The following is a 46,834-nucleotide window of genomic DNA, read 5'->3' as shown; positions in this document are numbered from 1 at the left end:
CAAGCTCATTACATACTTTTTAGTCTTACGACTAAAATTACTTTTTTATCTAAAGTAATTAACTGGTCAAGCGAAATGTTATTTCGCTATTTTACCTATTTCTCTGTTTAATTTTCAAAGACCAATTGATATGTCATCATGTGACGACTTCTACTATTTTATCAGTCTACTTCCATTTTGTCAACTTGTTTTTAAATGTTTTTTAATGACTTTCGCAAAAATTGTTAATCTTACTTTTAATATGTCGTTACTTGTCATCAGCAACATGTAATATCTTATCATATAATATTTCTCATATAGTTCAGTTTAGAGTAATTAAAATAAAACAGGTTGCGTATTCTTGAATTTTTAAACTTTATCTACCTGTAGCTTATATTGATACACCAGGATAGTTATTTTTCCTACTTAATATCTTCTTATAAGTATCTACTAAATATAATAACTTCAGTACTTATCCTATATACTAAGTATTTACCTTAATAGCTTAAAAATATACTATTTCTAAGCCTCTTTTATAGAAAACAAAAATATAAGGCAGCTTGAGATAAATAACTAGTCAGCATACTAGTATATTTATCTAAAACTGCCTCGCTCTATTGTAAATTCATAGTTAATATAAATCGTCTTTACTATAAGTCATATTACAATAATTTATTGAAAATTATTAAAAATATTACTCCTGGTACTCCTAAAAATCCTGCTATAAGCGCAGTTACAGCATTTATTGCTATACTTATTCCCACATATTCTCCTACAAAATTAACAAGTAGTAAAAGTAAGACACCCAAAGCTCCGTTCAATATTAACTTACCTAATACCTTTAATGGCCAAGAAAAGAGCTTTACCACAATTACCATGCCTACTATGGCAATTAAAAAATATAATATAACTTCCATACCCAACTCCCCCTATGTTAATCCTAAATTTCAACTTTTATTTATTATGTTTTATTAATAATATATTTCACAGCTTTCCAATATATTATTAATTTTCTTAAAAACTTTTTTATACATTAATAGAATCTAACTCTTCTATCATATAGCTGGCATCAATAGTGACACCTTTTCTTCTAGCTTCTAGTAAAAAAAATATATATTTAGCTTTACATTGATCTTCGCTATAAATTGCATAATCTACAAGTTTTGGATCATCTACCACTGCAAAGTATTTTTTTGCAATTTCCCACTGGCTCTTAGCTTCTTCCAATTGCATAATAATATCTTTCTCCTCCTGAGTATATTTTAGATTTGAAAATATTATTTCGATTATTTTTTTTCTATTCATAATAAAAAACCTCCTATTTTATATCTCTTTTAAATTCTTGACATAAAATAGGAGTATTATTCTATATTTCTTTTCTTCCTTCCATAGCTTTAGAAAGTGTTACTTCATCTGTATATTCTAAATCTCCACCAACTGGAATACCATGTGCAATCCTTGTAACTTTTGTGCCTAGTGGTTTTAATATTTTAGATATATACATAGCCGTAGCTTCTCCCTCTATGTTTGGATTAGTTGCCACTATTACTTCGTGAACTTCCCCATTAATCCTTCTTATAAGTTCTCTTAATTTTATATCTTCAGGACCTCGCCCAGACATTGGTGATATTGTTCCATGAAGAACATGATAAACCCCATTAAATTCTCTTACCCTTTCCATGGTAATAATATCTTTTGGGTTTTCAACTACGCATATCATGCTCTTATCCCTATTGGGATTAGAACAAATTGCACAGGGGTCTGTATCTGTAAAACATCCACATATACGGCAATATTTCAATGTTCCGCGAGCTTTAACCAGTGCGCCCGCAAACTCCTCTACTTCTTCCCTCGGAAGATTTAGCACAAATAATGCAAGCCTCTGAGCTGTTTTTCGCCCTATACCTGGGAGCTTTGCAAATTCTTCTATAAGTTTTTCTATTGCTACTGGATAAAAATCCAATCTATTCACCTCATAACAATGTAGCTTTTACTCTACTGTTTATTAAATCATCACCTGCGGTGCTGAAATATTGTTAAAACATTCCTGGCATGTTAAGTCCGCCTGTTAATTTACCCATTTCACTACTTGTTTCATCTTCTGCCTTTTTTAGCGCTTCATTACAAGCGCTCATAATTAAATCTTGAAGCATTTCAACATCATCTGGATCTACTACTTCTGGTTTTATCTTTACTTCAACAAGTTGCCTCTTTCCATTAGCTATTGCAGTTACTGCTCCACCACCAACAGATGCTTCAAATCTTTTATCTCCTAAATCCTTTTGCATTTCTTCCATTTGTTGTTGAAATTTTTGAGCTTGTTTCATTAGACTATTCATATTTCCACCCATACCTGGAAATCCACCTTTTGCCATAATAGTTACCTCCTATTTATTAGTTATTCATCTTAATATTATTATATTTATATCTTCTAGATTCATAACAAAAACTTAAATCTAATTTAAATATTTATAATCTAAAAGAATATATATATCGCTACTGAACTATAACTTTTCTATATTATTATATACTAATACCTATAATAATTTCCATTAAAATAGTAAATATTTTTTATAAGGGCTATTCATCTATTACCATAGTTCTATTCATCTAGTATTTCCACAAGATCTTCCCCAAATGTTTCTATTAGTATATCCTCCGGCGATCTAACCTCTTTTTCGTCGGATTCTACAGTATATTTTATTTTTACTGGTTCTTTTAGTGATTCAGAAAATATTTCTTCTATTATATTTCTATTTTCCTCTTTATCTAATCTAATTTTATTAAAAGCATATTGTTTTTCGTAACTTAGCTCTATTACACCCCCATGACAAGATGCAATTTCTCCTGTAAGTAAAGAAGCATAGATAACCATATGTCTTCGCGCTTTAAACATATCTAAAATATCCTTAAAAGACTTTTTAACGGTTTCTACGGTTAAAGTAGAATTAGGATTGTGAGTTTGCACTGGTCTTACTTGTGGTTTTTTATTTAACCTAGTTTCTTTTTTTCCACCATTCTTTTCAGAAGCCCTTGGTGTTATACTTTCACAAGCTACAGTTATCTTTCCTTGTTTTATTATTTCTTCTAATTTGTTTATTCTAGATAATAGCACTTCTTTTGAAGTATCATATTCTATTTTGCACATTTTAATAACTGCAAGTTCTAAATAAATTCTATTTTGTTTGCTCCATTTAGCTTGTTCTTCTGCATCTTGTAATATCTTTATATTTCTCATAATTTCTTCTACTCTTATCTTAGCTGCTTGTTGCTTTAAAATGCTTATATTTTCACTAGACATATCTAAAATTTCTTCTACATCTTCACTTACTTTAGCCATGAGCAAATTCCTCATATGAGTAGTCATATCTTTTATAAATACATATATATCCTTACCACTAAGAACTATCTCATTTATAGTCTTTATTGCACTTTCAATATTTCTGTCTATTACACTGTCTGAAAGTATTGTAAGACTCTCTGAAGTCACAAGACCTAACATATCTATAACACTGTCATACTCTACCTTGCCCTCATTCATTGATATAGCTTGATCTAGAATACTTAAGGCATCTCTCATTGCTCCATCAGAAACTCTTGATATTAATTTCAAACTATTATCTTCCACAAGAACACCTTGCTCCGTAACAATTTTTCTAAGTCTTCCAAATATATCTTCACTTTTTATTCTTTTAAAGTCAAATCTTTGGCATCTAGATAAAATCGTTATTGGCAGTTTTTGAGGATCCGTTGTGGCTAATATAAATATTATGTTACTTGGTGGTTCCTCTAGTGTTTTTAAGAAAGCATTAACTGCCCCTATAGATAACATATGAACCTCATCTATGATATAAACTTTATACTTAGCTTCCTGCGGTGGATACTGAACATCTTCAATTATATCGCGGATATTATCTACTCCATTATGTGATGCTGCATCTATCTCAGTAACATCTATTGCTGTTCCTGAATTTATTTTGACACACATTTCGCATTCATTACAAGGCTCTCCATGATCCGAATTCGTGCAATTAACCGCCTTTGCCAGGATCTTAGCTGTGGAGGTTTTTCCAGTTCCTCTTGTACCACATAAAAGATATGCATGAGCTATTCGCTGGTTATTTATTTGATTTTTTAAGGTTATAGTAACATGCTCCTGACCTACTACATCATGAAAAGTTTTTGGTCTCCATTCTCTATATAAAGCCTTATATGCCACAAATTTCACCTCTTTTAAATAATAGTATTTATTTCAAAAAAATTTATGAATTTTCAAACACAAATATAAAATTTTGTATTCACTCAATAAATAATTATATCATTTAAATCAATTTTTTAGTTTGTTTTTATAAAAAAAACAAAATCATGAATTATCATGACTTTAAATATATTTACGGATTAATTGTAATTTAACTCATTGTAACTGTTATTCAATTATTAATAACTTTATAAGTTTTTTAATTCATAGGATTATCTAAGTAAAAGTATGAACCGTCGAGTTAGCGGCTCACACTTTTACTTAGAGTTGTAAATTGGAGTATTCATTTATTTTTTTTCAATTGTTACTTCCGGATATTGAGACGCCAAAGCGTTGAGTAGTGGCTCCGGCATTTCCTTTAGATATTTATTAAAGAACGAGACAATATAGGTATTGGTAATCTCTGTCTGACGGTTTGCAGAAATTGATCCCAATGCACCCAGAGCCTTGCCAGCATTCGGTATAACTGTATTCAGGTCTGTAAAATTCATATGCTCTGTTCCGTTAATGCTTACAACCAAAAAGTTTTTTTGATTTTCGGAATAGCCGTCACTGACTGAAACTCTTTTTGAATTCTTATCGGGTCTAATTGTAAGTATCATGAATGGTTGCTGAATTATGGTGTCCACTGTATCTCCAAATGGTGTACCGTCCATATTAATAAAGGCTTTAAACCGGCTGTCACGAAGGCAGGTTTGACCTAATGCTGCTCCGCCAAATGAATGTCCGAATAATCCCATCTTTACTGTGTCAAGGCGCCCAGCAAAAATACTTTTAATGCTTCCATCGTTGAGCTTGCTTATTTGGTCGGCAACAAAACTCATGTCATCACTCCAAACGCGGACATTTTCTGTATACAGTTTGCAGTTGCGTATAATCACCCTTTGAAACTCAGGGCTACGATCATCTGTAATCTGTTTTTTGGCAATGTCAATAGCTCTAGCACTGTCTTTACTCAAGGCAGCAGATAGTTTTGAACTATAAGGAACAATATCTCCTTCAGGGTAGACGGAGGCAAAATCATCATATGGGTGGCTTACTGCAAATACGACATAACCCTCACTTGCAAGTTCCTCCATTTGGATTGTATTTGAACCATTAAACATTCCCCCTCCGCCGGAAAATAGAATAATTGGGAATTTATTTGTTTCATTTGAAAGTCCAGCGTTCCAATAACTGTTTGTCTTAATAAGACACAACTGTCCAAACAAATCCGGAAGTCCCTTAGATTTTGCAAAAAGGCTTGCTACCTCTCTTTTGTCTATCCAGTTTGCCTGCTTAGCACCGCTAAGGCTTGATGCGGGATACCATACCTGCACAGCTATTTTTTGAGAAGAAGTTTTACCAGTTAGGACATTTTTTCTGTTGTTTTCGTTAAACGCCATTCTCATTGTGCCCACAGGGTTTGGACCGTTTGGTTTCGTAAGGTTAATGACAGGTAAAAAAGACGGCAACGCAATAGACAACATATAGAAAAGACAAAACGCCGCTATTTCTAAGCCCTTGAGAATTGGATGCCTTTTTTTTGTCATTAAAAACAGTTTTGTTAAACTTAAAGCAAAGATAATGACGCTCATGCTATAAGCCGGAACCATGACAAAGCGAAATCCCTCCACAAAAATGCTAGCAAAAGAAAATGTCATAGAAAGTGTTGGCAAAACAATCCTCAATTTCTTGTTCTTTATAAAAAGAATGCCTAAAGCAGAAAATAACAATCCAATAATCAAAAATATTTCAAAAATTCTCATTAATATCACCTCAAAACTATTATGCAAGGTGAAACTGAACTTAGGCGAAACATAACCTTAACAGGAGCTTAATTTTTGCTAGGCAGTCGGATAACAAATTCCGTGCCATTTTGAGGTTCACTTTTAACTGAAATGGTGCCTTTGTGTGCCTCAATTAGCTGTTTAGCAATTGCGGTGCCAAGGCCGCTGCTTTTCACCTCACTGTCTTTTGTGCTTGTCCCTCGAAAATATCGGTCAAACAGATGCTCCAGTGTCTGTTTGTCCATCCCTTTGCCATCGTCCTGTATTATTAGCTCTACAGCCTGGAATATGCAAGAATCCATTATCTGTTTTACTTGCACCTTTACAGTCGTCCCTTCTTTATTATGCACAGCCGCATTAGCAAGAAGATTATCAATAGCCCGTTTAAACCATTTATCATCCACTGGATAAATGATATTTTCTTCTTCCGAATTTATCAATTCAAAATTTATGCCATCTGAAAGACCACTATTTATAAGGTCTATCACCGATCTACGGACAAGTTCAACAATATTGCGTGACTCCAGTTTAATTGGCAATGCATGATTATTCAAACGTAAGGTCAGATTAAGGTCTTCAATTAAATCCTTCATATAGGCAGCTTTTTCACTTATAATTCCAGCGTACTGGGCGGTTTGTTCTTTACTGAAATCAAACTTCTCATGTGAAAGCAAATCAGCATATCCTTTCACCGATGACAAAGGGGTTTTCATATCGTGTGAAACACCGGCAATCCATTCTTCCCTGGCATTGTCCATCTGACGTTTTTTTTCATCGTTTTCCATTAAACTCCGGCTTAACACTTCAATGGATACAATTATTTCCTTAAAAGTTTTATAAGATCTGCGTAATGTCCCGTAAGAATCCTTTCTGCTAACTCGCACTCCTTTTTTATTCACAGGCTCACGATAGACTCCTTTTGAAAGATTGTCTATCCATGACAACATGTGAAGAATGGGTATTCCCATGCGTAGCCCAAAAATATAGGCAATGATAAGTGTTATTACAAGACTTAGCACGGAAATGACAATCCACGTCCGGTAATCGTTCATAAGATTATAAACATTTTGCCCACTATATGGAGTTGCATAAACCCATGTAAGTTTTTGTGTATTAATTACAGGATACCAAGTATAAATTTTATACCCAAATGAACTTGGCGATTCACGATAGGCCAATAGCTCGCCAGGTGCGTAGGCGGTTTGAATATTTTTCGGTGTGTGATAACGGTAGATTTCTTTTCCATCACTGCCCAGAATTTGAAGCCATCCGCCACTTTGGGCTACTGATTGCAACGATGCAGGCGATATTGAAACCGTATTTTCGCCGGTAATTGTGTGTTTCGATATGGAATCTAATAGTTCTGAGGGTTCCAAACTGTTTTGCTGCTTTAAGAAATCAGTCTGAGACAGATATATAAGTCCTGCAAAGAAAAGTAGAATAAAAAACAGCAAAGCCAAGAAACTCCCAAGAAATTTAATGGTGAGCCGTTTACTTAGTTTTATGGTATTCACCCCCGTATCCCAGCATAAAATAATGAAAGGTTGTAGATATCACGACTTCGACAACTTATAACCAAGTCCACGTACTGTTAAAAGAATTTTCGGATTGCTAGGATATTCTTCAATCTTTTCACGAATACGTCTAATATGAACCATTACTGTGTTGTCATCGTTTATAGCTTCTTCACCCCAAACCTGTTCGTAAAGTTGTCCCCTGCTATATAAGCGGTTGGGATACTTGCAGAGGAACAAAAGAAGTTGAAACTCCCTGGCAGGGCATTCAATTTCTTTGCCTGCTACAATCAATTGACCCGACTGCTCATTAATTGTAAATCTTTCAAAATAATAAATGCATTTTTCCGTACTTTGCCTGCCGCAAGACACTCGTTGCTGGCGCTTCAAGTGTGCTTTTATTCTTGCGGCAACTTCAAGTGGATTAAAAGGTTTTGTGATATAATCATCCGCACCCATTGCGAATCCAGCCAGTTTATCAAGATCCGAAGTTTTCGCTGTCAAAAAAAGAATTGGGGCAGTTGTTATTTCTCGAAGCTTTTTGCACACTTCAAGGCCATTGCCATCTGGTAGAAGCACATCTAATATGATTAAGTCAAACTCCTTTTCCCAGCATTTTTTAATGGCATGGTTTGCACAACAGGCCTCATCTATATTGAGAAAGCCTTCTTTTTTCAAAGTGATTTTGAGCAAATTCAAAATTTCCTGTTCATCATCAACCAATAAAATTTTGGAGCTATCCATAACTTTTCACCTTCTTAATTCATTCCGCAACACTTTACAATTATATGTATTATCTTAAGTAAATCATACCATAATATACCATGCATTACTGTTTTTTAGAGTTGGTAAACTAATATATTTATGCATTTTATGTCTTAACGTATGTTTTTCGGAAATGTGGCGCTACCCCTAAAATAGTATAAAAAAAAGACACCTTCACAGGCATCTTATAATTCTTATGTAGACCGTACACCTCGCTTCGATGAATAAACTATGCGCGTTACCTATACAGTTAACTCAAACCAGGTTGATCCACGGCACATGGAAAGATTCACTTACCGCTGCTTCCTTCCGGACCTGACGGGGTTCATGAGTTTCCATTGCGTGGGGCCCAGCTCTCAACGCCACTTATATAGGTCAGACCACACATTTTATAACCTAGGCGAGGAATTCACCCCTGCTGTAGCGGGTTGCAGGTTACAGGGCACCGCTAACTCCCCGGCTAGTACGGAAATATAAACTGGCGGAAAGAGAGGGATTCGAACCCTCGGTAGAGTTTCCCCTACACACGCTTTCCAGGCGTGCTCCTTAAGCCACTCGGACATCTCTCCATAAAGTATTTCTTGCTTTGCTTACACCAAAGTAGTGCAACAAAAACAATTATACTATTAATAAGTAGTTATTTCAATAGTTTTTTAATTAAATATTTTTGAAAGTTATCCCAAGCATTGAAATTATTCTACGGTCTTCCTTTTATAATTAATTGCAAGGAATATAATCCATAGTGCAATTCCCGCTAAGCTTATTAGTTGCGCTACCCTTATACTTCCAAACATTAAACTATCAGTTCGGAGTCCTTCTATAAAAAATCTTCCTAAAGAATATAATCCTATATAGCTAAAAAACACAGTTCCATGTTTAAATGTTTTTTTCAATAAATAAATCAGTAATAAGCATACTATAACATTCCATATTGATTCATAGAGAAAGGTCGGATGATAATAAACTCCATCTATTAACATTCCCTTTTGTATAAAATTCGGAAATTTACTTATAAATTCCTTAGTAACTAGTCCACCATGGGCCTCACTATTGAAGAAATTTCCCCATCTGCCTATAGCCTGTGCAATAATTATAGAGGGTGCTGCCACATCTGCAAATTGCATCAGATTTTCTTTTTTATATCTCGTATATATTAACGCGGCTAGCATACCAAATATAATTCCCCCATGTATAGCAAGCCCACCTTGACGTGTATTGAATACTTGCATTAGGTTATCTCTATATTGATCAAACTCAAATATTACATAATAAGCTCTAGCTCCAATAATAGCTATAGGAAAAGATATTAATATGATATTTAAAAGTTCATCATAATCAAGACTTTTTAACTTAGACGTAAATTTAGCTAATAAAATTCCAACTGTCATTCCTGTTGCAATAAAAATACCATACCACGCAATAGGTAATCCAAATACATTGAAAGCTATTGGGTCCATAAGTGTCCTCTCCTTTTATATCGCTATTCATACTTTGATCATAAAAATACTAAAACAAGCAAACAAAAACAAAATTCTAAAGTTTCAGAATTTCATTTTTGTTTTTTTGTTTTAATTTTTTACATTTATATTTTTTTCTATAAATTTTTCAACTTCCGTGGCTGTAGGAAGGTTAACAACTTGCTGTGCTAAATCTCTCATTTTTTCCTGAGATATATTTCTAATAATTCCTCTTGCTTTTAATATGGATATAGGACTCATGCTAAACTCATCCAGGCCCATTCCAATTAAAATAGGAATTAGTTTAGGATCTCCTGCTACTTCTCCACACATACCCACCCATTTATTTTCATTATGAGCATTATCTATAACCATTTTTACTAGTCTTAGTAATGCAGGATGAAATGGGTTATACAAATGAGATATTTTTTCATTCATTCTATCTACTGCAGTTGTATATTGAATAAGGTCATTTGTCCCTATACTAAAAAAGTCTACCTCTTTAGCAAACAAATCAGAAATAATAGCCGCTGCAGGTATTTCTACCATAATTCCTACTTCTAATTTTTCATTAAATGCTATATTTTCTTTATGTAAATCATTTTTAACTTCTTCTAAAATTGCCTTTGCCGCTCTTAATTCTTCAATACTTGAAATCATTGGAAACATTATTTTAATATTTCCATAGGCACTAGCTCTTAGTATAGCTCTTAATTGAGTTTTAAATATATCTACCTTATCTAAACAAACTCTTATGGCTCTATATCCTAAAAAGGGATTCATCTCCTTAGGTAGATTTAAATAATCTAATTCCTTATCGCCACCAACATCTAGCGTTCTAATAACCACAGGTTTATTTTTCATTTTCTGCGCAACTTCCTTGTAGGCTTCATACTGTTCTTGCTCGGTGGGTGCTGATGTCCTATCCATATATAAAAACTCAGACCTATATAAGCCTATACCTTCACCATCATTATTTAAAACACTCTCCAAATCCTTTGGAGTTCCAATATTTGCAGATAATTCTACTTTTATTCCATCTGTGGTGATGCTTTCTTTTCCTATTAATAAATCTAACTCTTTTTGAAATTTATTGTATTCTTCTTTTTTTTCTTCATAAAGCTTTATAATTTTTTCTTCTGGATTAACATATATTAACCCTTCTTCACCATCGAAAACAATTAAATCTCCATTTTTAACTATAGTGGTTATATCCTTCACGGCTACTATAGCCGGTATTTCTAAAGTCCTTGCCATTATAGCAGAGTGTGAAGTTCTTCCCCCGATTTCTGTTATAAAACCTAATACCTTTTTTTTATCTATCTGGGATGTGTCAGAAGGGGTTAAGTCATTCGCTACAATTATAACTTCATTAGCTAATTGTGCAAAATTAACATCTTCTATATTCAATAACTTTTTCATAAGTCTTGTTGTTACATCCTTTATATCTGCTGCTCTTTCTTTCATATATTCATTATCCATATTTTCAAACATAGATATGAACATTTCTGTAATCTCTTTTAATGCCCACTCAGCATTAACTTTATCGTCTTGAATCTTTTTCTCAATTTGCTCTAGCATTTCCGGATCTTCTAAAATCATTAAATGAGCTTCAAATATATTAGCCTCTTTTTCCCCCATACTTTTTAACACATTATTATATATATCCTGAATTTCACTCTTGCTACTTTCCATAGCCACCTTAAATCTTTTAATTTCTTCTTCATAACTTTTAATATCTTTTTTTTCTATAACAATTTTCTTTTCTTCTTTTAATAATACTTTTCCTATCACTATTCCTGGTGAGACTCCGATGCCTTTCATTAAACTACCTCCTTATAAGCGAAATTCACTCCTTGCAGCAAATTTAAGTATTTTACTAGCCTAGGAGTGAATATTACTTTATATATGGTTCCTTATAAAACATTATTTTTTAAAGTTCTACGATTTCTTTTTCAATTACTACTTTTAATTCTTCTACTGCCTTTGCTTCATCGTCTCCAGACGCTACAATCTTAATTTTATCACCTTTTGAAGCTGCCATGCTTAATATGTTTATTATACTTTTTGCATTATACTCTTTATCATCCTTAATTAAAGTTATATGTGAATTAAACTTAGATGCTTTTTTCGCCACAATGCTTGCTGGTCTTGCATGCAAACCTTGTTCATTCATTAACACAATTTCTGCTTCGTACATAAAGACATCTCCTTTTCATCTTAGATTCTGTTTAAAACTAAATTATTTTAAAGCTTTACATATATATATTTTACCCTATTGCACATGTATAAACAATGATTAAATTCATTAGCGGTTCCTAAATTAATTATTAGTATCCTTTTTCAATAATAAAATCATAAGAGCCGTTATTACTGTACCAACTACTATGGATAATATATATGCACCCACATTAGTAACTGCATTTGGAATAAATAATATAAATATACCACCATGTGGAACTGCTATAGCTGCTTTAAACACCATAGATAATGCTCCTGTGGCTGCAGCCCCAACCATTGCTGAAGGTATTATTTTAAGTGGATCCGCTGCCGCAAATGGTATTGCACCTTCTGTTATAAATGCAGCACCCAGTGCCCAAACAGCTTTTCCTGCTTCTCTTTGTTCTAACGTAAATTTCTTTTTGGCTATAACCGTTGCAAGGGCTATTCCAAGGGGAGGAGTAATTCCAGCTGCCATTACTGCTGCCATTACCATAGATGTTTGACCTGCAACTAGAGTACCTACTCCAAAAGCATAGGCTGCCTTGTTAACTGGTCCACCCATATCAAAAGCCATCATTAAACCAATAATTATTCCAAGTAGCGCGGAGTTTGCTCCACTTAAATTAGTTAAATATTTTGCCATTGCTACGTTTATTGCACCTACAGGTTTTCCTATAACAAATATCATTATTAGTCCAACTATTAATGAGGATAAAACCGGTAATATTATAACTGGCATTAACCCTGCTAAGGATTTTGGCATTTTTATTATTTTCTTTAAGAAAACAATAGTATAACCGGCTAAGAAACCTGCTGCCATTGCACCTAAAAAGCCTGCGCTTAAAGTTGTAGCAAGCATACCACCAACCATACCTGGTACAAGACCCGGTCTATCTGCTATAGAGAATGCTATAAACCCAGCAAGCACCGGATACATCAGTGCAAAGGCCGAATCTTTACCAATACTCATCAAAGCCGCTGCTATGCTACCCGGCTCTTTAAATGCTAGTATTCCAAAAGCAAAGGAAATTGCAATTAAAATACCTCCTGCTGCTACAAAAGGAATCATATAAGATACCCCTGTCATAAGGTGTTTATAAGGACCTTTTTTCTCAGCTTTTTTTTCTTCTTTAATTTCACTCACTTGCTCTGAACTATTTTTATTCTCAACTTTTATATGTATTGCCTTTTGAATAAGCCCTTTGGGATCTTTAATTGCGTCTTTTACGCCAACTTCAATTATAGTCTTTCCTGCAAAACGTTCCTTTGAAACATTAGTATCTGCTGCAATTATTACTACTCTAGCTTCCCTTATATCTTCCTGCGTCAATTGATTTTCTGCCCCCACCGACCCTTGAGTTTCTACTTTAATGTGTATGCCCATTTCCTTTGCAGTCATTTCAAGAGCCTCAGCTGCCATATAGGTATGCGCTATCCCTGTTGGACATGAAGTTATTGCTACAAATTTCATAAACCTTCCCCCTTCTTATTTAATATGTGTTATCTATTGTTCTAATAGTGTAATTATTTCTTCAGCACTGCTAGCTTTCATTAAGCTATCTCTTAACTCCTTATGCATTAACTTTCTAGAAATTTGACCTAATATTTTTAAATGCTCATCACTTGATTCTTCTGGTACAGCTATTAAAAAGAATATATGAGCAAGTTCCTCATCCATAGACTGATAGTCAATTCCGTCCACGCTTCTACCAAATACTAATGCAGGTTCTTTAACTCCGCTACTTTTGCCATGTGGAATAGCTATTCCCATACCAATTCCTGTTGAAAATTCAGTTTCTCTATCTAATACTGCTTGTAAATATTTATCCACATCTAGTAATTTACCATCTTTATCTAAAATTGTTACCATCTCTTTTATTACGTCCTCTTTTGTCTTACTGTTTAGCTCTAGTTTAATTAGATTTACATTTAATAATTCAGTTATATTCATACATTATCATCCTTTCGTTATATAATTTATATTTATTTCCTTTTTCAATCTCTCTATGTCAACAAATCTTCCTGTTTGTGTTCCTTCAGTCATTACATTAGCTGTACTTGTTGCACAGGCTAGCTTTATAGCTTGCTCAAAACTGTAGTCTTCCTGAACTGCTACGGCCATTGCTGCAACCATAGAATCGCCCGCGCCTACTGTACTCTTAACCTCTACCTTAATCCCTGTTACTTTTGCTACTTTATGGTCACTTATGAATATGGACCCCTTAGATCCTAGTGAAATCACTACATATTTTACTCCATACTCCAATATTTTTTTAGCAGTCTCAATAACTTGATCTTCGCTATTAATGCTTATATCAAATGCTTTTTCAAGTTCGTCTATATTTGGTTTTACCATATATGGACCAGCTTTAATTCCTTGCATTAGCAGCTCACCTTCTGCATCTAATATAACCTTACCACCCCTTTTTTTTATGCTTTTTATTATGTCAGCGTATATGGATGTACTCACTCCACTTGGTACACTACCTGAAAGAACTACTATTGAATCACCTTTACACTGTTCCATAATTCCCTGTTTTATGTTAGTGATATCTTTTTCTCCTAACCTAGGTCCATTTTCATTTATATCTGTGTGTGTATTATTAACCTTATCAAAAATTTTTAGATTAGTTCTAGTTTCTCCTTTTACAGTTAAAAAATTATTGTCAATATTTAAATCATCTAAATAATTTTTTATTTGATTTCCACTACTTCCCCCTAAAAAACCTAAGGCTATACTTTTATGCTTTAACTCCTTAATAACTTTAGATACATTGATACCTTTTCCTCCAGCATCAACCCTTGTAGACACAATTCTATTAACAGTATCAATTTTAAATCCATCTATTTCAATAGTTTTGTCTAAAGCTGGGTTTAGAGTCACTGTTATTATCATTTAATCACCCCAATTTATTTTGCTTTGATAATTTTTACATCTTTTTCTTTAAACTTTTCTATTAATTCATCATCTAACTTATTATCTGTAATAATTGTATCAACGCTATCTAGGTCAACGATTTTAGCAAAGGAAACTTTGTTAAACTTAGTATGATCACATACTACTATAATTTTTCTGGCTATTTTTATCATTTCTCTTTTAGTACTCGCTTCTACAATATTTGGTGTGGTAAGTCCATTGATAACGCATACACCATTAACGCCTATAAAAGCTTTATCCACCTTAAAATTTTTAAATGTACTATCTGCTACAGGTCCTACCAGTGCTCTAGTTTCCCATCGTAATGTACCCCCAGTAACAATTACTTCCACATTCTGTTTTTTAGCAAGTTCAAAAGCTATATCCACAGAATTTGTTAAAATCGTTATATTTTTAGCGGTTATATTCCTGGCAATATTAAGAGTAGTGGTACCTGCATCTAACACTATTGTCTCCCCATCTACTATCATGGATGCTGCAAGCTTTCCTACTGATTCTTTTTCATCATAAAATTTATCTATTTTCTCCGAAAAAGTAGGTTCAAATTTAGTATTATCATTTAATACGGCTCCACCATGTACCCTTTTTATAAGTTCCGACTCTTCTAATTCTTGAAGATCACGTCTAATGGTAACTTCCGACACTTCATATGTCTGGGATAAATCGCATACTTTTACTTTTCCATTTTTATTTAAACTATCTAATATTTTTGATTTTCTTTCCTCAGCAAACATAATTTAAAAACTTCCTTTTATCATATTTGGAATAAGAATAATGTTCGTTTATATTTGTTTTAGTTTCATTTGCTTTCGCTTGTGTTCATTTTAGTATATTATGATATCGTTGTCAACATATAAAAAAAAATTATTTTAATTTTATAGTTTAAGCCACATTACAGTGCCCTGCAAAAATTAATAAATACAGTGGAAAAAATAATTATAAACATTCTTTCCATTGTGTTTATTTAAATCAAACTGGTATAATATTGCTGTGATATAACAGCTAGCTATAAAATGAATAATAATTTTATAGTTGAATATGCAAGGATTAATAATGATATTTCAGATAATCGTGATAGGGGGAAACATTATGTCAAAAGTAGCACTTTTAATAATTGACATGCAAAAAAATTGTAAAGAAGCCACATCTTGCACGTCATCCTTTGAAAAAGCAGTAGAATATATTAATGAAATCAGTGCCTATTTCCGCAAGAAAGAACATCCTGTGGTAATCATACAGGATGTTGAATCAGGTGGGGCAGAGACTGAGGGCTTTAAATATGTGGAAGAATTAATAGTATCAGACAATGATTTTTTTGTGCATAAATCCTATAGCAACGCTTTTTGGGAAACAGAGCTAGATACTATTCTAAAAAGTGAAGGTGTAGACTGTATTGTTGTAAGTGGATTTGCAGCAGAGCATTGCGTCCTCTTTACTTACAATGGTGCTATGGAAAGGGGTTATAATACTTTCTTGCTTCAAAATGGTATCGCGGGGTTTGATGATGATGAAATTAAACGCATTCAGTTGTTAAGATCTGTTGTAAGCTATGGAGCCCTTGAGTATTTTTTGAAATAAGCTTTGTTAGATATAATCCAGAGTCAATACTAAACTTGAGTATTGACTGATGGGTCAGTCAATATTACATTTTTTGAATGAATACACATGGTGATGAGTCATTAAGTTAAAAAAGGAAACAAAAACAAACAAAGTGAGGTAGATCACAATGAACATATTTTTGAAAGAAATAGATGAAAATAATTGGAGCGAATGTGCTAACTTAAAAATCAAAGAGGATCAAAAGCGATATTTACCGCATCCAAATGTAGTTTCAATTGCCGAGTGGAAATTTAACCCCAATTGGATTGCTTTAGGCATATATACCAGTACTGAAATGATAGGGTTTGCAATGTATGGCGTGGATATAGGAGACAACACTCTATGCTTATTTCGTTTTATGATTGATGAAAAATATCAAGGAAAAGGTTATGGAAAATTTGCTTTGGTTGAATTATTAAATAAGATGAAAAATGAAAATGATTTTAATGAAATATGGTTGAGTTTCCATCCAGAAAGTATAGTAGCAGATAGGTTATATTCTAGTTTTGGATTTAAGCCGCGGATTACTGGCCTAGAGTCAGAAGATGAAGTATTTTATGTGCTTAAATGTTAATAATATTTTATGTTTATATTTTCAAGTAAAGATAAAAGTTCCAGGTTATTCAACCTGGAACTTTTTTGTATGCAAACCCATTATAGCAATCTTTATTGACTTTTTAAAAGTTCCTCTATCTTAGGAGTACACCTATGACCTTTGCATCCGCCTGACCCTGCTCCTGTAGCTTTTTGAACCTCTTCTACAGTTGTTGCTCCATTTTGTATAGCCTTTTTTATTGTAGATCTTGGTATAGCCTTACATAAACATACTTTTGTAAGTTTATCCATTATTTCATTATTTATATTTCCGTCCATAATATTTTCTCCTTTCACCTTATCTTTTATCTTTAAAAAAATCAGTCAATAAATTACCACATTCCTCGTTATATAACCAATTTATTTCTGTCCAGTGATTTAATGCATCATTTTGAATAAGATTTATAACTGAACCACAAGCCCCTACACTAGGATCAAAGATGCCTATATATAATTTACTTATCCTAGACTGTAATATAGCTCCTGCACACATAGGACAAGGCTCTAGAGTTACGTACATATCACATCCAGTTAATCTCCAAGTACCTAATACGTCACAGGCTTTTTTTATAGCTAAAATTTCTGCATGAGCAGTTGCATCTTGAAGCGTTTCGCGGAGGTTGTGTGCTCTAGCAATGATTTTGTTATCTTTAACTATAACTGCACCTACAGGTACTTCGTTTAATAATAATGATCTTTTCGCTTCTTCTAATGATTCCTGCATAAAATCTTTTATCATGTTAACCCCTTTATTCTTTAATAATTATTCTTTAATAATCATTATACTTTTAAACTGTGAGACTTTCAATACATTTATTTGAACATTTGCATCTATCCTTTTGCATCTACTATTTTGCAGTAAGAATTGACTGTTAATATATAATATACTAAATAAATCAGGGTATATACGCCTACAGTTATAAATACTGGATATACTAAGCTTGAGCTAAGTGCAATTTGCAGAATTGTTAATGCAATAATACTATGGGCTATTCCAACAACTAAAGGTAGTGCGAATATAAAGGCCATTTGCTTTGCTATAGAGACTCTTATTTCTGATTTTTTCACACCGATTTTCTTTAGGATATCATATCTTTCCTTATCCTCACCAGCCTCTGACAATTGTTTAAAAAATATTATACTTCCTGTGCAAATCAAAAATATAAAACCTATAAATGAAGCTAAAAATATTACAATTCCCATTTTTGTCATAGTATTTCTGTAACTCCCGTAATAGGATGATAAGGCTTCTTTACTACCTAAAGCTTTTTCTATTTCAATTGTAAGCTTTTTACTTTCTCTTTGATTTTCAATATTTATGAATGTCCTTTTTACAACCTTATCTTTATTATATAATTTATTGTAAACCTCATCCTTTACAACTACGGTGTCCTGCATATATAAATCTTTTATAGCAAGTTGATTCGTTAAAAGGCCCTCTTTAAAATCTTTTATTTTTAATGGCACCCTTTTATCTTTTATTTTAAGCTCTATATTTTTACCAACTGGACTTTCCATTATCTTGTCTGAATACATAATCATGAAAAAAAGTACTTCATCTGAGTTTAAAGATATATTACAATCTAGTCCTCTTGCTTTATATAAAGCTTTCATATTACTTTCTGATATAACAAAGGATTTTTGATTTGTTAATGGATGCATTTTCATCTTTGATAACTCAGGCCATTTACTATCTATAATCATAAATTCGCTCTTTGTAGAACTTTTGATTTTATTACTAGGATATTTGTTTATGATTTGCTTGATTTGTTCATCTATACTTTTACCATTACTCTTATAGTCATAACTAAAAGGGGTTAGTTTCTCTATACTATTTATTTGATCGTAATAAAGTGATGCAGCTGTTCCCATAGCAGTAATAGTGGTAGCACTAAGCACTGCAATAGTAGCTAAGGATCTTCCATTCGCTTTTATTCTATATAAAAGTTGCGATGTGGCTATCATGTTTAAACCTCTAAAATATTTAACCTTATTTTTCTTAGAAAGCTTAACTATAAATACTATAAGGGAAGAGAAAAACATATAAGTTCCGATTACTGTACTAACTAGTATAATTAACAATTTAGAAAAACTATCAAATTTAAATGCTAATGTCATATAATAACATGTTCCAATGAAAATTATCGAAAGTAGGGCTAATACTAGAGAAGCTTTGGGTGGCTTCTGTGCTACCTTCTCTGATTTAAACAATTCTATGAGCTGAAATCTATAAATTAGTGTATAGGAATGCAGGGATGCTACAATAAATATCACTAAAAACACTATAATTGTGGTAATAATAGCCTTTAAAGATATAGCAAATTTAACATTTACATCAAAGCTCATAATATGAATTAAAATCATTACAAATAGCTTTGAAAATAGTGTTCCTATTAGTATGCCGCAAGCAAGAGCCATCCCTCCCATTACTAGATTCTCATAAAATAACATTCTTCCTATCTGCTTTTTCTTAACTCCCAGCATTGAGTATAATGCTATTTCCTTTTTTCTTTTCTTAGTAAAAAAAGAATTTGAGTACCATATGAACATAGCTACAAATACTGCTATGACAATAGACGCAGCATTAAAAGCAGTACTTACTTTCATAGATTCCGCCGCTAAGTCTGCAACCTGTTTATTATATCCTATGGAAGTAAAGGTATAATAAATCATTATACAAAATATCATGGATACAAAATAAATTAAATAGTTATGAAAGTTTCTTTTTATATTTCTAAAAGTAATATTAAATAAAGTCATCTCTATCACATCCTCTCTAAGTTAAAGTGTTACTTCATTTAAATTGCCACCTAAAGCGGCCAATACATCTAGTATCTTTTTAAAAAATTCTTTTCGTGAACTTGAGCCTTTTACAATCTCTGTAAATAGCAAGCCATCTTTTATAAATATTATCCGTTTGCAATAGCTAGCTGCAAAGGCATCATGGGTTACCATCATAATAGTAGCTTTCTGATCTACGTTTAAATCACTTAGAGCCTGCAGGAGTTCAGTGGAAGATTTAGAATCCAAGGCCCCTGTAGGTTCATCGGCTAATATTAGTTTTGGTTTAGTAATAATAGCTCTAGCAGCCGCAGCTCTTTGTTTTTGTCCCCCGGATACCTCATAAGGATATTTATTAAATATATCATTTATACCTAAAGTAGTTCCTATAATACTAGCACGTGCTTCAATATCTTTTATGTTTACCCTAGCAAGAGCTAAGGGAAGTACCACATTTTCTTTTAAAGTTAAAGTATCAAGCAAGTTGAAATCTTGAAATATAAATCCTAATTTATCTCTTCTAAAAGAAGCTAACTTGTCTTCATTCATTTTTGCAAGATCTTCACTATCAATAGTTACTACTCCTGAAGTTGGTTTATCTATAGTTGATATAATGTTTAACAATGTAGTTTTCCCTGCACCTGAGGGACCCATTATTCCAATAAACTCCCCTTCTTTTATTTCAAGGTTTATATCATTTAGTGCAGTATAAACATTACCCCTTGAGCCGTATACTTTTTTTAAATTTCTGGCAACTAATACATTTTCCATTTTTATTTCCTCCTTAAATCATCTTCTTCGAAGCTACAATATTAACGACTTCTGAAATGTCGTTAAACCCTTTCGATTCTTACAATTAAATCTTATAACAAATCAAGTATTCTATCCATTGTATAAGGTTACAAAGTGACCTTTAAACTTACATTGTTGTAAGTTTTAAAAAAAATAGGGCTACAAAGCATATTTTTAGCTTGTAACCCTGTAATAATCTATAAGCTTTGGAAAATGAACTGTTACCCTAGTAAATTCAGAAGGTTTAGATTCAATAGTTATGTAATGCCCAAGCTTTGTGGCAAGACTTTTTGATAGGTAGAGTCCCATGCCTGTAGCTTTAAAATCTTCCCTACCATTATATCCAGTAAAACCTTTATCAAAAACCCTTTGAATATCCTCAGCTTTTATTCCAATTCCATTATCTTCAATAATAAGCTGTTTTCCACTTAAATTTAATATTCCAATGATTTTTATAAGTCCATTGTTTCCTGTATATTTTAATGAATTTGATAAAATCTGATCCAGAATAAAGAAAAGCCACTTTTTATCTGAGTCTAAAGTAAATTCTAAGTCACTTATTTCTATCTTTATTTTTTTACCTATAAACTCCTTTGCATGTTTTTTTACAACTCCCATAATTAGACTATGCATATTTATTTCATTTATTAAATAGTCCTTTGAAAAGCTATCTAATCGTGAATAGTATAATGCTTGTTCAACATAATTATCTATGTGACCTATTTCATCCTCTAGGTTACTTAAAGTTTCCTCCTTAGACTTATATACACTGTTCTCTATAACTAATCTACATGCAGAAATAGGCGTTTTTATCTCATGAACCCAGGCATTTATAAAGTCTACATTTTCTTTTTTTGCTTCGTATAATTCACCGATTTTCAAATCGAATTCTTCATTAACTTTCATGAGAAGTTCCGCATATAGCTTTTGTTCATAATTTAAGGATTTAGGCAAAGAATTAATAATATTTTCTTTTTGATTTTCTATAATATATTTAATAACATCATAATACCTTTTATTTTTTAGATACTCAAATATTAAGTAAAGTATAAGCATAATAAAACCTACTATATTGATATAGGCTATATTATCGATACTTATTTTTACTACATTATTAAAATACACCACAGAAGAAATAAATATCATCAACATAAAATAAAACAAAATCAAAAATATCCTGTCCCTTAAAAAACCCTTAAATTTCATAGTATTATGTACCCTTGACCTTTTTTTGTTTTAATTAAATCTTCCAGTTGAATATTCTCTAATTTTTTACGCAATCTATTGATATTTACTGTAAGGGTATTATCATCAACAAAACTTTCATCCTCCCAGAGACTTCTCATAATTTTATCTCTGCTTATTAAATTACCATTGTTTTTCATAAGTAAGTATAGAATGCTAAATTCATTTCTGCTAAGTTCCACTCTCTTATCTTTAAAAAACACGCTGTTATCCTTCATATTTAAAACAATATTTTTATACTGGAGCACATTAGTCTGCGCATCTGCGTAGGAATAAGTTCTTCTTATTAATGCATTTATTTTGGCCATTAATATTTCAAGAGAAAAAGGCTTTTGAATAAAATCATCTCCGCCCATGTTAATTGCCATTATAACATCCATATTATTATTTCTTGAAGAAATAAATATAATAGGAACCTTTGATATTTCTCTGATCTTACCACACCAGTAATAGCCATCAAAAAATGGCAGATTTATATCCATAAGAATTAAATGGGGAGAATATTTTGAAAACTCTACAAATATTTCATTAAAGTTATCCACGGCTTTTCCATCAAAGCCCCATCTCACTATATTTTCAAGCAATATTTCCTTTATCCGAGTATCATCTTCTACAATCATTATCTTAAACATGTGAAAACCTCACTTTAAATTTGAACTTAGATTCTTTTCTATTGTACTATAAAATTATTTATTTTCAGTGTAAAACGTAAATATTGTATAAATTGGTTGTAAAATAATCTAATTAATAATCTTTAAAAAATTATTCTCACTTTTTTAATTTCCAAGGAAATAAAAAAGCTAGCAAAGTATTACTTTGCTAGCTTTTTTTGGTGCACACGAGAGGAGTCGAACCTCCGGCCTTCCCCTTAGGAGGGGGACGCTCTATCCTACTGAGCTACGGGTGCATATTTAATTGTACTATAATATAATATTACACTTTTATAAGTATGTCAACCTATGGATGTTTAAAACCTAAATTTATAAAATAATTAAACTGAAATGTAAATTGTAAAACAAATCCATGTTTTCTGAAAAATAAATGATTTATTGCATGTTTTTTGTAAGTTTATATGATAAACTATCAATAAATGATATTAAATTATGAGGTGATTAAATGAAAAAAATCCATATAACAGAGACAGTACTTAGGGATGCCAACCAATCCTTAATTGCTACACGACTTAAATTCGAAGATTTTGCTACTATAATTCCAGCTTTAGATAATGCAGGTTATCATTCATTAGAATGCTGGGGAGGTGCCACCTTTGACTCTTGTTTAAGATATTTGAATGAAGATCCCTGGGAAAGGCTCCAAAAAATAAAAAGCATAGCTAAAAAAACTCCACTACAAATGCTTCTTCGTGGTCAAAATATATTAGGTTATAAACACTATCCTGATGACGTAGTAAGAAGATTTGTTAAAATGTCTGTATATCATGGTATAGATATAGTAAGGATATTTGATGCTCTAAATGATTTATCAAATATAAAAGTTGCTATGGATGAAACTAAAAAACAAGGAGCACACGCTCAGGGTGCTATAGTTTATACTGTAAGCCCAATTCATGATATTAGCAATTATACAAAACTTGCAAAGCAGCTCGAAGAAATGGGTGCTGATTCTATCTGTATTAAAGATATGGCGGGCCTTATTATGCCAAGCATCGCCTATGATGTAGTTAAGGGAATGGTTGAAACCGTAAAAATACCTATATACCTTCATTCTCATTGTACAAATGGACTAGCTGAAATGTCTTGTTATAAGGCAATAGAGGCAGGTGCTACTGGTATTGATTGTGCTATTTCAAGTTTTTCTAGTGGAACTTCTCAGCCACCTACAGAAAGTATGCATCAAGCACTAGTTACTGCTGGCTATGATACTGGACTCGATAATATAAAACTTAAATACATAAATGATTTTTTTAAACCAATAAAAAAAGATGTTTTAGCCTCTGGATTATTAGATCCACTAGTCTTAACTCCGGAGCCTGAAGGTTTAACTAATCAAGTTCCTGGTGGCATGCTTTCTAACATGATTTCACAACTTAAGGCACAAAACTCTATTGATAAACTAGATGCTGTTCTAACCGAAGTACCTAGGGTACGGGAAGATTTAGGATTTCCACCACTAGTAACTCCTATGAGTCAAATGGTTGGTACTCAAGCTACCATGAACATTTTAACTGGAGAAAGATATAAAATGATATTAAAAGAAGTTAAAGCCTATTGCAAGGGTGAATATGGACTAGCTCCTGGACCAATTAATGAAGTTCTTTTAAAAAAAGCACTAGGTAGTGAAGAACCTATAGTTGGAAGGTACGCAGATACCTTAGCACCAGCTTTTGAAAATGCAAAGGAGTATCTAAAGGATTTAACTACTAGCGAGGAGGACATATTATCCTACCTAGCTTTTCCTCAAATAGCAGAAGAATTTATTAAAAACAAAAAACAAAAGCCCTCTGCAGATCAAGTAAGAATTGAAACTGAAAGTGAGCCTATATAATAGTAAACTAACACCCTTAATATTAAAAATTGAGGGTGTTAATTTATTATTAGTATTTTAATACATGAAATAGTATATAATGTACATTATATACTATTATTTGGAGGTGTTTTGATTGAATAACGATATCAAAAATTTTTTCCTAGCCGGCCTTGGATCTGCAGCTTATACTTATGACAAAGCTACAAATCTAATAGATGATTTTGTAAAAAAGGGTAAGATAACCTTGGAAGAGGGCAAAGATTTATCTGAAGAATTAAAAAGAACTGTAAAAGAAAAAAAAGATGGAAGTCCCACTTTCAAAAAAGATCACACCCCCCTTACAAAGGAAGATATGGCTTTACTTTTGAAAGAAATGAACTTTGCAACTAAAGATGATATTGAAAAATTAAATAAAAGATTAGCAAATTTAGAAATAACTCTTCCATAAATATTATAAGTAAAATGAAAGTCCTACTATTATTTCTAGGACCTTTCACTTTAACCACATTTCAGCACCGCAGGTGCTGATTTAAGAGAGGTATAAAATGCGACGAAAATCTGTTAATCGATTTAGAGAAATTGTTAAAGTTCTTGGATCCTATGGCTTTGGATATATTGTAGACTCTAAATTTAGTAAACAAAATAAACTCCCTGAAAATTTAAGGAAAGCCTTTGAAGAACTTGGCCCTACTTTTATAAAAATTGGCCAAATACTTAGTACAAGGCCAGATTTGTTATCGCCAGAGTATATATCAGAACTTTCAAAGCTTCAGGATAATGTTGCTCCCGAAAATATTGAAACCATAGAAAAAGTATTTTTTGATGAATTTAAAGTGTCAACAGCTGAGTGTTTTGAAAAGTTTAATAAAAAGCCATTAGCCTCGGCATCCATTTCTCAAGTACATAAAGCTATATTAAAAGACGGTAGAGAGGTTGTAGTAAAAATACAAAGGCCAGATATTGCAGAAAAGATGAAACTCGATATCTCTATACTAGTTCGCCTAATAAAGCTTGCAAAAGCAAGATTTTCTGATGCCCTAATTGATCCAGAAGAAGCATTACATGAAATTCTTTTGATCACTGAGCTCGAACTTGATTTTAACAATGAAGCAAAAAACATAAATAATTTCAAAAATTTCAACAAGGATGTTGCATTTTTATATGTGCCTTACGTTATTGAAGAATTATGTAGTACCAAAGTTTTAACTATGGAGCGAGTTTATGGTTTTAAAGTAGATGATATGAAAAAACTCCAGAGCGGCCGCTACGACCTTGAAGATTTAGGTAAAAAACTAGCTTTATCTTACTTAAAACAAGTTTTAGAAGATGGTTTTTTTCACGGTGACCCACATCCTGGAAATATTTTTGTATGTGAAGGTAAAATTTGCTTTATAGATTTTGGAATTATGGGAAGTATCTCAAATGCTATAAAATCCACACTAAATGATATGATATCAGCGGTTGCTTTTAATGACATAAACAAAATGATTTCTTCCCTTTTATCTATTGGAATAAAAAAAGGATATGTAGATAGAAACAAGCTATATGAGGATTTAGATTATCTTCTTATTAATTATCTTTCAGTTTCACTAAGCAATATCCAGGTTTCAGTTATGCTCTCTGAAATATTTGATATAGCAAGACAAAACAATATCCGTTTGCCTCGTGATTTAACACTTTTAATAAGAGGTCTTGTAATTTTAGAAGGTGTAATTGCAAGTATCGCCCCGGATATAAAAATAATAGATATAGCTATTCCTTATGTTAAAGCTAATAGTAAATTTTCATTATTAGCCAATTTAGACCTTAACACTTTGCTTATCCGTTCATATGCATTTATAAAAGACTCCTTTAGACTTCCTTCAAAAATCATAGAATTATCTGATAGTCTAATAAGTGGAAGAGCTAAGTTACAACTAGAGCATAAAAACCTAAGCACTCCTATAAATGAGTTAAATAAAGGTATAAACAGATTAGTTTTTGGACTTATTATTTCTTCTATGATTATAGGTTCTTCTACAATTTTAAATTCCAATATAGGACCTAAAGTATATAATATATCCCTTATTGGTATAACCGGTTTTGTAACTGCTGCATTTATGGGCTTTTGGCTATTAATTTCTATAATAAAATCTGGAAAACTATAAACTATAAGAACGAGGTATTTTATGATTAAATATTACAATAGAAAAGAAAACAAATATGAAATTGAAAAAGTAGCTGGTGAAAAGTATTTGAATTGGTCTTACTGCTCTCCTGCAGGAAAAGGACTAGTTGAGTTATTACTTAAGAAAAAGCTATTTTCAAAATTATATGGCTATTACTGTGATACAAAAATAAGTTGTAAAAAAATTGATAGTTTTATTGAAGATTTCAATATTGATATGTCCTTGTATCAAAATACGCCAGATCAATACTCCTCATTTAATGAATTTTTCATAAGAGCATTAAATCCAGATGCCCGAATAATCGCGAGTAATGATAATGTTTTAATTTCACCCTGTGACGGCAAAATTTCTGCATACAAGAATATTGACCTAGATGGTTTAGTCCAAATAAAAGGATTTACTTATTCTCTTAAAGAACTAGTGGAAGATAACGAAGTATACAATTTATATCATGGTGGTACTTGCTTGATTTTTAGATTATGCCCCACTGATTATCATAGATTTCATTTTATTGATAGTGGAGTATGTGGCCAAACAACTAAAATCAAAGGTCATTATTATTCTGTAAATCCCATAGCCTTAAAAAACATTAAAAAACTATTTTGTCAGAATAAAAGAGAATGGAGTATATTTCACTCAAATAATTTTTCTGATGTTCTTTGCATAGAGGTTGGTGCTACTTGCGTCGGCTCAATTATTCAAGGTTATACTCCAAATTCTAAAATTATTAAAGGTGAAGAAAAGGGGTATTTTAAGTTTGGTGGCTCCACCGTAATCCTATTCTTTAAAAAAGATGTTGTAAAAATAAATGAAGAAATACTCGCCCAAACACAATTAGGTTTTGAAACTTCTGTATACTTAGGAGAAAAAATAGGACTGAAATAATCTTTCAGCCCTATTTTTTATTATATTTTAAATTTTGAGGTTATATCTTTTAATTTTTCTGCACTAATTTTGTTACTGCTAGTAATGCTTTTTATTTCTTCCATTTTATTTACTATATCAACACCCTTGCCTGATATACTAAATATGCCTTCTGCACCTTCATTAACGGTACCTGATACTTGATCTATTGCAACAGCAACTCCATTTATTGATATATTCAAATGCTGTGCTGTTTCATCAAATTCTTTCATAAACTTATTAAAACCCTTCGCATCATCCATATATTCTTTCCCCGTACCCATAATAATCTCATAATTTAGAGAAACCTCTTCATCCATGAAATCTAACATTTTAGTAGAACAGCTAGATAAATTTTTTACAGAATCGTTTACAGCTTTAACAACGTTTTGGATGTTAGCTGCTGTAGCTCCAGATTGCTCTGCTAGCTTTCTAACCTCATCTGCTACTACTGCAAACCCTCTCCCCGCTTCTCCTGCCCTGGCAGCCTCAATAGCAGCATTTAGTGCTAATAAATTAGTTTGACTAGTTATATGCAATATGGAGGTGGCTAGTCCATGTATTTCCTCAACTGCTCTTGATCCCTCTATTGCAACTTCTAATTGCTTCTTTACATCATTATAAATCTTATCAGTTTGTTCCTTAGATCCGTTTGTAGAAACAGTAATTCCCATTGCCTTTTGAACAATACCCTCTGCTATACTAGCCCCTTCTGAAGCTTTCTGGGCTATTGTATTAACCATATTTTTCATCTCTCCTGAAGAAGCAGAAATTTCCTGCGCTGTGGCTGCTGTCTCTTCCATTCCGGCTGATAAAGTTTCAGTTTCAATAGAACTTTCTTCCGCTTTCAATTTTAATATATCTGTAAGATCTTCAACTGTAATCGCATTGTTAGTTATATTTTCTGAAGCTTCAATTAAATCCCCTACAACATCCTTTAATGTCTTTCTCATATTAACTATAGCTCTAGATATAGTCCCAATTTCATCATTAGCCTTAATTAACCCTTCTATACCCTTGTCCTCGCTTAAATCCAATTTAGAAGTTTTATCAACTAATAGTGTTACCTTCGTTAATGGATTTACTATAATCCTTGATACAAATACTCCAATTAATATAGAAAATATACCTATAAGCGCCGCTATTATTAAAATTACCTGTGTCATTTGATTCACCGGCTGTCTGATTTCATTCATATCTCCAGTAATAACCAATGTCCAGTTTGTAACTGGAACAATTCCATAAGAGGAGAACATTTTAACTCCCTCAAAAGTATACTTATCAGTTCCAGCTTCAACTTTTTGTCCCTTTACAACTTTGTCAACTATAGCCTTTATAGCTGCATTCTCAACATTTTTCCCTACCTTTTCTTTAGTCTTGTGGTATAACATTTTGCCTTTTTCATCAACTAAATAAGCATAGCTAGATTTACTATTAGATACACTTACATCTTTCATATATTTTGAAAAACTCTCTGCGTATACAGATACTGCTACGTACCCTAATGTTTGGCTATATTTATCTTCAGTTACCACAGGACTTGTAAAAACCATGATTGCCTTTCCTGATATTTCAGATTTTATAGTTTCACTTACAGCTAGCCCACCACTTGAGCTAACAGAATGGTAAGTCTTATCTGCTACACTTTTTCCTATAGTTGATTTATTACTATCTGATATTATGTTTCCATTTATATCAACTAAAAAAACTCTTTCAACATTTGCATTGTTAGAAATATAAGTAGAAAACTTGTCATTATTTTCATTTACTACGTTTTTATATTGCCCCAATGAAATCGCATCAGGTTTACTATTTAATTTCATAATTTCCATTATTTGCTTAGTGTTGCATATGGCTTGTACTTGTGCTTGCTGCTTTTCTATCATAACAGAAATGGTCTCTATCGCTCCTTTATTAACAGACATCATTTCAGCTTTACTTTGATCAAATATAATAGTTGACGACTTCCTATAAGTAAAAATAGAGGTTGTCACCATAGATATAATTATTAAGGTTCCAATAAGAAGTGGTATTTTCTTTCTAATGGGAATACCTTTTTTATTACTGCTTTTTATAGATTTTTTACCTGTCCCACTTTTAAATGATTTTACTGTTTTGTTTCCATCTTTATCATTGTTTGATAATTTAGAAGATTTCATCTTAAAATTCACACTTTTAATTATTTCGATTAGTTTTGAAATTTTCTTTTCCTTTTGAATAGTATTTTTACTTTCATGTTTTTTTCTAAAATTCCAATTTTTAAAACTCATAAAGTCCCCTCCTAATTTAGGTTAGATCAGAAATCTTACAATATCATATAAATTTTTTGAATAATCAAAAAAATATTTCTTTATATATATTAACATAAAACCTGTAATTTGTAATTACATAATATTATATATTTCGCTAATATGAGTATAATATATTATAAAATGTATTATTATTTTCTATATTAATGTATTTATTTTTTATTTAAATTATAAAATGCTATTATATATATGTTTACGCTGTTACCTCCTATATTTTCAAATTAAGTATCCACTCATACTTTCATACAAAATGGATAAACTATATAATGCACCTAATGTATGTAGTGTAATTTTTGTTTTGAAGGGAGCGTATAAGTATTAATGGATAAAAATAAATTAGGAAAATCAAAAAATTCGATTAATCAATTAGATGCTAATAAAAGCAATAGTGGCGTATCAAACACTGAGATGGCTATTATGTACCAGTTATCCAATATGACTAGTGACATTAGTGATGTTGCTTTAGAAAAAAAGGATTTAAAGAATAAATAAACCCTAGAAGCATTACAACTTCTAAGTTTTGTTATGTGGTACGCTTTACAGGCATATATACATTTATTTCATATTTTTACTATCTATAGCAATTAAATAATCCTTAGCTGATTTGTCATCCTTATATTCTTTGTACCTTCTTTAAATTACTTCTTTTCTTGGATCTTAAAAAAAAAATGATTTTTATGAACATAAATAGTGATTAGTGAATATATTAAATCTATCAAGCTTTAAAAACTCATAAGATATACTCTTATCACTACGGGGGCGGTCATTATAAAAAAAAATATAATTTTATTAATTCCCATTACTGCTCTAATCATATTAAGTTTAATATTATATAGTTCAAAAGTAGAAATAAAAAATCTTAAAACTTCACTTAGTTATGAGATTAATACAAATAAACAATTAGAGGTTACCATCAAGGCTCTTAAATTATCAATACTTAAGTCAGAAACAAAAGTAAATGATTTGAATAAAACTATTAATATATTGATAGGTGGCGCTAACCCTATAGTTAATCATCTAATAAAGGTAGACGAAAAGGAAGCCTATCTTACATTCGATGATGGTCCTTCCGAGAACACTTCCAAATTGTTGAGAATTTTAAAGGATAATAATGTTAAGGCAACATTTTTCGTTAATGGACACCCTGAATATGATGACGTATACAAGCAAATTATAAATCAAGGAAATGTTATAGGTAATCATACTTATTCTCATGATTACAAAACAGAGTATTCATCTATCACTGCCTATAATCAAGACGTAGATAACCTAAATTCTTTTTTAGAAGGTATTGGGATTCCGAGGCCTACGCTTATGAGGTTTCCTGGCGGGTCAAACAATACAATAAGTATTAACTATGGTGGCAAAGATATAATGAACAAATTAACTAAAGAGCAAGTAAGAAAAGGCTACCAATATATAGACTGGAATGTTTCTTCGGGAGATTCAGATAAAATGACAGAAAGTAAAGATGTTATTATAGAAAATGTTATTAGAAGGTCTAAGGGGATAAATTCTATTGTTATTTTATTTCACGATTCAAAATCAAAAACAACTACCGTCCAGGCTTTGCCTATAATAATTAAAAACTTAAAAGAACAAGGATATGCGTTTAAGACATTATCCATCAACAGTCCTGTTATTCACTTTAAATAACATGAAACCCTAGAAGTATTAAACCTTCTAGGGTTTCCTATATGGTGCGCCAGTACTTAATTTTTAATTGTTATACCTAAACTTTCAGTAATCGCAATATGACTCGAATCTGTGTATTGAGGTCTATACCATTGCGTATACCAAGTATCTTTAATAGATAACAGTGATGTTAATTGATTATAATTACAAATTAGATCAGTTAATACTGTATTCTTACTTACATCTAAGGTTGTTAACTTATTATTAACACAAACTAATTTAGTTAATGCTGTGCTCTTACTTACATCTAAGTTTGTTAGTTGGTTATCTTTACAATTTAACTCAATTAGCGCTATATTTGTATCTAATGTTGTTAATTTATTATTAGTACACTGTAAATAATTTAATGCTGTATTCTTACTTATATCTAAGGTTGTTAGAGAATTATTGTCACAATATAATAAAGTTAGTGCTGTATTTTTACTTACCTCTAAGGTTGTTAGAGAATTATTGTCACAATATAACTCAGCTAATGCTGTATTTTTACTTACATCTAAGGATGTCAGTTTATTACCCCCACAATATAACTTAGTTAATGCTGTATTCTCACTTACATTTAATGTTCTTAGTTGATTATTCATACATTCTAACACAGTTAATGCTGTATTTTTGCTTACATCTAAGGTTGTCAGTTTATTACCCCCACAATATAACTCAGTTAATGCTGTAAAATACTGAATCCCACTTAAACTAAATATTTCAAAAGTAAAGTCTTGTACTATATGTGTATCCTTACCAGTATTTACGTTTAAGTATTTTATATTTTTCACATCAGAATAAAGTATTGGACTAGGACTAGTCTTTCCTATCAGAGAATATACATAACTCTTAAAATATTTATCAGTAAACTTACTAGTTATATCTGTGCCATCACTAATAGTACTTACTACTGTTGAATCATTAATAGTTACCATTATTGTTTTCCAAGCTTCGTATGTTCCATATGTTGACTTTTGATTAGCTACTGTTTTGTCTTCTTTTAAGTAATTTTTCCAAGTTGTTGATTTAACTGTGCTTGCATGTACAACAACCATGTAAGTTCCTGCTTTTGCAAATGTATATGACGGAGCAGTAGCATACTGTGATACTCTAGTTGTCCATACTCCTGTTTTTGTATTTAATATATGTAATCTATATAGGTATGGTCCTTTGATTCCGCCTATATCTTTGATTGAATTAAATGTTAATTTCATTCCAGTAAGAGTGTAATCTGCTTTTCCATTAGCATATACTCTGTTAGCGTCATCTTTAGATACACAGTTAAGTGCAGCTTCTAGTAACTATCATAACCCCTTTTGTTAATGCCTATTGTTCCAGCTTTTTTTACCCAAACTAAAAGTTTGTGTTGTCCTAATTTGTATGCACTAGTTTCTGGTAATACATATGGATTTTTAGCATCTATTGCTGTTGTGTATCCTTTTGTTAATTTCGTCCATTTTTTACCATCAAATTGAAATGCTCTGTATTGTACTAGGCCTTCATACTTTGAAGTTACTGTAAATTTCTCAGTATCTCCTACTACTAGTGGTGAATGGTCTACTCCAATATAATTTATTATTGGAGTAACTACTTGTGCAGCTTTTGCTGTAATACTTCCTAAAATTCCAGTCATTACAAATACTGCTGCCATAAATATGATTAGTGTTTTTTTGATTTGTTTCATGTTTTTATGCCCCCTAATTTTTTGCGTTTCATTTAACATTTTTATTAGCTATCACTAAATCTAATAAGCTATTAATTAATATTATAATTCTTTTCAAAGTTATTATGAGGTGATAGTTTTTCTTCACCCTCCATAGTTATGTACGTTACTTTTACTTTTACAATATAGTTTCACTTTTCCTTTTTTATTAGGATAATATATACATAAAATAACATATTATGAGCTTATTTTATGTAAAATAAATATTATGAGGTAACAATTATAGTGATAAATAGCAATAAAATTAAAGACTCTTGAAAACTTAGTGCCATTGCTCCAAAGATTAGTTCAACAAGTACTTGATCATGCGTTAACATGTCTAATGGAAATATTGTTGTATGTTTGCATTATATTTCTTTTTTATGCATCTTTCAAAAAATAACTAAACCCAGTAACCATTACAGTTACTGGGTTTCTATGGTGCGTCGGACAGGAGTCGAACCTGCGACCAACTGGTTCGTAGCCAGCTACTCTATCCAACTGAGCTACCAACGCATAAACATCATTATAATATTAACATATTATACGTTAGGAGTAAAGATTTATTTGTAAAATTCCATTTATGAATTCATCTCTAAGAATTCCCATAATAATTACATCCCTATAATCCCCATAGGAAAAACAAGTCTTTCTCTTCTTTCCTTCTTCTAAAAATCCACACTTTTTATAACACTGAATTGCTCTTAAATTAAAATCTAATACTTCTAGCTCTACTCTATGCGCAGCCATATCCATGAATAAATATTTAAGCAATGCCTTTATAGAATCTTGTCCATATCCTCTATTCCAGAAGTTTTGACCTATAGCTATACCTAACACGTATACATTCTTGCATCCACTAATTTCTTTATAAGTTATATAACCTACAACTACACCTTTTTCATTCACGATGCTGATATATTTTTTATCAATATTAATAAATTTATTAAAATTATTTAATATGTCCTCTTTAGATGGAGGTAATATAAAATTGCCATCAAGTTTTCTAACCTCTTCATCACACCAAATATCATAAAATATATTTAAATCTCGTCTTTCAACACTTCTCAATAATACTTTATTACCTTTTAGCATACATTCTCCTTATCTCTTACTTTAATATTGTTTTAATATTGTAATTATACCTTTTTTTTATTTTAAATTCAATAAATTGTTAATTTGTTTTCTAATTTAATAGACTACTTGTTAAAAAAATAAACATAAAAAAAACACCTAACAAACGTTAGATGTTTCTGGCGGAGAAAGAGGGATTTGAACCCTCGCACCGGTTACCCGGTCTACACCCTTAGCAGGGGCGCCTCTTTAGCCACTTGAGTATTTCTCCACGGCTTAATTTCTATGTACTTATAAAAAAAATGGAGGAGGAAGTGGGGTTCGAACCCACGGTACGCTCACACGTACGCCAGTTTTCAAGACTGGTGCCTTAAACCAACTCGACCATTCCTCCATATCCACGACAAGATTTATTATATCAGCATAAACATAACATGTCAATGTATTTGTTGATTTTATTGTTTTTTTTCGTAAAAAATAAAAAACACCTAACAAATGTTAGATGTTTCTGGCGGAGAAAGAGGGATTTGAACCCTCGCACCGGTTACCCGGTCTACACCCTTAGCAGGGGCGCCTCTTCAGCCACTTGAGTATTTCTCCACGGCTTAATTTTTATGTGCTTATAAAAAAAAATGGAGGAGGAAGTGGGGTTCGAACCCACGGTACGCTCACACGTACGCCAGTTTTCAAGACTGGTGCCTTAAACCAACTCGACCATTCCTCCATGTCTTAGCGACAAGTTTTATTATATCAGCATAAATATTCCCTGTCAACATAATTGTGATTTGTTTTACAATATCCTATACAATTTTCTATTTTATACATGATATACAACTTAGGTATGTTAAAAAAGTAGACTAGTCATTTTCCTAACATACCTAAGTTATAAATATTAACATTATTTTGATACTTATTATGCTATATATATTAAATTAACTATTTATTTTGAAATTATATTTTTTCCACCCATATATTTCACTAGCACCTCTGGAATGGTTACTGATCCATCTTCATTTTGATAATTCTCGAGTACTGCAGCTAAAGCTCTTCCTACCGCTACTCCTGATCCATTTAGTGTATGAATATACTTAGGTTTATCTTTTTTATCATCTTTGTACCTTATATTTGCACGCCTTGCTTGGTAGTCCTCAAAATTACTACAGCTTGATATTTCAACATACTTATTATAACTTGGCATCCAAACTTCAATATCATATTTAAATGATGCTGTAAAGCCTAAATCACCTTTACATATCTTAACTATTCTATAAGGTAAACCAAGTCCTTGTAATACTGACTCTGCATCTACAAGTAACTTTTCGAGTTCTGCATAAGAATCCTCTGGCTTTGTAAATTTAAGTAGTTCTACCTTATTAAATTGATGTTGCCTTATAAGTCCTCTAGTATCCCTTCCTGCTGATCCTGCTTCTGATCTAAAACACGCACTATAAGCAACATGCATTATAGGCAAATCTTCACCATTTAATATCTCATCTCTATAAATGTTTGTAACGGGTACCTCAGCTGTAGGTATTAAAAAATAGTCTGTATCAGCCACCTTAAAGGCATCTTCTTCGAACTTAGGTAATTGACCCGTTCCTATCATACTTTGCCTATTAACCATATAGGGAGGTAATATTTCTGTATATCCATTTATATCCACGTGACAATCTAAAAAGTAACTTATTAGTGCTCTTTCAAGTCTCGCTCCCTGTCCTTTATATACTGTAAATCTTGATCCTGTAATCTTTCCACCTCTTTCAAAATCTAAAATATCATTGTTTATTCCTAAATCCCAATGAGCTTTAGTTTCAAATTTAAAGTTTTCTGGCTGTCCCCATCTTCTTACTTCAACATTATCTTCCTCTGTATCACCTTTTGGTACATTTACACTCGGTATATTGGGAATTCTCAGCATAATATTTTTAATCTTTTCATCCACAGAAGATAGCTCAACATCAAAATTTTTAATTTCATCTGAAAGTTTTTTCATCTGCCCCATAATTTCATCTACATTTTCTCCGCTTTTTTTAAGCTTTGGTATAAGTGCAGATTGAGTATTTCTTCTGTTTTTTAATTCTTCAACCTCCATTAAAATATCTCTTCTTCTTTTATCAAGAGTTACCACTTCATCAATAATTGATATATCAAAATTTTCCCCTCTATCTGCCATTAATTCTTTTATCTCTTCTGGATTATTTCTTATTCTTTTTAAATCTAACATAAATATTCCTCCTTATTAATTGTTTGATATTCTTAAGTCTTAATTAAGTACTTTGGTTAATTTTGAATATAAAAAAAAGAGTCTTCATCCCCATGAAAAGGGACGAAAGACTCCGCGTTGCCACCCTACTTGATTAAATATAAATATTTAATCCTCTTTAACAAATATAACGGTTATACCGTACTGCTTTTCACAGTCCCTCGAAGGTGGATTCACAAAATAAAAAGTATCAGTTTTCACCAAACACTGACTCTCTTAACCTTTATATTTTGTTACTATTCTCATCATAGGTTTTATGCATTATTGCGTTTCAATTTTACGCTATTATTTTAAGGATAATTTTACATCACACTATTTATAAAGTCAATATATATTTAATATAATGAAATTGTCTTTACTAATTATTTACTTCAATATTATTTATTTCAATGTTTTTTGTGCAGATAATATCAACTCCGGTATTAAGTATATTCTTACATACTACATCTCCTATTTTTATAGGTGGACCTACATGTATTCTGCTTAATGCTTTTGAGCATTCAATCCATAACTTCTTATCAATGGGCTTACTACTTTTCACTGGAACTACATTGCATAAATTAGAGCCCTTTATCCTAACCAAAGTTGTTAAGATTGCATCATTTTTATCTAAATTACAATCAGTTTGTTTTATCAAATAAACTCATCTCCTACATACTATTAAATTCTTTTATTCTACATAGTACAATATTAGAATTTTTTGAGTCCTTAACTATTTCCGTCATTTTTTTATTAGTTTCTCTTGCTAAAATAGAAACAATTTTATTTAAACAATGTGCCCCTTGACAATTTCCAAAGGCAGCACCAGTTCTTCTTTTAACTCCTTCTACTGTTCGTGCCCCTAGCGGCCTCCGTATAGCGTCCACTATTTCCCCTTCTGTTACTTTTTCACATGCACATATTATTTTACCGTATTTTTTATCTACCTTAATAATACTTTTTCTTTCTTCATCAGACATTTCTCTAAACTTATAAGTCTCTCTTCTTTTATCATTAAAATCTTTTTTCAACTTACACTGCATCTTGCTAACTACACTCTCACATACAATATTTGCTATAGCAGGCGTCATTGTTATCTGCCCATAGTGTTTTCCCTTAATTTGAATAAGTCCATCATCAATGCCACTATCATCGATTACCATAGGTTCATCAAAGAAAGGCCAATCCAAAAACATTTTAACATCCATGTTATCTACACCATTTGTTATTTTAGATACTCTATCTACTACTTCATTATAATTAACATTCTCTTTTGTACTAATAGCAGCAACAGTATCTCCCTCCATTGTTGGCAGGGTGTAAATTCTCTCGCCCTTAACATTAAACATAAACAATGCATGAGAAAATCTTTGTTTTTCATTATTATCTAACAGTATATATTTTAATATTTTTTCATTATTATTTACTTCAAGTTTTTTTTCATCTACTATACTGTAATTCTCAGAAGGAGTTGTATTTATTACCATTTTACAAGTAAATTTATTTTTATTAGTGATAACTCTGAAACCTTTTGATATGGCTTGAATATCTATTACTTCTTCTTCTAATCTAAATTTCACACCATTATCAAAAGCTACTTCTCCATAAGCCAGCGCTAAGTCAAATGGGCAAACCACACCTGTATTTTTAGAATATAGTCCTTTTTTTATATGAACATTTAAATTTGGTTCCATTTCATATATGTATTTAGATTCTAAAATTAATACATCTTTGGTGCCTCTCTCTATTGCTCTATTATATGTTTTTTCTATCATGATAGCTTCTTCATCAGTTTGAGCAATTATTAGAGAGCCACATCTTTTAAAAGGAACATTAAATTTAGCAGTTATAGTATCCATCATTTTATTTCCCATACGTTCAAGCTTAGAAGTTAATGTATCTTCACTTTCAACTCCATCATATATCATTGCAGTGTTTATTAACGCTACATCATCAGCTATATCATAATCTTTCTCAATTACAGCTATATTAAGATTATATTTTGAAATTTCATAAGCCACAGCGCAACCTATAATACCTCCACCCAGAATAAGTACATCATAATCCATGGTAACCCTCCACAATAAAACAAAAGTTTTTTTACTTTACTTTATTATTATATCCTTTTTTTAAACAAGAGTCAGGATTTGTTCAAAAAAATTAAAAGCTGGTTTTATAATCAAAAAACATTTGCTTTAAACTATCTTTATTTATAGGTTTATTTAAAACAAAATCAACATTATTCATTTTTTGACCGTCAAAAGAGCCCACCCAACCTGTCATAAGACAAAAATATATATGTTTACTTATCTCTTTAATTTTTTGAGCCACTTGTAATCCATTAATAATCGGCATAGTAAAATCACAAACTATTATATCATATTTTCTTCTATTTAACTCTAAATCTAAATTTTCACACCCACAAGTTTTTATTTTGCATTTTGCAATTGACTTTATCATACTAGCAACAACATTTCTTATTTGCTCTTGATCATCAATAACTAAAACATTTCCCTCAAAATCTACTACATTCCTTGATATTTTATCATAATTTTTAACCATATTTTCACATATTGGTAATTTAACTATAAAAGAGGTTCCTACATTTTCTTCACTTTCAATTTTCATACTTCCTTTGTGTGAAAGTATTATATTATAAGAAATACTTAATCCAAGCCCTGAACCATTATTACCTTTAGTTGTGAAAAATGGTTCAAATATACGCTTTTGAATATCTCTACTTATTCCCATTCCATTATCTCTTATTTCTATAATAACCCTATTATCTTTGTTTTTTGTAATAACCTCTATTGTGCCGCCTCTTGGCATAGCATCTACGGCATTTGCTATTATATTTATAAATACCTCTCTTATTTCTGTTATATTTCCTTGTACTGTTTCATTTGATTTTAATGATTTACTTATGTCTATTTTTATGCCTTTAAAAACACTTTCTGTTAGCCACTTACTTTTAGTTAAATCTATTGCGTCTGTTATTGCACCATCTATACTAAATGTTTGAAAATCATCATCATTATATTTCTTTGTTAATCTTTTAACTTTGTTAGTTATATTCATTCCATCATAAGCACAAATTTCGATAACACTAAGTAATTTTAAATTTTCCTTTTCCTGAGGTGTATCCTTTAAAAGCTGAACAGATCCTAAAATTGGTGTAAGTATATTATTAATGTCATGAGTTATTCCTGCAGCCATTTAACCCATAGCTTTTAGCTTTTCATTTTGTATTAGCCTATTTTGCATGTCGGAAAATCTTTTTTGCTCCTGAATTAAATAAAAGGCTGTTTTGCATATTGATTTTAAATGTTCTATATTGTTTTTAGAAAGTTCTCTATTATTTTCATATCTGCCTATCCATATTACTCCTTTAGCGATATCATAATACTCTACAGCAATAGCCATATAACTTACTATGCCTATTAATTTGAATTTATCTACTATTTGGGAATCCACTATTTCACTTAAATTCAATAATATATCTACATTATCCTTTAATACAACTTCATTGGATTTATTAATATACTTAATTATTTCTGCGTCATTAATTAAGTAGAACTTATGCTTCTTTGTTATTCCGTAATAACTATCCATAGCTATTATGTTTTCTTGTTCTTTAAGAGATGTGTGTATAATACAAAAATCTACATCGCATACGTCCTTAATTTTGCTCATTATAATTTTTTTGAATTCATTTTCATCCGTACTTTTAGGTATATTAGAAAAAACATCATTAAATAAAACTAAATTTTTATTTTGATATTTTAACTGTGAATTAGACTGAAGCATCCATATTGCTTTTTCTATTTCATCTTTACTTCTAAATTCCATTTCTTTATTTCTATCTATAATAATTAATTTTTCAAATAAATTAGCAAATCTATATAACCTATTAAAATTCTGGGCGCTGTTGTCAATATAAACCATATTGCAAACATTATCTTTTGAACATTCTATTATTTTTTCAATACACTTAATTATAGCTTCTAATTTGTAAGCTCTTTTAATTGCATTTTTAAAATCCCATATTATTTTTAATTTCTGTTTAACAACAGAAATAACATCAATAATGTCTAAAAATTCTTTATAGTCATAATCAAATGCAGCAATATTATATGTTTTTATTTTAAATTTACCTGTATTTATATTATTTCTTATAAATTCTTCCTGGCTATTAAAATTCTTTTCAATATTTTTATAAAATATATCGTCTGTAAAAAATATAATTTTTTCTCCGTTTATAAGAGCATCATAAATGTATTTTTTTATTATCTTAGGTAAATTATTGATATTTAAAACATCTGTACCTATACATAGTGAATTTTTACCATCTCTATACAAATTATCGTTTATATATTTCATAATATACCCCTCATACTCCCATACTCTCGTATATATAATTATATTCGACATTATATTTCAATTTCCTTTGTTTTATACAATATGTGCTCGATTCTATTCATTTTCACATAAATTAATTGAAATTATAACACAAAAATAAGGACATATAAGTATATATGCCCTAAGTTATCATTTTATACTGATACAGTGTAATATAAATCACTTATAAAACACACAAGTTTTTAATATAGCTACATTCTGTTAAATAAATTTAGATATATTTTACTTACTTATTTTATCCAATATATCACCTAATTGTTTTATAAATATACCATATTCAGCCCAATTGCCCTTCTTTTGAGCTTCTATTGCGCTGTTGTATAAATCTTTAGCAATTTTTATATTTTCTAATGATTTTATATCTAGATTTGATTTACCTTCAGGTTTTGATGCATTATTTTTATCAGTATAATCAAATATCTGTTGGAGTGCTGATTCTATATTATTAGCTAAAATTATTTTATCACCATAAGATACTACAATTTTTTTCATCTCTGGAATGCTTTTTTCCCCTTTAGCTCTTAAATACATAGGTTCTACATAAAGTAATGAATTTTTAATTGGTATAATTGTAGTTTCTCCAAATTGAACTTCTGAACCTTGTGTATTCCAAAGTGATAGTTCTTTTGATATTATTGTGTCCTGATTCATCTTTTGTTTAAATTGTACAGGGCTATATACCTGCTTTGATGGAAATTTATATAAAACCATTTTTCCATAATTATCAGCATCCATCCTTGCACCCAGTAAAGATACCATGTTATCTCTGCCTTTAGTGTTGAAGTATTCAAGTAAAATCATTTCTTCCTTGCTTTCATTTGGTAATTTCATTATGACGTAAGATGCTTCATTTACCTGATTTTTACCCTCAACTTTCACTTGGTTAGTTGCTATAGACCATACATCATCACCATTATAAAATATCCCAGGGTCAGTTACGTGATATCTATTAAGGGTATTACATTGTAAATTAAATAAACCTTCTGGATACCTAAAATGTTCTTTTATACCACTAGGAATTGACTCTGAAGCCACAAATAGTTCTGGATATATTTTTGAATAACTATTTGCTATGGGATCATTTTTATCAACTATATAAAATTTAGATGTCCCATCTACCGCATCAATAACAACTTTAATTGAGTTCCTAATATAATTTACACCACCCTCTGGCTGTGAAAATGGATATTTATTAGAAGTTGTATAAGCATCTATAATCCAATATAATTTTCCATCATTTATCACAGTATATGGATCGTTATCATATGTTAAAAATGGAGCAATTTTGTTTACTCTTTCAACTATATTTCTATTAATTAATATTTTACTATTAGTAGTTATATCCTTGGATAATAAAAATTTAGTGCTTCTTTTATTTATGGCAAATAACACTCTATTTGCCAGGTTCATCTTTATACCAGCCTTACCCTCATAATTATTCATTTGGTTTTCTCCGCCTTTAGGGTAATCTAACTCTCCAATCTTTGTATTGACTACACTATAATCATTGGTGCTTTCACCAAAATAAATTCTAGGATTATCTAATTTTATACTTGTCTTATTCTCTAAGGGGATATTATTAATAACAAAATCCGGTTGCCCCTCACTAGTTACTGAATTTACTTTACTCATAACTACGCCATATCCATGAGTATAAACTAGATGCCTATTTTGCCAAGTATTTGCATTGTCTTTTAGTGAGTCTAAATTAATTTCTCTTGGTGCAATAAATACTTGAGTGTACTTTCCATTGATATTATATCTGTCAATATCTATATCATTAAACCCATAATAAAACCTCATATATTGAAGTTGATTATAAAATTCTAGTGCTGGCTTAAAAGAGTTTATTTTTATATTATCAATAGTATCTTTATTTAAATTAATATCATCTTTAGTTAAATCGTTTTTTATTTCAAAGGGTACTCCTTGTATGTTATCAATATTAAAAGCTTTTCTTGTATTATCTATATTATATTGAATATATGGTTTTTCTAAAGTTTTTTCATTTGATTGAACAGCAAATTTTTGAACTCCAGTTGATGCTATACTTTCTCCAAATATTAGTAAAGCAATTGCAATAATAGATGCAATCACTGGTTTTGATTTGTGTGCTATAAGGCTTATAAAAGTAATTATAGCTGCAATAAAAGATACTACTGCTATTATTTGATAAAACCTTAATGTTACATGTACATCTGTATAGCTTGCTCCAAAAACTATTCCCCTTGGTGAGTATACTAATTGCCATGTTTTTATTATATATCCCAATGATACTATAAATAATATTAATGAAGACACTATTGCAAGTTGTCTTCCTGCAAATTTAGTTATTCCGTTATTAAAGTCTTTAAATCCAGAAAATTTATTTCCTTTATTGCCACCTAATATATGATCCTTTGTAGTTAGTATAATATATGTTACTACCGTTATAACTACAATCACTGCTAATAAGATTATGAACATTTGATATAATGATTCAATTAGTGGAAGTTTAAAAATAAAAAAAGAAATATCTTTTTTAAATAATGGATCTAGGGTATTAAAACTTGTAGCATTTGAAAACTGAAGTATTTTATACCAATAGTTAGATGAAAAACTTATAGATATTATAAAAGAAATTATAATGTTTATTAAAATACTAATTTTATGTTCCAATTTTTCTTTGTTCTTATTTACCTCAACAACTTTTTTGAATCTTAAAATACTATTTTTAAAGGATTTATAGTATGTCCATATTGCAATATAACACACTATAAATACTGGAGCCATTATCTTTAAAATCCATGTTAATTTAGTAAAGTATACTGATAAATATCCTACTTCCTTAAACCACTGCATATTTATAGCTAAACTAACTATGTTACCTAAAAAAGCTATTATTATTATTAATATTCCTATTATTATAGCTATAGTAATTTTTTTCTTCACAAAAATCACCTCTTATCTAATTTTGATAGTAATTTACCTAAATTTGAATATTTAGTTTTAATTGCACCAACTGGGCATAATTCCTGACAACAAAAACATCTTATACACTGATTCATATTCCATTTAGGATTTAATATGTGTCCTTGTTTTACCATGTCAATTGCCGCTGGTTTTTCTGGGCATACCTCTGCACACCTTCCACACCCTATACATTTATCTATTATAAGTGTTGGATTTGGCGCTATCATTCCTCTTAAAAAATTAGTTACTTTTGGATTTATAAAATAGAAATTACCACCTTTTCTACAAAGCTTAAAATTTTTCGCTTTCATAGATTCTAATTTTTCACCAAGTATATTTATATCACAAGGAAGCACTGCTCCCCATTTACTATCATATGCCTCTTTTAAAACAGGTGTATCCAGCGGATTATCATAACCTATAAGCCTAACTGCAACTGAATCTACCGCAGTTAAAGACTTTCCCATAATTAAAGTATTCATTTTGTACGGATTTCCACTTTTAGGTCCATTACCTTCCATAGCTATTATACCGTCTAAAATAGCAAAATTAGTTCCAACAGCCGTATTCAAATCTAGCAGCATCTTGCAAAAGTTATTTGCATCAGGCATTCTTGTATGCCAAGTTGCCTTTTGCGTTCCAGGTATACAACCAAATTGATTTTTTACAGCACCTGTATAATATGCCATAGCATGTGTTTTAAGTTTTGGTAATGATATTATAACGTCTGCCTCATAAGCAGCTTTAGCTATGTTCCAAGATTTACATAAAATAGAATTGTCTAATTTAACATGTACTGACTCTTTAAAGTCTTCAAATTTAACTCCATATCTATTCGCAACTTCCATAAGTCCACAACGCTCGGCTGCTTTTCTTGAATCTCCAAAACCAGGTGAATCACCAAAGCTGATATCATTAGAATATTCCATAATAATTCTAATAACTGCTTCAAAAACAACATAATGAGTTACTACCGGAGATTCTTTATTCTCAATACTTAACATATTAGGTTTTAAAAGCACCTTACTATCCTTTGGTATTAATTTCGTTAAAAAATCATGTCCACCCAGTAGTTTAAATCCCTGTCGTAGTTTTTCTTCCACTAAATCAACATCATATTCCATACATTTTAAAAGTGCAACGTTTTCCATTGTTTTACTCCTTTCTAGTTAATTTAAATAATTTTATCTAAAGGTACATTAATCAGAAATCAAGTAATTTTTACCTTTTAGTTCATTTATAATACATTCCATGATTTCCTCATTATCTGCTCTTATAGTATGCAAATGTACTCCTTTAGTTAAAGCAGATAGAGGCTGCGCATTAAATTCTTTAAATTTCTTTGTAAATTTTTCAATATCCATTAATGTTTTTATCATGAGCATTGCTCTTATCTCACCATACAAAGAGTGTTCTACTGTCACGTCCTCTACTATTCCACCAAATTTAACAATGCATTCAAGCTCACTATATATGTCATCTCGGCTATGCGCCACCGCTATTACTCTTTTTACATAATTACTTTCTTCATTAGGTATTAAATAGCCTTCAGGAGTTGCAATTATATTTACTCCCTCCGCTCTTGTAATTGCAATATCTTTTACTATAACTTGTCTTGTAACGCCTAATTCCTCTGCTAAAAACTGACCTTTATAGGTAGCGTTATTTTTAATTAGTAAATTTTTAATATATTCTCTTCTTTGCTTTGAATTCATTTTTTCCTCCTGTTTTTTATATAATTATATTCTATCACTTTTTATATGTTATTAGAAATAATTTCTTACAATACTAAATTATGTCTATAAATTATGGTAATAAAAAAGAAACTATACCCTAGCTTCTTAATTTCTATCATCACATTCTTTTAATAAGTCTAATTCTATATCTTGTGTTATATTATTGTTATGATGATTTTTAACTAAAAACAAAAACCTATCATCATAAGCATATTTTCTTAATAAATTATATCCTATATCTCCATGATTATAGTACATATTAACATTTTTACTCTTCTTATGTGATTCAATTTTCCCATTTGTTATATTATGTATTATAACCATTATTGATTTATCTATTGGATTCATATTACTATATATTTTACCTATATCATGTAATAGCGCAACTTTTATCAATTTTTTTGATTGTATCTTTCTTTGATTACAAGTTGATTGTACATCTCTAGCTACATTTATACTGTGTTTTTGCTCATAATTAGGTAACTGATGAAATAATTGTAATTCATAGGTTTCTAAATGCATTTTAAGAAAATCTATATCTTCATCATTAATCTTAGAAACTATTGACCAGTAAAACTGCTTTAACCTATATAGTAACATCATCAAACCCCTTTCATATTTAAATTATATTATCATATATTATTACTGTTATATTGTAATACTTTATTTGTAATAAATCTATAAAAATTAAATTTCAAATTAATTTTAAACAAAATAAAAAAACAGTCCATATTGGACTGTTTTTGGTGGAGATAAAGGGAATCGAACCCTTGACCCCCTGCGTGCAAGGCAGGTGCTCTCCCAGCTGAGCTATATCCCCGTATGGTGGACCTTCAGGGATTCGAACCCCGGACCGACCGGTTATGAGCCGGTAGCTCTAACCAACTGAGCTAAAGATCCATACATGACCTGGCGACGACTTACTCTCCCACAAGGTTGCCCCTGCAGTACCATTAGCGCATTGAAGCTTAACCTACCTGTTCGGTATGGGAAGGGGTGTTACCTTCATGCCATAATCACCAGATTTATAAGGTATAAACCTTACCTTAAGAGTATACCAAGCTATTACTAACTTGTCAATACACTTTATGAGATATTCTCTCAAAATTGCACAGTGAAATAGTCTTTTCGCTTACGCTCAAAGCCTTCGCTTCTTTTTACAAAAGAAGTATATCGCATTATTTTTACTTATATTAAGGTCAAGCCCTCGACTTATTAGTATTAGTCAGCTGAACATGTTACCATGCTTACACC

The 46,834-nt window shown here is 31.0% G+C and carries 42 protein-coding genes, 9 tRNA genes, 1 rRNA gene, 1 other RNA gene and 1 other annotated feature; of the genes, 8 read left to right on the top strand and 45 right to left on the bottom strand.

Translation table 11 applies throughout. The features are described 5' to 3' along the window. Nucleotides 1-641: 641 nt before the first annotated feature. The 17 genes from ACREV6_RS01245 to ACREV6_RS01165 form a co-directional block, all read right to left on the bottom strand. Nucleotides 642-896 (bottom strand): pro-sigmaK processing inhibitor BofA family protein, encoded by a 255-nt coding sequence (locus tag ACREV6_RS01245; RefSeq protein ID WP_431576213.1) that lies wholly within the window; start codon nucleotides 894-896, stop codon nucleotides 642-644. 109 nt (nucleotides 897-1,005) lie between these two features. After that, on the bottom strand, nucleotides 1,006-1,284 hold the full coding sequence (locus ACREV6_RS01240; protein ID WP_431576212.1) for a DUF2508 family protein: 279 nt from the start codon (nucleotides 1,282-1,284) through the stop codon (nucleotides 1,006-1,008). 61 nt (nucleotides 1,285-1,345) lie between these two features. Next, on the bottom strand, nucleotides 1,346-1,942 hold the full coding sequence (recR, locus tag ACREV6_RS01235) for a recombination mediator RecR (protein WP_431576211.1): 597 nt from the start codon (nucleotides 1,940-1,942) through the stop codon (nucleotides 1,346-1,348). A 73-nt stretch (nucleotides 1,943-2,015) separates the two neighbouring features. Next, nucleotides 2,016-2,354 (bottom strand): YbaB/EbfC family nucleoid-associated protein, encoded by a 339-nt coding sequence (locus tag ACREV6_RS01230; protein ID WP_431576210.1) that lies wholly within the window; start codon nucleotides 2,352-2,354, stop codon nucleotides 2,016-2,018. Between the two features lie 227 nt (nucleotides 2,355-2,581). Beyond that, complete coding sequence (gene dnaX / locus ACREV6_RS01225; protein WP_431576209.1) at nucleotides 2,582-4,198, bottom strand: DNA polymerase III subunit gamma/tau; 1,617 nt, start codon at nucleotides 4,196-4,198, stop codon at nucleotides 2,582-2,584. A gap of 326 nt (nucleotides 4,199-4,524) precedes the next feature. Beyond that, nucleotides 4,525-5,985 (bottom strand): alpha/beta hydrolase family protein, encoded by a 1,461-nt coding sequence (locus ACREV6_RS01220; RefSeq protein WP_431576208.1) that lies wholly within the window; start codon nucleotides 5,983-5,985, stop codon nucleotides 4,525-4,527. Nucleotides 5,986-6,053: 68 nt separating this feature from the next. Then, nucleotides 6,054-7,460 carry a sensor histidine kinase gene (locus ACREV6_RS01215; RefSeq protein ID WP_431576207.1) on the bottom strand — a complete coding sequence of 469 codons (1,407 nt, stop codon included), beginning with the start codon at nucleotides 7,458-7,460 and terminating at the stop codon, nucleotides 6,054-6,056. Between the two features lie 99 nt (nucleotides 7,461-7,559). Continuing rightward, complete coding sequence (locus ACREV6_RS01210; RefSeq protein WP_431576206.1) at nucleotides 7,560-8,264, bottom strand: response regulator transcription factor; 705 nt, start codon at nucleotides 8,262-8,264, stop codon at nucleotides 7,560-7,562. A gap of 224 nt (nucleotides 8,265-8,488) precedes the next feature. Next, nucleotides 8,489-8,754: signal recognition particle sRNA large type (gene ffs, locus ACREV6_RS01205), an RNA gene on the bottom strand. Nucleotides 8,755-8,764: 10 nt separating this feature from the next. Beyond that, a tRNA-Ser gene (locus ACREV6_RS01200) sits at nucleotides 8,765-8,854 on the bottom strand. Between the two features lie 123 nt (nucleotides 8,855-8,977). Continuing rightward, nucleotides 8,978-9,742: a prolipoprotein diacylglyceryl transferase gene (gene lgt, locus ACREV6_RS01195; RefSeq protein WP_431576205.1), complete on the bottom strand. Its 765-nt coding sequence runs from the start codon at nucleotides 9,740-9,742 to the stop codon at nucleotides 8,978-8,980. 111 nt (nucleotides 9,743-9,853) lie between these two features. Further along, nucleotides 9,854-11,566: a phosphoenolpyruvate--protein phosphotransferase gene (ptsP, locus tag ACREV6_RS01190; RefSeq protein ID WP_431576204.1), complete on the bottom strand. Its 1,713-nt coding sequence runs from the start codon at nucleotides 11,564-11,566 to the stop codon at nucleotides 9,854-9,856. A 109-nt stretch (nucleotides 11,567-11,675) separates the two neighbouring features. Beyond that, nucleotides 11,676-11,942: an HPr family phosphocarrier protein gene (locus ACREV6_RS01185; RefSeq protein WP_431576203.1), complete on the bottom strand. Its 267-nt coding sequence runs from the start codon at nucleotides 11,940-11,942 to the stop codon at nucleotides 11,676-11,678. 123 nt (nucleotides 11,943-12,065) lie between these two features. Then, nucleotides 12,066-13,436, bottom strand: coding sequence for a PTS fructose transporter subunit IIC (locus ACREV6_RS01180; protein ID WP_431576202.1), 1,371 nt, complete (start codon nucleotides 13,434-13,436; stop codon nucleotides 12,066-12,068). A gap of 33 nt (nucleotides 13,437-13,469) precedes the next feature. Next, nucleotides 13,470-13,916, bottom strand: coding sequence for a PTS sugar transporter subunit IIA (locus ACREV6_RS01175; RefSeq protein ID WP_431576201.1), 447 nt, complete (start codon nucleotides 13,914-13,916; stop codon nucleotides 13,470-13,472). Nucleotides 13,917-13,922: 6 nt separating this feature from the next. Next, nucleotides 13,923-14,861 carry a 1-phosphofructokinase gene (gene pfkB, locus ACREV6_RS01170; RefSeq protein WP_431576200.1) on the bottom strand — a complete coding sequence of 313 codons (939 nt, stop codon included), beginning with the start codon at nucleotides 14,859-14,861 and terminating at the stop codon, nucleotides 13,923-13,925. Between the two features lie 14 nt (nucleotides 14,862-14,875). Then, nucleotides 14,876-15,637: a DeoR/GlpR family DNA-binding transcription regulator gene (locus ACREV6_RS01165; protein WP_431576199.1), complete on the bottom strand. Its 762-nt coding sequence runs from the start codon at nucleotides 15,635-15,637 to the stop codon at nucleotides 14,876-14,878. 355 nt (nucleotides 15,638-15,992) lie between these two features. Here ACREV6_RS01165 and ACREV6_RS01160 point away from each other — a divergent pair, with 355 nt between their 5' ends. After that, nucleotides 15,993-16,481 carry a cysteine hydrolase family protein gene (locus ACREV6_RS01160; RefSeq protein WP_431576198.1) on the top strand — a complete coding sequence of 163 codons (489 nt, stop codon included), beginning with the start codon at nucleotides 15,993-15,995 and terminating at the stop codon, nucleotides 16,479-16,481. A 148-nt stretch (nucleotides 16,482-16,629) separates the two neighbouring features. After that, nucleotides 16,630-17,076: a GNAT family N-acetyltransferase gene (locus ACREV6_RS01155; protein ID WP_431576197.1), complete on the top strand. Its 447-nt coding sequence runs from the start codon at nucleotides 16,630-16,632 to the stop codon at nucleotides 17,074-17,076. Nucleotides 17,077-17,168: 92 nt separating this feature from the next. Here ACREV6_RS01155 and ACREV6_RS01150 read toward each other — a convergent pair whose 3' ends face one another. The 7 genes from ACREV6_RS01150 to ACREV6_RS01120 all read right to left on the bottom strand — a co-directional run bounded on the left by ACREV6_RS01150 (nucleotide 17,169) and on the right by ACREV6_RS01120 (nucleotide 22,821). Further along, entirely contained in the window at nucleotides 17,169-17,375 is a 207-nt protein-coding gene (locus ACREV6_RS01150; protein ID WP_431576196.1) for a (2Fe-2S)-binding protein, read from the bottom strand. 19 nt (nucleotides 17,376-17,394) lie between these two features. After that, the gene (locus ACREV6_RS01145) at nucleotides 17,395-17,835 is read right to left on the bottom strand and encodes a nucleoside deaminase (RefSeq protein ID WP_431576195.1); all 441 of its coding nucleotides are present in this window, start codon (nucleotides 17,833-17,835) and stop codon (nucleotides 17,395-17,397) included. Nucleotides 17,836-17,927: 92 nt separating this feature from the next. Next, complete coding sequence (locus ACREV6_RS01140) at nucleotides 17,928-19,856, bottom strand: ABC transporter permease (RefSeq protein ID WP_431576194.1); 1,929 nt, start codon at nucleotides 19,854-19,856, stop codon at nucleotides 17,928-17,930. 21 nt (nucleotides 19,857-19,877) lie between these two features. Continuing rightward, nucleotides 19,878-20,648, bottom strand: a complete 771-nt coding sequence (locus tag ACREV6_RS01135; protein ID WP_431576193.1) for an ABC transporter ATP-binding protein — start codon at nucleotides 20,646-20,648, stop codon at nucleotides 19,878-19,880. Nucleotides 20,649-20,843: 195 nt separating this feature from the next. Next, a complete protein-coding gene (locus ACREV6_RS01130) occupies nucleotides 20,844-21,821 on the bottom strand; it encodes a sensor histidine kinase (protein ID WP_431576192.1) in 978 nt (325 codons plus the stop codon). Nucleotides 21,822-21,871: 50 nt separating this feature from the next. Continuing rightward, the gene (locus ACREV6_RS01125) at nucleotides 21,872-22,546 is read right to left on the bottom strand and encodes a response regulator transcription factor (protein WP_431576191.1); all 675 of its coding nucleotides are present in this window, start codon (nucleotides 22,544-22,546) and stop codon (nucleotides 21,872-21,874) included. Nucleotides 22,547-22,744: 198 nt separating this feature from the next. Then, a tRNA-Arg gene (locus tag ACREV6_RS01120) sits at nucleotides 22,745-22,821 on the bottom strand. Nucleotides 22,822-23,030: 209 nt separating this feature from the next. Between ACREV6_RS01120 and ACREV6_RS01115 the strand changes: the two genes are divergently transcribed. The 4 genes from ACREV6_RS01115 (at nucleotide 23,031) to ACREV6_RS01100 (ending at nucleotide 27,454) form a co-directional block, all read left to right on the top strand. Beyond that, on the top strand, nucleotides 23,031-24,419 hold the full coding sequence (locus ACREV6_RS01115; protein ID WP_431576190.1) for a pyruvate carboxylase subunit B: 1,389 nt from the start codon (nucleotides 23,031-23,033) through the stop codon (nucleotides 24,417-24,419). A 115-nt stretch (nucleotides 24,420-24,534) separates the two neighbouring features. Next, a complete protein-coding gene (locus ACREV6_RS01110; RefSeq protein WP_431576189.1) occupies nucleotides 24,535-24,849 on the top strand; it encodes a phasin family protein in 315 nt (104 codons plus the stop codon). A gap of 97 nt (nucleotides 24,850-24,946) precedes the next feature. Continuing rightward, on the top strand, nucleotides 24,947-26,548 hold the full coding sequence (locus ACREV6_RS01105) for an ABC1 kinase family protein (protein WP_431576188.1): 1,602 nt from the start codon (nucleotides 24,947-24,949) through the stop codon (nucleotides 26,546-26,548). 21 nt (nucleotides 26,549-26,569) lie between these two features. Next, nucleotides 26,570-27,454 (top strand): phosphatidylserine decarboxylase, encoded by an 885-nt coding sequence (locus tag ACREV6_RS01100; RefSeq protein WP_431576187.1) that lies wholly within the window; start codon nucleotides 26,570-26,572, stop codon nucleotides 27,452-27,454. Nucleotides 27,455-27,474: 20 nt separating this feature from the next. Here ACREV6_RS01100 and ACREV6_RS01095 read toward each other — a convergent pair whose 3' ends face one another. Further along, a complete protein-coding gene (locus ACREV6_RS01095; protein ID WP_431576186.1) occupies nucleotides 27,475-29,742 on the bottom strand; it encodes a methyl-accepting chemotaxis protein in 2,268 nt (755 codons plus the stop codon). 360 nt (nucleotides 29,743-30,102) lie between these two features. On the opposite strand from ACREV6_RS01095, the gene ACREV6_RS01090 reads away from it, so the two are divergent. Further along, entirely contained in the window at nucleotides 30,103-30,273 is a 171-nt protein-coding gene (locus tag ACREV6_RS01090; RefSeq protein WP_431576185.1) for a hypothetical protein, read from the top strand. A gap of 471 nt (nucleotides 30,274-30,744) precedes the next feature. Next, nucleotides 30,745-31,437: a polysaccharide deacetylase family protein gene (locus tag ACREV6_RS01085; RefSeq protein ID WP_431576184.1), complete on the top strand. Its 693-nt coding sequence runs from the start codon at nucleotides 30,745-30,747 to the stop codon at nucleotides 31,435-31,437. 56 nt (nucleotides 31,438-31,493) lie between these two features. Here the strand turns inward: ACREV6_RS01085 and ACREV6_RS01080 are convergent, their stop codons facing one another. From ACREV6_RS01080 to rrf, 20 genes are all read right to left on the bottom strand, one after another. Beyond that, nucleotides 31,494-32,669 carry a leucine-rich repeat domain-containing protein gene (locus ACREV6_RS01080; protein ID WP_431576183.1) on the bottom strand — a complete coding sequence of 392 codons (1,176 nt, stop codon included), beginning with the start codon at nucleotides 32,667-32,669 and terminating at the stop codon, nucleotides 31,494-31,496. An 80-nt stretch (nucleotides 32,670-32,749) separates the two neighbouring features. Next, nucleotides 32,750-33,139 carry a hypothetical protein gene (locus ACREV6_RS01075; RefSeq protein ID WP_431576182.1) on the bottom strand — a complete coding sequence of 130 codons (390 nt, stop codon included), beginning with the start codon at nucleotides 33,137-33,139 and terminating at the stop codon, nucleotides 32,750-32,752. 457 nt (nucleotides 33,140-33,596) lie between these two features. Then, nucleotides 33,597-33,673: transfer RNA gene (locus ACREV6_RS01070), tRNA-Arg, on the bottom strand. Nucleotides 33,674-33,706: 33 nt separating this feature from the next. Continuing rightward, the gene (locus ACREV6_RS01065; protein ID WP_431576181.1) at nucleotides 33,707-34,252 is read right to left on the bottom strand and encodes a GNAT family N-acetyltransferase; all 546 of its coding nucleotides are present in this window, start codon (nucleotides 34,250-34,252) and stop codon (nucleotides 33,707-33,709) included. A 159-nt stretch (nucleotides 34,253-34,411) separates the two neighbouring features. Next, nucleotides 34,412-34,502 (bottom strand) — tRNA-Ser (locus ACREV6_RS01060). 32 nt (nucleotides 34,503-34,534) lie between these two features. After that, nucleotides 34,535-34,625, bottom strand: a tRNA-Ser gene (locus ACREV6_RS01055). A 115-nt stretch (nucleotides 34,626-34,740) separates the two neighbouring features. Then, nucleotides 34,741-34,831, bottom strand: a tRNA-Ser gene (locus ACREV6_RS01050). A gap of 33 nt (nucleotides 34,832-34,864) precedes the next feature. Next, nucleotides 34,865-34,955, bottom strand: a tRNA-Ser gene (locus ACREV6_RS01045). Nucleotides 34,956-35,171: 216 nt separating this feature from the next. Beyond that, nucleotides 35,172-36,455, bottom strand: a complete 1,284-nt coding sequence (gene serS / locus ACREV6_RS01040) for a serine--tRNA ligase (RefSeq protein WP_431576180.1) — start codon at nucleotides 36,453-36,455, stop codon at nucleotides 35,172-35,174. Nucleotides 36,456-36,550: 95 nt separating this feature from the next. After that, nucleotides 36,551-36,752, bottom strand: a binding site (T-box leader). A gap of 100 nt (nucleotides 36,753-36,852) precedes the next feature. Then, nucleotides 36,853-37,131, bottom strand: coding sequence for a DUF1667 domain-containing protein (locus ACREV6_RS01035; protein ID WP_431576179.1), 279 nt, complete (start codon nucleotides 37,129-37,131; stop codon nucleotides 36,853-36,855). Nucleotides 37,132-37,144: 13 nt separating this feature from the next. Next, nucleotides 37,145-38,542, bottom strand: coding sequence for an NAD(P)/FAD-dependent oxidoreductase (locus ACREV6_RS01030; protein ID WP_431576178.1), 1,398 nt, complete (start codon nucleotides 38,540-38,542; stop codon nucleotides 37,145-37,147). A gap of 91 nt (nucleotides 38,543-38,633) precedes the next feature. After that, nucleotides 38,634-39,689, bottom strand: a complete 1,056-nt coding sequence (locus ACREV6_RS01025) for a hybrid sensor histidine kinase/response regulator (RefSeq protein WP_431576177.1) — start codon at nucleotides 39,687-39,689, stop codon at nucleotides 38,634-38,636. Beyond that, a complete protein-coding gene (locus tag ACREV6_RS01020) occupies nucleotides 39,690-40,853 on the bottom strand; it encodes a hypothetical protein (RefSeq protein WP_431576176.1) in 1,164 nt (387 codons plus the stop codon). A gap of 261 nt (nucleotides 40,854-41,114) precedes the next feature. Continuing rightward, the gene (locus ACREV6_RS01015; RefSeq protein WP_431576175.1) at nucleotides 41,115-43,823 is read right to left on the bottom strand and encodes a UPF0182 family protein; all 2,709 of its coding nucleotides are present in this window, start codon (nucleotides 43,821-43,823) and stop codon (nucleotides 41,115-41,117) included. Between the two features lie 5 nt (nucleotides 43,824-43,828). Beyond that, entirely contained in the window at nucleotides 43,829-44,995 is a 1,167-nt protein-coding gene (locus ACREV6_RS01010) for a DUF362 domain-containing protein (RefSeq protein WP_431576174.1), read from the bottom strand. Nucleotides 44,996-45,043: 48 nt separating this feature from the next. Further along, nucleotides 45,044-45,559 (bottom strand): transcription repressor NadR, encoded by a 516-nt coding sequence (locus ACREV6_RS01005; RefSeq protein WP_431576173.1) that lies wholly within the window; start codon nucleotides 45,557-45,559, stop codon nucleotides 45,044-45,046. 126 nt (nucleotides 45,560-45,685) lie between these two features. Continuing rightward, nucleotides 45,686-46,183 (bottom strand): HD domain-containing protein, encoded by a 498-nt coding sequence (locus ACREV6_RS01000; protein WP_431576172.1) that lies wholly within the window; start codon nucleotides 46,181-46,183, stop codon nucleotides 45,686-45,688. A 141-nt stretch (nucleotides 46,184-46,324) separates the two neighbouring features. Further along, nucleotides 46,325-46,400 (bottom strand) — tRNA-Ala (locus tag ACREV6_RS00995). Between the two features lie 3 nt (nucleotides 46,401-46,403). Beyond that, nucleotides 46,404-46,480, bottom strand: a tRNA-Ile gene (locus ACREV6_RS00990). A 7-nt stretch (nucleotides 46,481-46,487) separates the two neighbouring features. Continuing rightward, nucleotides 46,488-46,604 (bottom strand): 5S ribosomal RNA (rrf, locus tag ACREV6_RS00985). Between the last annotated feature and the right edge of the window lie 230 nt (nucleotides 46,605-46,834).

Origin of the sequence: Clostridium sp. (assembly GCF_050717515.1) — a bacterium.
GTDB lineage: Bacteria > Bacillota > Clostridia > Clostridiales > Clostridiaceae > Clostridium_AD.
Note: the sequence above shows the minus strand (reverse complement) of the source record. Positions and strands in the feature narration are given on the sequence as shown.

What these genes read in the sequence shown, in the direction of transcription:
- ACREV6_RS01245 (WP_431576213.1), bottom strand. Translation starts at nt 896, where the DNA reads ATGGAAGTTATATTATATTTTTTAATTGCCATAGTAGGCATGGTAATT.
- ACREV6_RS01240 (WP_431576212.1), bottom strand. Translation starts at nt 1,284, where the DNA reads ATGAATAGAAAAAAAATAATCGAAATAATATTTTCAAATCTAAAATAT.
- ACREV6_RS01230 (WP_431576210.1), bottom strand. Translation starts at nt 2,354, where the DNA reads ATGGCAAAAGGTGGATTTCCAGGTATGGGTGGAAATATGAATAGTCTA.
- ACREV6_RS01220 (WP_431576208.1), bottom strand. Translation starts at nt 5,985, where the DNA reads ATGAGAATTTTTGAAATATTTTTGATTATTGGATTGTTATTTTCTGCT.
- ACREV6_RS01210 (WP_431576206.1), bottom strand. Translation starts at nt 8,264, where the DNA reads ATGGATAGCTCCAAAATTTTATTGGTTGATGATGAACAGGAAATTTTG.
- lgt (WP_431576205.1), bottom strand. Translation starts at nt 9,742, where the DNA reads ATGGACCCAATAGCTTTCAATGTATTTGGATTACCTATTGCGTGGTAT.
- ptsP (WP_431576204.1), bottom strand. Translation starts at nt 11,566, where the DNA reads ATGAAAGGCATCGGAGTCTCACCAGGAATAGTGATAGGAAAAGTATTA.
- ACREV6_RS01185 (WP_431576203.1), bottom strand. Translation starts at nt 11,942, where the DNA reads ATGTACGAAGCAGAAATTGTGTTAATGAATGAACAAGGTTTGCATGCA.
- ACREV6_RS01180 (WP_431576202.1), bottom strand. Translation starts at nt 13,436, where the DNA reads ATGAAATTTGTAGCAATAACTTCATGTCCAACAGGGATAGCGCATACC.
- ACREV6_RS01175 (WP_431576201.1), bottom strand. Translation starts at nt 13,916, where the DNA reads ATGAATATAACTGAATTATTAAATGTAAATCTAATTAAACTAGAGCTA.
- pfkB (WP_431576200.1), bottom strand. Translation starts at nt 14,861, where the DNA reads ATGATAATAACAGTGACTCTAAACCCAGCTTTAGACAAAACTATTGAA.
- ACREV6_RS01165 (WP_431576199.1), bottom strand. Translation starts at nt 15,637, where the DNA reads ATGTTTGCTGAGGAAAGAAAATCAAAAATATTAGATAGTTTAAATAAA.
- ACREV6_RS01160 (WP_431576198.1), top strand. Translation starts at nt 15,993, where the DNA reads ATGTCAAAAGTAGCACTTTTAATAATTGACATGCAAAAAAATTGTAAA.
- ACREV6_RS01155 (WP_431576197.1), top strand. Translation starts at nt 16,630, where the DNA reads ATGAACATATTTTTGAAAGAAATAGATGAAAATAATTGGAGCGAATGT.
- ACREV6_RS01150 (WP_431576196.1), bottom strand. Translation starts at nt 17,375, where the DNA reads ATGGACGGAAATATAAATAATGAAATAATGGATAAACTTACAAAAGTA.
- ACREV6_RS01145 (WP_431576195.1), bottom strand. Translation starts at nt 17,835, where the DNA reads ATGATAAAAGATTTTATGCAGGAATCATTAGAAGAAGCGAAAAGATCA.
- ACREV6_RS01140 (WP_431576194.1), bottom strand. Translation starts at nt 19,856, where the DNA reads ATGACTTTATTTAATATTACTTTTAGAAATATAAAAAGAAACTTTCAT.
- ACREV6_RS01135 (WP_431576193.1), bottom strand. Translation starts at nt 20,648, where the DNA reads ATGGAAAATGTATTAGTTGCCAGAAATTTAAAAAAAGTATACGGCTCA.
- ACREV6_RS01130 (WP_431576192.1), bottom strand. Translation starts at nt 21,821, where the DNA reads ATGTTGATGATATTTATTTCTTCTGTGGTGTATTTTAATAATGTAGTA.
- ACREV6_RS01125 (WP_431576191.1), bottom strand. Translation starts at nt 22,546, where the DNA reads ATGTTTAAGATAATGATTGTAGAAGATGATACTCGGATAAAGGAAATA.
- ACREV6_RS01115 (WP_431576190.1), top strand. Translation starts at nt 23,031, where the DNA reads ATGAAAAAAATCCATATAACAGAGACAGTACTTAGGGATGCCAACCAA.
- ACREV6_RS01105 (WP_431576188.1), top strand. Translation starts at nt 24,947, where the DNA reads ATGCGACGAAAATCTGTTAATCGATTTAGAGAAATTGTTAAAGTTCTT.
- ACREV6_RS01100 (WP_431576187.1), top strand. Translation starts at nt 26,570, where the DNA reads ATGATTAAATATTACAATAGAAAAGAAAACAAATATGAAATTGAAAAA.
- ACREV6_RS01095 (WP_431576186.1), bottom strand. Translation starts at nt 29,742, where the DNA reads ATGAGTTTTAAAAATTGGAATTTTAGAAAAAAACATGAAAGTAAAAAT.
- ACREV6_RS01090 (WP_431576185.1), top strand. Translation starts at nt 30,103, where the DNA reads ATGGATAAAAATAAATTAGGAAAATCAAAAAATTCGATTAATCAATTA.
- ACREV6_RS01080 (WP_431576183.1), bottom strand. Translation starts at nt 32,669, where the DNA reads ATGAAATTAACATTTAATTCAATCAAAGATATAGGCGGAATCAAAGGA.
- ACREV6_RS01075 (WP_431576182.1), bottom strand. Translation starts at nt 33,139, where the DNA reads ATGAAACAAATCAAAAAAACACTAATCATATTTATGGCAGCAGTATTT.
- ACREV6_RS01065 (WP_431576181.1), bottom strand. Translation starts at nt 34,252, where the DNA reads ATGCTAAAAGGTAATAAAGTATTATTGAGAAGTGTTGAAAGACGAGAT.
- serS (WP_431576180.1), bottom strand. Translation starts at nt 36,455, where the DNA reads ATGTTAGATTTAAAAAGAATAAGAAATAATCCAGAAGAGATAAAAGAA.
- ACREV6_RS01030 (WP_431576178.1), bottom strand. Translation starts at nt 38,542, where the DNA reads ATGGATTATGATGTACTTATTCTGGGTGGAGGTATTATAGGTTGCGCT.
- ACREV6_RS01025 (WP_431576177.1), bottom strand. Translation starts at nt 39,689, where the DNA reads ATGGCTGCAGGAATAACTCATGACATTAATAATATACTTACACCAATT.
- ACREV6_RS01020 (WP_431576176.1), bottom strand. Translation starts at nt 40,853, where the DNA reads ATGAAATATATAAACGATAATTTGTATAGAGATGGTAAAAATTCACTA.
- ACREV6_RS01010 (WP_431576174.1), bottom strand. Translation starts at nt 44,995, where the DNA reads ATGGAAAACGTTGCACTTTTAAAATGTATGGAATATGATGTTGATTTA.
- ACREV6_RS01005 (WP_431576173.1), bottom strand. Translation starts at nt 45,559, where the DNA reads ATGAATTCAAAGCAAAGAAGAGAATATATTAAAAATTTACTAATTAAA.
- ACREV6_RS01000 (WP_431576172.1), bottom strand. Translation starts at nt 46,183, where the DNA reads ATGATGTTACTATATAGGTTAAAGCAGTTTTACTGGTCAATAGTTTCT.